Origin of the sequence: Mycobacterium paraffinicum, from assembly GCF_001907675.1 — a bacterium.
Classification (GTDB): Bacteria; Actinomycetota; Actinomycetes; order Mycobacteriales; family Mycobacteriaceae; genus Mycobacterium; species Mycobacterium paraffinicum_A.
Window position 1 is genome coordinate 1 of record NZ_MPNT01000044.1, and the last position, 40,767, is coordinate 40,767.

Annotated in this window: 41 protein-coding genes and 2 pseudogenes; 12 read left to right on the forward strand and 31 right to left on the reverse strand. The window is 68.9% G+C overall.

Translation table 11 applies throughout. The annotated features are described in order from the left end of the window. Nucleotides 1-200, reverse strand: a pseudogene (locus tag BRW65_RS27895) (DUF222 domain-containing protein); the annotation flags it as partial. A gap of 184 nt (nt 201-384) precedes the next feature. Here BRW65_RS27895 and BRW65_RS27900 point away from each other — a divergent pair. Both BRW65_RS27900 and BRW65_RS27905 read left to right on the forward strand, forming a co-directional pair. Then, nucleotides 385-1,170, forward strand: a complete 786-nt coding sequence (locus tag BRW65_RS27900) for a beta-phosphoglucomutase family hydrolase (protein ID WP_432206463.1) — start codon at nt 385-387, stop codon at nt 1,168-1,170. Further along, a complete protein-coding gene (locus BRW65_RS27905) occupies nt 1,167-3,533 on the forward strand; it encodes a glycoside hydrolase family 65 protein (protein ID WP_073880265.1) in 2,367 nt (788 codons plus the stop codon). The genes BRW65_RS27900 and BRW65_RS27905 overlap by 4 nt, the downstream gene beginning before the upstream one ends. Before the next feature lie 3 nt (nt 3,534-3,536). On the opposite strand, the gene BRW65_RS27910 is transcribed toward BRW65_RS27905, so the two are convergent. Beyond that, a complete protein-coding gene (locus tag BRW65_RS27910; RefSeq protein WP_073880267.1) occupies nt 3,537-4,103 on the reverse strand; it encodes a TetR/AcrR family transcriptional regulator in 567 nt (188 codons plus the stop codon). Between the two features lie 61 nt (nt 4,104-4,164). Between BRW65_RS27910 and BRW65_RS27915 the strand changes: the two genes are divergently transcribed. Next, nucleotides 4,165-5,058: a TauD/TfdA dioxygenase family protein gene (locus tag BRW65_RS27915; RefSeq protein WP_073880268.1), complete on the forward strand. Its 894-nt coding sequence runs from the start codon at nt 4,165-4,167 to the stop codon at nt 5,056-5,058. Here the strand turns inward: BRW65_RS27915 and BRW65_RS27920 are convergent. From BRW65_RS27920 to guaB, 3 genes are read right to left on the reverse strand one after another with little or no spacing between them, the layout of a single operon-like run. After that, nucleotides 5,055-6,791 carry a GMC oxidoreductase gene (locus BRW65_RS27920; protein WP_073880270.1) on the reverse strand — a complete coding sequence of 579 codons (1,737 nt, stop codon included), beginning with the start codon at nt 6,789-6,791 and terminating at the stop codon, nt 5,055-5,057. The genes BRW65_RS27915 and BRW65_RS27920 overlap by 4 nt on opposite strands. Nucleotides 6,792-6,841: 50 nt before the next feature. Further along, nucleotides 6,842-7,969, reverse strand: a complete 1,128-nt coding sequence (locus tag BRW65_RS27925; RefSeq protein ID WP_073880272.1) for a GuaB3 family IMP dehydrogenase-related protein — start codon at nt 7,967-7,969, stop codon at nt 6,842-6,844. Between the two features lie 7 nt (nt 7,970-7,976). Then, the gene (gene guaB / locus BRW65_RS27930) at nt 7,977-9,578 is read right to left on the reverse strand and encodes an IMP dehydrogenase (RefSeq protein WP_073880274.1); all 1,602 of its coding nucleotides are present in this window, start codon (nt 9,576-9,578) and stop codon (nt 7,977-7,979) included. A 162-nt stretch (nt 9,579-9,740) separates the two neighbouring features. Here guaB and BRW65_RS27935 point away from each other — a divergent pair, with 162 nt between their 5' ends. Further along, nucleotides 9,741-10,151: a DUF5319 domain-containing protein gene (locus BRW65_RS27935; protein WP_067280469.1), complete on the forward strand. Its 411-nt coding sequence runs from the start codon at nt 9,741-9,743 to the stop codon at nt 10,149-10,151. On the opposite strand, the gene BRW65_RS27940 is transcribed toward BRW65_RS27935, so the two are convergent. From BRW65_RS27940 to BRW65_RS27950, 3 genes are all read right to left on the reverse strand, one after another. Continuing rightward, the gene (locus BRW65_RS27940; protein ID WP_208611940.1) at nt 10,148-10,912 is read right to left on the reverse strand and encodes an anti-sigma-D factor RsdA; all 765 of its coding nucleotides are present in this window, start codon (nt 10,910-10,912) and stop codon (nt 10,148-10,150) included. The genes BRW65_RS27935 and BRW65_RS27940 overlap by 4 nt on opposite strands. Further along, on the reverse strand, nt 10,899-11,474 hold the full coding sequence (locus BRW65_RS27945) for a sigma-70 family RNA polymerase sigma factor (protein ID WP_073880278.1): 576 nt from the start codon (nt 11,472-11,474) through the stop codon (nt 10,899-10,901). Before BRW65_RS27945 ends, BRW65_RS27940 begins: the two co-directional genes overlap by 14 nt. Before the next feature lie 90 nt (nt 11,475-11,564). Next, nucleotides 11,565-12,386 carry a tetratricopeptide repeat protein gene (locus tag BRW65_RS27950; protein ID WP_208611941.1) on the reverse strand — a complete coding sequence of 274 codons (822 nt, stop codon included), beginning with the start codon at nt 12,384-12,386 and terminating at the stop codon, nt 11,565-11,567. Nucleotides 12,387-12,740: 354 nt separating this feature from the next. Between BRW65_RS27950 and BRW65_RS27955 the strand changes: the two genes are divergently transcribed. From BRW65_RS27955 to BRW65_RS27965, 3 genes are all read left to right on the forward strand, one after another. Then, complete coding sequence (locus BRW65_RS27955) at nt 12,741-13,049, forward strand: WhiB family transcriptional regulator (RefSeq protein WP_055401363.1); 309 nt, start codon at nt 12,741-12,743, stop codon at nt 13,047-13,049. 77 nt (nt 13,050-13,126) lie between these two features. Next, on the forward strand, nt 13,127-13,858 hold the full coding sequence (locus BRW65_RS27960) for a superoxide dismutase family protein (RefSeq protein ID WP_073880282.1): 732 nt from the start codon (nt 13,127-13,129) through the stop codon (nt 13,856-13,858). A gap of 149 nt (nt 13,859-14,007) precedes the next feature. Next, nucleotides 14,008-14,409, forward strand: a complete 402-nt coding sequence (locus BRW65_RS27965; protein ID WP_073880284.1) for a hydrogenase — start codon at nt 14,008-14,010, stop codon at nt 14,407-14,409. Nucleotides 14,410-14,452: 43 nt separating this feature from the next. On the opposite strand, the gene BRW65_RS27970 is transcribed toward BRW65_RS27965, so the two are convergent. The 6 genes from BRW65_RS27970 to BRW65_RS33015 form a co-directional block, all read right to left on the reverse strand. Then, entirely contained in the window at nt 14,453-14,845 is a 393-nt protein-coding gene (locus BRW65_RS27970; RefSeq protein WP_073880315.1) for an ester cyclase, read from the reverse strand. Nucleotides 14,846-14,900: 55 nt separating this feature from the next. Next, a complete protein-coding gene (locus BRW65_RS27975) occupies nt 14,901-15,629 on the reverse strand; it encodes a hypothetical protein (protein WP_244168247.1) in 729 nt (242 codons plus the stop codon). 60 nt (nt 15,630-15,689) lie between these two features. Beyond that, the gene (locus BRW65_RS27980; RefSeq protein WP_073880286.1) at nt 15,690-17,219 is read right to left on the reverse strand and encodes an adenylate/guanylate cyclase domain-containing protein; all 1,530 of its coding nucleotides are present in this window, start codon (nt 17,217-17,219) and stop codon (nt 15,690-15,692) included. 62 nt (nt 17,220-17,281) lie between these two features. Continuing rightward, nucleotides 17,282-17,638, reverse strand: coding sequence for a hypothetical protein (locus tag BRW65_RS27985; RefSeq protein ID WP_139273281.1), 357 nt, complete (start codon nt 17,636-17,638; stop codon nt 17,282-17,284). Between the two features lie 120 nt (nt 17,639-17,758). Then, nucleotides 17,759-18,403: a class I SAM-dependent methyltransferase gene (locus BRW65_RS27990; protein ID WP_073880289.1), complete on the reverse strand. Its 645-nt coding sequence runs from the start codon at nt 18,401-18,403 to the stop codon at nt 17,759-17,761. A gap of 84 nt (nt 18,404-18,487) precedes the next feature. Continuing rightward, a complete protein-coding gene (locus tag BRW65_RS33015) occupies nt 18,488-18,736 on the reverse strand; it encodes a hypothetical protein (RefSeq protein WP_432206464.1) in 249 nt (82 codons plus the stop codon). 194 nt (nt 18,737-18,930) lie between these two features. On the opposite strand from BRW65_RS33015, the gene BRW65_RS27995 reads away from it, so the two are divergent. Both BRW65_RS27995 and BRW65_RS28000 read left to right on the forward strand, forming a co-directional pair. Then, entirely contained in the window at nt 18,931-19,632 is a 702-nt protein-coding gene (locus tag BRW65_RS27995) for a trimeric intracellular cation channel family protein (RefSeq protein WP_073880318.1), read from the forward strand. A 227-nt stretch (nt 19,633-19,859) separates the two neighbouring features. Then, nucleotides 19,860-20,855 (forward strand): LLM class flavin-dependent oxidoreductase, encoded by a 996-nt coding sequence (locus BRW65_RS28000; protein WP_073880320.1) that lies wholly within the window; start codon nt 19,860-19,862, stop codon nt 20,853-20,855. Nucleotides 20,856-21,079: 224 nt separating this feature from the next. Here BRW65_RS28000 and groL read toward each other — a convergent pair whose 3' ends face one another. From groL to glmS, 16 genes are all read right to left on the reverse strand, one after another. Then, nucleotides 21,080-22,699: a chaperonin GroEL gene (gene groL / locus BRW65_RS28005; protein WP_073880291.1), complete on the reverse strand. Its 1,620-nt coding sequence runs from the start codon at nt 22,697-22,699 to the stop codon at nt 21,080-21,082. Nucleotides 22,700-22,784: 85 nt separating this feature from the next. Beyond that, nucleotides 22,785-23,087 (reverse strand): co-chaperone GroES, encoded by a 303-nt coding sequence (gene groES / locus BRW65_RS28010; protein ID WP_007167930.1) that lies wholly within the window; start codon nt 23,085-23,087, stop codon nt 22,785-22,787. Between the two features lie 200 nt (nt 23,088-23,287). Next, nucleotides 23,288-24,322 carry a tRNA (adenosine(37)-N6)-threonylcarbamoyltransferase complex transferase subunit TsaD gene (tsaD, locus tag BRW65_RS28015; protein ID WP_073880293.1) on the reverse strand — a complete coding sequence of 345 codons (1,035 nt, stop codon included), beginning with the start codon at nt 24,320-24,322 and terminating at the stop codon, nt 23,288-23,290. Continuing rightward, a complete protein-coding gene (gene rimI, locus BRW65_RS28020; RefSeq protein ID WP_073880295.1) occupies nt 24,319-24,792 on the reverse strand; it encodes a ribosomal protein S18-alanine N-acetyltransferase in 474 nt (157 codons plus the stop codon). Before rimI ends, tsaD begins: the two co-directional genes overlap by 4 nt. Continuing rightward, nucleotides 24,789-25,424: a tRNA (adenosine(37)-N6)-threonylcarbamoyltransferase complex dimerization subunit type 1 TsaB gene (tsaB, locus tag BRW65_RS28025; RefSeq protein WP_244168251.1), complete on the reverse strand. Its 636-nt coding sequence runs from the start codon at nt 25,422-25,424 to the stop codon at nt 24,789-24,791. The genes rimI and tsaB overlap by 4 nt, the downstream gene beginning before the upstream one ends. After that, nucleotides 25,409-25,870, reverse strand: a complete 462-nt coding sequence (tsaE, locus tag BRW65_RS28030; RefSeq protein WP_073880297.1) for a tRNA (adenosine(37)-N6)-threonylcarbamoyltransferase complex ATPase subunit type 1 TsaE — start codon at nt 25,868-25,870, stop codon at nt 25,409-25,411. Before tsaE ends, tsaB begins: the two co-directional genes overlap by 16 nt. Then, nucleotides 25,860-26,915: an alpha/beta fold hydrolase gene (locus tag BRW65_RS28035; protein WP_208611942.1), complete on the reverse strand. Its 1,056-nt coding sequence runs from the start codon at nt 26,913-26,915 to the stop codon at nt 25,860-25,862. The genes tsaE and BRW65_RS28035 overlap by 11 nt, the downstream gene beginning before the upstream one ends. A 52-nt stretch (nt 26,916-26,967) precedes the next feature. Continuing rightward, nucleotides 26,968-28,143 (reverse strand): alanine racemase, encoded by a 1,176-nt coding sequence (gene alr, locus BRW65_RS28040; protein WP_073880322.1) that lies wholly within the window; start codon nt 28,141-28,143, stop codon nt 26,968-26,970. A gap of 241 nt (nt 28,144-28,384) precedes the next feature. After that, nucleotides 28,385-29,767, reverse strand: a complete 1,383-nt coding sequence (locus BRW65_RS28045) for a glutamate decarboxylase (RefSeq protein WP_073880300.1) — start codon at nt 29,765-29,767, stop codon at nt 28,385-28,387. 14 nt (nt 29,768-29,781) lie between these two features. Beyond that, a complete protein-coding gene (locus BRW65_RS28050) occupies nt 29,782-31,203 on the reverse strand; it encodes a bifunctional ADP-dependent NAD(P)H-hydrate dehydratase/NAD(P)H-hydrate epimerase (RefSeq protein ID WP_073880326.1) in 1,422 nt (473 codons plus the stop codon). Between the two features lie 33 nt (nt 31,204-31,236). Continuing rightward, the gene (locus BRW65_RS28055) at nt 31,237-31,914 is read right to left on the reverse strand and encodes a rhomboid-like protein (protein WP_073880302.1); all 678 of its coding nucleotides are present in this window, start codon (nt 31,912-31,914) and stop codon (nt 31,237-31,239) included. Between the two features lie 74 nt (nt 31,915-31,988). Beyond that, nucleotides 31,989-32,837 carry a DUF4436 domain-containing protein gene (locus BRW65_RS28060; RefSeq protein WP_073880304.1) on the reverse strand — a complete coding sequence of 283 codons (849 nt, stop codon included), beginning with the start codon at nt 32,835-32,837 and terminating at the stop codon, nt 31,989-31,991. Then, nucleotides 32,834-33,673, reverse strand: coding sequence for a DUF4436 domain-containing protein (locus BRW65_RS28065; RefSeq protein WP_073880305.1), 840 nt, complete (start codon nt 33,671-33,673; stop codon nt 32,834-32,836). The genes BRW65_RS28060 and BRW65_RS28065 overlap by 4 nt, the downstream gene beginning before the upstream one ends. Nucleotides 33,674-33,720: 47 nt before the next feature. Further along, entirely contained in the window at nt 33,721-34,617 is an 897-nt protein-coding gene (locus BRW65_RS28070) for a DUF4436 domain-containing protein (RefSeq protein WP_073880307.1), read from the reverse strand. 119 nt (nt 34,618-34,736) lie between these two features. Further along, on the reverse strand, nt 34,737-35,573 hold the full coding sequence (locus BRW65_RS28075) for a DUF4436 domain-containing protein (protein ID WP_073880328.1): 837 nt from the start codon (nt 35,571-35,573) through the stop codon (nt 34,737-34,739). Nucleotides 35,574-35,580: 7 nt separating this feature from the next. Then, on the reverse strand, nt 35,581-37,446 hold the full coding sequence (gene glmS / locus BRW65_RS28080; protein ID WP_073880309.1) for a glutamine--fructose-6-phosphate transaminase (isomerizing): 1,866 nt from the start codon (nt 37,444-37,446) through the stop codon (nt 35,581-35,583). A 635-nt stretch (nt 37,447-38,081) separates the two neighbouring features. Between glmS and BRW65_RS28085 the strand changes: the two genes are divergently transcribed. The 3 genes from BRW65_RS28085 to BRW65_RS28095 all read left to right on the forward strand — a co-directional run bounded on the left by BRW65_RS28085 (nt 38,082) and on the right by BRW65_RS28095 (nt 40,288). Further along, nucleotides 38,082-38,303, forward strand: coding sequence for an Rv1535 family protein (locus BRW65_RS28085; RefSeq protein ID WP_073880311.1), 222 nt, complete (start codon nt 38,082-38,084; stop codon nt 38,301-38,303). A gap of 23 nt (nt 38,304-38,326) precedes the next feature. Further along, complete coding sequence (locus BRW65_RS28090; RefSeq protein WP_073880313.1) at nt 38,327-39,166, forward strand: dienelactone hydrolase family protein; 840 nt, start codon at nt 38,327-38,329, stop codon at nt 39,164-39,166. 78 nt (nt 39,167-39,244) lie between these two features. Then, on the forward strand, nt 39,245-40,288 hold the full coding sequence (locus tag BRW65_RS28095) for an LLM class F420-dependent oxidoreductase (RefSeq protein WP_073880330.1): 1,044 nt from the start codon (nt 39,245-39,247) through the stop codon (nt 40,286-40,288). A 4-nt stretch (nt 40,289-40,292) separates the two neighbouring features. Here BRW65_RS28095 and BRW65_RS28100 read toward each other — a convergent pair. After that, a pseudogene (locus BRW65_RS28100) lies at nt 40,293-40,767 on the reverse strand (hypothetical protein); the annotation flags it as partial.

Sequence of the window (40,767 nt, forward strand, 5' to 3'; positions counted from 1 at the left end):
TTCCAACCCACCAACGCCGCCACCGACCGCGCGCCGGTCATGCCACACAGCCCATCACGCTCGATCTCGGCGACCAGGTCCACAATGCGCCCATCAATCGCATTGCGCTGACCCGCCAACTCCGCCAGCTCCTCGAACACCACCTCCAAACGCTCTTTGGGGCTCACCACCACAGAGCCGGAAGATGCAATCGAGGACATGACCTCATCATCGCAGGGCGGTACGACAAGTTTGGGCCACGCGGGACGAGGCTCCGACCGACTCTGCGCATAGGTGGCCGCACCGCACCGAGCGGACGCTGCGCGGCCCGCTGAACGACGCATAGCGATCGTTCAGCCATCGCGCGGCGGTGACCCTGGCGAGGCACGGGGCAAGCATGGTGGAGTGGACATCGTCGCCCGACTCGATACCAGGAAGCGAGGTCTGCCCGTGCTGGGTCTGCCCGAGAAGGTGCGCGCCTGCCTGTTCGACCTCGACGGGGTGCTCACGGACACCGCGAGCGTGCATACCAAGGCGTGGAAGGCCATGTTCGACGAGTACCTGTCGGAGCGGGCCAAGCGCACCGGGGAAGAATTCGTCCCGTTCGATGCGGCCGCCGACTACCGCCAATACGTGGACGGCAAGAAGCGCGAGGACGGTGTCCGGTCGTTCCTGCAAAGCCGCGGGATCGAGCTGCCCGACGGCAGCCCCGACGACGCGCCAGACGCCGAGACGGTGTACGGCCTGGGCAACCGCAAGAACGACATGTTCCAGAAGGTCCTGCGCGAGGACGGCGTCGAGGTGTTCGAGGGCTCACGCCGATACCTGGAGGCGGTCGACGCCGCGGGACTGGGCATCGCCGTGGTGTCCTCGAGCGCCAACACCCGCGACGTGCTGGAGATCACCGGCCTGGACCGGTTCATCCAACAGCGGGTCGACGGCGTCACGCTGCGCGACGAGCACATCGCCGGCAAGCCCGCGCCGGACTCCTACCTGCGGGGGGCCGAGCTGCTCGGCGTGGACGCCGACGCCGCGGCCGTGTTCGAGGACGCGATTTCGGGCGTACAGGCCGGCCACGCCGGTAACTTCGGCTACGTGGTGGGCGTCGACCGGGTGGGCCAGACCGACGATCTGCGCCGCAACGGCGCCGACGTGGTGGTCACCGACCTCGCCGAGCTGCTGCCGTCATGATCACCGACGAATCGTTCCCCGTTGATCCCTGGCACGTCAGCGAAACCCAGCTCGACCTGAACATCCTGGCCCAGTCGGAGTCGCTGTTCACCCTGTCCAACGGGCACATCGGGCTGCGCGGCAATCTCGACGAGGGTGAGCCCTACGGCCTGCCCGGCACCTACCTGAACTCCTTCTACGAAATCCGGCCGCTGCCGTACGCCGAGGCCGGCTACGGCTACCCGGAAGCCGGCCAGACGATCGTCGACGTCACGAACGGCAAGATCATCCGCCTGCTGGTCGAGGACGAGCCGTTCGACGTCCGCTACGGCGAATTGCTCTCGCACGAGCGGGTTCTCGACCTGCGCGCCGGGACGATGACCCGCCGCACGCACTGGCGCTCCCCCGCGGGCAAGGAGATCAGGCTGGTGTCCACCCGGCTGGTGTCGCTGGTGCAGCGCGGCGTGGCCGCCATCGAATACGTGGTGGAGGCGGTCGGCGACTTCGTGCGCGTGACGGTGCAGTCCGAACTGGTCACCAACGAGGACCAACCGCAGACCTCGGGCGACCCGCGGGTGGCGGCCATCCTGGAGAACCCGCTGGTGGCCGTCGACCACGAAAACACCGACACCGGCGCGCTTCTCATGCACCGCACCCGCAGCAGCGCCCTGATGATGGCGGCCGCGATGGATCACGAGATCGACGTTCCCGGCCGCGTCGAGTTCAGCACCGACGCGCGGGAAGACCTGGCGCGGACCACCGTGATCTGCGGCCTGCGGGCCGGGCAGAAGCTGCGCATCGTCAAGTATCTGGCGTACGGCTGGTCGAGCATGCGCTCCCGCCCGGCGCTGCGCGACCAGGCCGCCGCCGCCATCCACAGCGCCCGCTACAGCGGATGGCAGGGGCTGCTGGATGCGCAGCGCGCCTACCTGGACGACTTCTGGGATTGCGCCGACGTCGAGGTCGAGGGCGATCCCGAATCCCAACAGGCGGTGCGATTCGGGCTTTTTCACCTGCTGCAGGCCAGCGCGCGCGCCGAGCGCCGTGCGATCCCGGCCAAGGGGCTCACCGGAACCGGCTACGACGGCCACGCCTTCTGGGACACCGAGGGTTACGTGCTGCCGGTGCTCACCTACACCGCCCCGCATGCGGTTGCCGACGCGCTGCGATGGCGAGCGTCGACGCTGGACCTCGCCAGGGAGCGGGCGGCCGAACTCGGCCTCGAGGGCGCCAGCTTCCCCTGGCGCACCATCCGCGGCCAGGAATGTTCGGCGTATTGGCCCGCCGGCACCGCGGCCTGGCACATCAACGCCGACATCGCCATGGCCTTCGAGCGCTACCGCGTTGTCACCGGCGACGACGAGCTGGAAAAGCAGTGCGGCCTCGAGGTTCTCGTCGAAACGGCGCGGCTGTGGGTGGCGCTCGGCCACCATGATCGGCACGGCGTCTGGCACCTCGACGGCGTCACCGGCCCCGACGAGTACACCGCGATCGTGCGGGACAACGTCTTCACCAACATGATGGCCGCCCACAACCTGCGCACCGCCGCCGAGGCCTGCAACCGCCATCCCGAGGCGGCGGAGGCCCTGGGGGTCACCACCGAGGAGACGGCATCCTGGCGCGACGCGGCCGACGCCGCCAACATCCCCTATGACGAGGGTTTGGGGGTCCATCAACAGTGCGAGGGGTTCACCACGCTGGCGGAGTGGGACTTCCAGGAAAACCACTCCTATCCGTTGCTGTTGCACGACCCGTACGTGCGGCTCTATCCGGCGCAGGTGATCAAGCAGGCCGACCTGGTGCTGGCGATGCAGTGGCAGAGCCACGCGTTCACCCCGGAACAGAAGGCCCGCAACGTCGATTACTACGAGCGGCGCATGGTGCGCGACTCGTCGCTGTCCGCGTGCACCCAGGCGGTGATGTGCGCCGAGGTCGGCCACCTGGAACTGGCGCACGACTACGCCTACGAGGCGGGGTTGATCGACCTGCGCGACCTGCACCACAACACCCGCGACGGCCTGCACATGGCCTCGCTGGCCGGCGCCTGGACGGCGCTGGTGGGCGGCTTTGGCGGGCTGCGCGACGACGAGGGCATCCTGTCGCTGGATCCCGCACTGCCCGAAGGTATCTCGCGGTTGCGGTTCCGGCTCCGGTGGCGCGATTTCCGGGTCACGGTCGACATCAGGCATTCCGACGTCACCTACACGGTGCGCGACGGGCCGGGCGGCCAGCTCACCATCCGGCATGCGGGCGAAGAGGTCACCCTCAGCAGCGATACGCCGAAAACCATTGCGGTGCGGGCGCGCAAGCCGCTGCTGGCGACCCCGCAGCAGCCCACGGGCCGCGAGCCGCTGCGCCGCCGGGCGCTGGCCCGCAAGCAGTGACCGTCAGTCGGGGTTGAGGATCCGGGTCACCTCGGCCCGCACGGACTCCCGTATCTCGTCGTCGGTGAGCTCGTCGAGCCCGGTGGCCGAGCGCAGGATCGGCGCGAACAGCCGCCAGCCGAACTGCAGCGCAAGCGCGTTGGCGACGGCGAGCCGCGCCTCGGTCTCGTCGTCGTGCAGCGGAAGCACCCATTCGAGAAACGTCGCGACGGTGGGAAAGCGCCTCTGCAGCTGCCCGGCCGGATACCCGTCGAGCACGGTCCTTGCCATCACGCGCATCTGCCGGTCGAGGGCGCGGTCCAGCACGTCGGCGGGCGGCTCGGCGCTGAGCAGGGCGCTCAGGTCGGCGCCCAGGTGATCGAGCACGGCGCCCACCAGTTTGTCCTTGGTGCCGAAGTGACGGAACACCAGCCCGTGGTTGACGTTGGATCGCGCGGCGATGTCGCGGATCGAGGTCGCGGCCGGGCCCCGCTCGGCGAACAGGTCGGTGGCGGCCTCCAGGATCGCCGCCGCGACCTCCTCGCGCCCGGTGGGCACTTTTCCGCGGGCACTTGCGGACGCTGTAGTCATGTGTCTACACTACCGGATGTAGTCAGTTGACTACACACCTTTCACGCGAGGACGATGGAAAATGATTGGTCAGATAACCGTCACCAAGCTGGGCAGCCGCATCGGCGCGCGGGTCGACGGCGTGCGCCTCGGGGGCGACCTCGACCAGGCCGCGGTCGAGAAGATCCACCAGGCGTTATTGGCCCATAAGGTGATCTTCTTCCGCCACCAGCACCACCTCGATGACGCGCAGCAGCTGGCGTTCGCCGACCTGCTGGGCACGCCGGTCGGCCACCCGGCGGCCGAGATGCTCGCCGGCAAGAACGCGCCGGTAATCACGCCGATCAACTCCGAGTACGGCAAGGCGAACCGCTGGCACACCGACGTCACCTTCGTCGCCAACTACCCCGCGGCCTCGATCCTGCGCGCCGTCACCCTGCCCCGCTACGGCGGATCGACGCTGTGGACCAACACCGCGGCGGCGTATGAAGACCTGCCCGAGCCGCTCACGTGGCTCGTCGACGACCTGTGGGCGCTGCACACCAACCGCTACGACTACATCACCCCCGAGGCATTGACCGACGCGCAGCGCGCGTTCCGGCAGGCCTTCGAGAAGCCGGATTTCCGGACCGAGCATCCGGTGGTGCGGGTGCACCCGGAGACCGGCGAGCGCACGCTGCTGCTGGGAGATTTCGTGCGCGGGTTCGTCGGCCTGGACAGCTACGAATCGAGCGTGCTCTTCGAAATGCTGCAACGACGAATCACCGTGCCCGAGAACACGATTCGCTGGAACTGGGCGCCCGGCGATGTTGCCATCTGGGACAACCGGGCCACCCAGCACCGGGCGGTCGACGACTACGACGACCAGCCCCGGCTGATGCACCGGGTCACGTTGATGGGCGACGTGCCCTTCAACATCCACCGGGAACGCAGCCGGGTGGTCAGTGGCGCCCCGCTCGAGGCGCTCGCCAGCTAGCCGGCCGACGTCACCGGGGTGATCGGCAACCAGCGCAGCGCCCCCGGCGCGGTCGCCGGCACCACCGGGTGCTCCGGGGCGACCGGATCCAGCCGGCGATAGGCCTGGCCCTGCGGCGGTCGCTGATCGTTCTCGCCCTTGTTCGGCCACAGCGAGGCGGCCCGCTCGGCCTGCGCGGTGATGGACAGCGACGGGTTGACGCCCAGGTTCGCCGAGATCGCGGCGCCGTCGACCACGAACAACGTCGGGTAGCCGTAGACCCGGTGGTAGGGGTCGATGACCCCCTGTTCGGGGCTGTCGCCGATCGCCGCACCGCCGAGGAAGTGCGCGGTCAGCGGGATGTTGAACAGCTCGCCCCAGGTGCCGCCGGCCACCCCGTCGACCTTTTCGGCGATGCGGCGGGTGACCCGGTTGCCCACCGGGATCCAGCTCGGGTTCGGCTCGCCGTGCCCCTGCTTGCTGGTGTACCAGCGGATGCCCAGCTTCCCGCGCTTGGTGTAGGTGGTGATCGAGTTGTCCAGGTGCTGCATGACCAGCGCGATCAGGGTGCGTTCGCTCCACTGGTGGACGTTGAGCATCCGCATCATGCGGCGCGGATCCTCGCGGGCCTGGTCCAACAGCTGCTTCCAGCGCGGCACGTCGGTGCCCTCCGGTCCGGTGCCGTCGGTCATCAGCGTCTGCAGCAGGCCCATCGCGTTGGAGCCCTTGCCGTAGCGGACCGGTTCGACGTGGGTGTCCGACGTCGGGTGGATGGACGAGGTGATGGCCACGCCGTGCGTCAGGTCCATGTTCGGGTCGACCTCGAGCTTGCCCGCACCCACGATGGATTCGGAGTTGGTGCGGGTCAGCACGCCGAGCCGCTCGGACAGCCGCGGCAGCTTGCCCTCGTCGCGCATCTTGAACAGCAGATGCTGGGTTCCCCAGGTGCCCGCCGCCAGGATCAGGTGCGTCGCGGTGAAGGTGCGCCGGTCCCGGCGCAGCCAGCTTCCGGTGCGCACGGTGCGGACCTCCCACAGCCCGTCGGGGCGCTGCTGGAAACCCTTGACGGTGGTCATCGGAATGACCTGCGCGCCAGCCGATTCCGCGAGGCCGAGGTAGTTCTTGAGCAGCGTGTTCTTGGCGCCGTAGCGACAGCCCGTCATGCAGCATCCGCACTCCAGGCAGCCGGTGCGCTCCGGTCCCGCGCCGCCGAAATACGGGTCCGGCACGGTCTTGCCGGGCGTCTTGGTGCCGTCGGGGCCGAAGAACACCCCCACCGGCGTGGGCACGAAGGTGTCACCGCAGCCCATCTCGTCGGCGACCTCCTTCAGGACGCGGTCGGCGTCGGTGAAGGTCGGGTTCGTCACCACCCCGAGCATCCGTTTCGCCTGCTCGTAATGCGGCATCAACTCGTCGCGCCAGTCGGTGATGTGTGACCACTGCCGATCGGAGAAGAACGGCTCCGGCGGCACGTACAGCGTGTTCGCGTAGTTCAGGGAGCCGCCGCCCACCCCGGCCCCGGCCAGGATCAGCACGTTTTTCAGGGGATGAATCCGCTGAATGCCGTAGCAACCCAGCCTGGGGGCCCAGAGGAACTTGCGCAGGTCCCACGACGTCTCGGCGAAATCCTCGTCGGCGAAGCGCCGCCCGGCCTCCAATACGCCTACGCGATAGCCCTTTTCGGTCAGCCGCAGCGCGCTGACGCTGCCCCCGAACCCCGAACCGATGATCAGTACGTCGTAATCAGGCCTCATCGCACCAGTATGGCCTTACCGGCCGGTAATAAACCAGCAACCCCCGGGCCTCAGCTACCGACCGTCAGCCCGACCTTCTGGAACTCCTTGAGGTCGCAATAGCCGGCCTTGGCCATCGATCGACGCAGGCCGCCGACCAGGTTCAGCGACCCGAACGGGTCGTCGGACGGCCCGCCCAGCACCCGTTCCAGCGGCGGCCGCTCACCGAGGGCGATCTGCAACAACGCCCCGCGCGGCAACGACGGGTGCGCCGCCGCGGCCGGCCAGAACCAGCCCTCGCCCAGCGCCTCGGCGGCCTCGGCGAGCGGCGTGCCGAGCACCACCGCGTCCGCGCCGCAGGCGATCGCCTTCGCCAGCTCGCCGGAGGTGTGGATGTCGCCGTCGGCCAGCACGTGCACGTAGCGGCCGCCGGTCTCGTCGAGGTATTCGCGCCGCGCGGCGGCGGCGTCGGCGATGGCGGTGGCCATCGGCACGCTGATGCCCAGCACCTCGTCGCTGGTGGTGACGCCCCGGGTGGAGCCGTAGCCGACGATCACGCCGGCGGCCCCGGTGCGCATCAGGTGCAGCGCGGTGCGGTGGTCGAGCACCCCGCCGGCCACCACCGGGATGTCTAGCTCGGCGATGAAGGTCTTCAGGTTCAGCGGCTCGCCGTCGCTGGCCACTCGTTCGGCGGACACGATCGTGCCCTGGATGACCAGCAGGTCGATGCCGGCCTGCAGCAGCACCGGGGTCAGCGCCTGGGCGTTCTGCGGGCTGACCCGCACCGCCGTGGTCACCCCGGCCTCCCGGATGCGCGCTACCGCGGAGCCCAGCAGGTCGGGGTTCAGCGGCGCGGCGTGCAGTTCCTGCAGCAGCCGGATCGACACCGACGGTTCGGGCTCCTTGGTGGCGGCCTCGACGAGCTGGGCGATTTTGCCCTGCACGTCGGCGTGCCGGCCGATCAGGCCCTCGCCGTTGAGCACGCCCAGGCCGCCGAGCCGGCCGAGCTCGATGGCGAACTCCGGCGACACCAGCGCGTCGGTCGGGTGGGCCACCACCGGGATCTCGAAGCGGTAGGCGTCCAGCTGCCAGGCCGTGGACACGTCCTGGGAGGAGCGGGTGCGCCGCGACGGCACGATGCTGACTTCGCTCAGTTCATAGGTGCGACGGGCGTTGCGGCCCATCCCGATTTCCACCATGCCGGGCTCAGCGTGCGAAGTAGTTGGGCGCTTCGACGGTCATGGCGACGTCGTGCGGATGGCTTTCGCGCAGTCCGGCCGAGGTGATTCGGACGAACTGCGCCTGCTGCAGCGCCTCGATGGTGGGCGAGCCGGTGTAGCCCATCGCGGCCCGCAGACCGCCGGTGAGCTGGTGGATCACCGAGGACAGCGGACCGCGGAACGGCACCCGGCCCTCGATTCCCTCGGGCACCAGCTTGTCTTCGCTCAACGCGTCGTCGGCGAAGTAGCGGTCCTTGGAGTACGACTTCGCCCCGCCCGCGGAACCGCCCCGACCCGCCATCGCGCCCAGCGACCCCATGCCGCGGTAACTCTTGAACTGCTTGCCGTTGACGAAGATCAGCTCGCCGGGCGCCTCGGCCGTGCCGGCCAGCAGCGAACCCAGCATGGCCGTCGACGCGCCGGCGGCCAGAGCCTTGGCGATGTCGCCGGAGTACTGCAGCCCGCCGTCGGCGATCACCGGCACGCCCGCGGGGCCACAGGCCGCGACCGCCTCTAGGATCGCCGTGATTTGTGGCGCGCCGACCCCGGCCACCACCCGGGTGGTGCAGATCGAGCCCGGCCCGACCCCGACCTTGACCGCGTCGGCGCCCGCGTCGACCAGCGCCAGGGCCGCCGACCGGGTGGCGACGTTCCCGCCGATCACCTCGACCTTCTCGCCGACCTCCGCCTTGAGCTTGCCGACCATGTCGAGCACCAGCCGGTTGTGCGCGTGGGCGGTGTCGACGATCAGGACGTCGGCCCCGGCGTCGACCAGCATCATCGCCCGCACCCAGGCGTCACCGCCGACGCCGACCGCGGCGCCGACCAGCAGCCGGCCGTCGCTGTCCTTGGTGGCCAGGGGGTGCTGCTCGGTCTTGACGAAGTCCTTGACCGTGATCAGTCCGGTGAGCCGGCCGTGGCCGTCGACGACGGGCAGCTTCTCGATCTTGTTGCGGCGCAACAGGCCCAGCGCCGCGTCGGCGCTGACGCCCTCCTGGGCGGTGATCAGCGGGGCCTTGGTCATCACCTCGGCGACCTTGCGGGTCTGGTCGACCTCGAATCGCATGTCGCGGTTGGTGATGATGCCGACCAGCGCGCCGGTGTCGTCGACCACCGGCAGACCCGAGATCCGGAACCGGGCGCACAGCGCGTCGACCTGGGCCAGGGTGTTGTCCGGACGGCACGTGACCGGGTCGGTGACCATGCCGGCCTCCGAGCGCTTCACCATCTCGACCTGGCCGGCCTGCTCGGCGACGGGCAGGTTGCGGTGCAGGACGCCCATGCCGCCGGCCCGGGCCATCGCGATGGCCATCCGCGACTCGGTGACCGTGTCCATGGCCGAGCTGACCAGCGGCACCTTGAGCCTGATCTTCTTGGTGAGCTGGCTGGACGTGTCCGCGGTGGCGGGAACCACATCGGACGCCGCGGGCAGCAACAAGACGTCGTCGAACGTGAGTCCGAGCATCGCGACCTTGTGCGGGTTGTCACCTCCGGTCGGCACCGCGTCGTCGACCAGTCCGCCAACGCGCACGTAGGGGCTGCCGACGAGGTCGGAGCTGTCTTCCAGGTGGGACATGCCACGGGTCATCGGCGGGGCCCTCCATACGATGCGGCGTGAGAACACCATCCTATCGGCACCCGCGCCGCTCGAGGCGCTGGCCGCGGCGCGCCGCGCGCGGCAAACGGCGCGGAAACGACGGGCGGCTTCCCTGCTGGCGTTATCCCGGCCGGGCTGCGTAGGCTAGTGTGCGTGCGCGATCACCTCCCACCGGGTTTGCCGCCCGATCCTTTCGCCGACGACCCCTGCGATCCGTCGGCTGCGCTGGAAGCCGTAGAACCGGGGCAACCCCTGGACGCCCAAGAGCGGATGGCGGTCGAGGCGGACCTGGCCGACCTGGCGGTTTACGAGGCCCTGTTGGCGCACAAGGGCATTCGCGGGCTCGTGGTGTGCTGCGACGAATGCCAGCAGGATCACTACCACGATTGGGACATGCTGCGAGCGAACCTGCTGCAGCTGCTGATCGACGGCACCGTACGCCCGCACGAGCCGGCCTACGACCCGGAGCCGGACGCCTACGTCACCTGGGATTACTGCCGGGGGTACGCCGACGCCTCGCTGAACGAGGCCACCTCCTCCGACGCCGACGGGTACCGCCGCTAGGGATTGTTCGGCGTGGCCGCCGACGGGGCGGACGTCTGGCCGTGATGACGGTGCTTGCTCCACGACTGACTCGGCGACGGCGTGACCGACGGGCTCGGGGAAGCGTCGGACGGCGTCGGTGCCGCCGTCGGGACCGGGGTGGTCGGGGTCGACCACGCCGACGGCGTGTTCGCCGGGGCCGGCAGCGTCGCATTCGGGTTGCGCGATTGCACCTTGGCATTCAGCAGATTCAGCTGATTCGTCAGCTCCTGTTTGCTGGCCGGGTCTTCGATCGACTGCACCAAGCTGCTCACCTCGGTCAGCTGAGTGCGGGCCTGGTCCCAGTCACCCCGGTCGATCGACTCCTGCACCTTGGCCAGATCGGCCCGGGCGGACAGCAAGGCCTGATGCTTCTCGTTGACGCGCGGCTGGTCGAAGAACATCGCGTGCAGCCCGTACAGCGTGGTACCGGGGCGGGCCTCGACCACCATCGCGCCGAAGCCGCTCAGCACCAACAGCGCCGCGGCGACCGATCCGATCGTCGCCAGGCCGCGGCGGCTGCGGCGACGCTCGGCCAATCCGGTGCGCAACGCGGTGACGGCCTCCTCGGCGGACACCAGCGCGCTGGCCGGCGGCCAGCGCAGGTTGTCGCGCCAGTCCTCCAGCAGGGTGGCCATCGCGTCCGTGTCGGGGTCGCCGACGTGCACCGGCCGCCGCTCGGCGAGCGCGTCCAATAGCAGATCGGTGCGGGCGAATTCGTCCAGGGATTCAGGCACAGTCACCTGCCGCGATCATTTCGGATTTGAGCCGGGACAGCGCACGGTGCTGGGCCACCCGGACGGCTCCCGTGGTGCTGCCCACGGCGGACGCGGTCTCCTCGGCGGACAGGCCGACGACGACACGCAGGATCAGGATCTCGCGTTGCTTGGCGGGCAGGATCTCGAGCAGTTCGCTCATCCGGCTGACCGAATCGGCTTCGATGGCCCGCTGTTCCGGGCCGGCGTCGGAGGACCAACGCTCGGGGAGCACTTCGGTGGGATAGGAGAGGTCGCGGCCGGCGGCGCGATGGGCGTCGGCGACCTTGTGGGCCGCGATGCCGTAGAGGAAAGCGAGAAAGGGGCGTCCCCGGTCCCGGTAACGCGGCAGCGCCGTGATAGTCGCCAAGCACACCTCCTGTGCCACGTCGTCCGCTGACAGGCCACCCCGTTCGACTGTCCCGACCCGCGCGCGGCAATATCGCACGACAATCGGACGGATGGTCTCCAGCACCTCCCGCAGGGCGTTACTGTCCCCCGCCACGGCCTTGGCAACCACAGCGTCGAGACGATCCCCTTGAATTGTCATCGACGGCGGTATCTCCAACGTTACGAACCGGACACATCGCGGGCTAACCGGGCTAACTAACGAACTGACAATAACGGGCGCAAGGCCATTTCAAGCGGAACGCCACGTCGCACCGGCGCGCCGCACGTGGCCTGCGGAGACATCGCGAATTTCCCGCAGCTGTTGTGTCGAAAAAGTGACGCTCCCGAGATCAATCAGCAAGCACGCCAACGCCCACCGCAGCGGGACCAGCCCGAGCGCCCCGGTCGCGTCCAGCGCGGCCTCGGCCACCGCGCGGGCGCGGTCGACGGCGCCGGCGCTGCAGAGCGCGGCCGCCAGCACGACCTGGCTCTTCACCGCGTGCCGCGCCGACGCGACGGCCATGGCGCCCGCCAGGTCCACCGCCTCGTTCGCATGGTGGACAGCCATTTCGCCGTCGCCCTGAGCCATCGCCAGCTCGGCGGCCACCCACCGTCGCCGCACCGGCAGCCGGTCGGGTACCGGGCCGGCGTCACCCAGCACCGAGTCCGCACCACTCAACAACGTCGCCGCGGCGCGGAAGCGGCCGACGCCCAGCGCGTCGGCCGCCAGCCCGATGAGGGCGTCGCCGCGCGCCTCGGGATCCGCGCCCGCGAGCGCCAGGGCGCGGCCGTCCCAGCCGCGCGCCCGATCGTGCCAACCAAGTTGGCGCAGAAAGGATCCCTGCGTGCTGTGGCTCAGGGAGACCAGCCGCCCGGCGGCGGCGCTGCGGCGCAGCTCCGCCAGATCGCGGTAGGCGCTGCCGTAGCGGCCCTGCCCGCCGGCGGCGACGGCGCGCAGCCACAATTCGCCCGGGGTGACCGCCGCCGGCAGCGGCCAGGTACCGGGCCGGTCGCCGAAGGCGGCGGCGGCCAACGTCCGGCCAATCACGAAAGTGTGACGAGTTTCAATCACGGCGATGACAGTAAACAGTTTGTGCTGTTCGCGTTACCGAATTGTTAATCACAACAGGCCCTGTACTAATCGCGGCCCGCCCTCTCCTGCCCCGTGAACTGGGAAATCTCGTTTCGGTCAAGTGCCTGGTAGCACGGAGTGTGTTTCGCTAATGGTTGACGTATGAACGCGACGTTAATTCTTTTATAACCATTACATATTTTGCCGGTCTAAGTGGCTATTGACGCAAATTCACCGTCCGCCCTAACGTCTACGCATGACGGGTAGTCATCGGTGACGCCGCTTCATTTCAGTTGCACAATCGCTTCGCGCTCCTGACCTTACTGGGCGTGCCGTGCAGAGAGGGAGACACCAATGCCACAGCCGGAGCAGCTACCTGGACCCAACGCCGACATCTGGAACTGGCAACTGCAGGGCTTGTGCCGTGGCGTTGACTCGTCGATGTTCTTTCATCCCGACGGTGAGCGCGGCCGCGCCCGCATGCAGCGCGAGCAGCGCGCGAAAGAGATGTGCCGCCAGTGCCCGGTCATCCAGGAGTGCCGTTCGCACGCGCTGGAAGTGGGTGAGCCGTACGGGGTTTGGGGCGGACTCTCGGAATCCGAGCGCGATCTGCTGCTGAAGGGCGACATCGGCCGCGCCCGCGGCATCCGCCGCTCGGCCTGAGTCCCCGCGCCGACGGGCCGGCCGCTTCGGCGGCCTGGCCCCGTTTCAACTGCGCCCGATCGGGGTAGGCCCGGCCCATGAACAAGGGCGTATCCTTCGCGGCCGTGGCGCTGGCCGCGGCCATCGCACCGTTGGCTGCATGCGCAAACCAGCAGGGTGGCCAATCCGGCACGTCGACGTCCTCCAGCGCGCCCCCGGGCACCGAGCGGATGACCACGCAGCTCAAGGGCGCCGACGGCAGCCAGGTCGGCACCGCCACCATCGATTTCGCGAACGGGTACGCGACCGTGACCGTGGAGGCCGGCCCCAACCAGGTCCTGAGCCCGGGTTTCCACGCGCTGATGATCCACGCGGTGGGCAAATGCGAGGGGGACTTCGAGTCCGCGGGATCGGTCTACCAGGCGCCGAATCACACGGGTTTTCCGGCCAGCGGTGACCTGACCGCGTTGCAGGTGCGCAACGACGGCTCGGCGAAACTCGTCACCACCACCAGCTTGCTGACCGCCTCGGACCTGAGGAACAGCTCGGGCACCGCGCTGATCGTCCACCAGAACGCGGACAACCTGAGCGGGGCTTCGACCGGCGAGTCGGGCAAGCGGGTGGCCTGTGGTGTGCTCGCCGCGCCGTCCGCGACGACGACGTCGTCGACCTCGACGACGACCAGCGTCACGACGATCACGACGACGACCGAAGTGCCGCCGCCGTCCACCAGCACGAGCACCGTCACCGTCACCAGCAGCCCGGCGTACACGTCCACGCCGACCACGACGGTGACGACGCCGCCGAGCCTTCCGCCCGGAGCCCGCTGACCCGCCGTCGCGGGGATCACGAGCCGCCACGACACATAACTCTCCGCGACGGCGCGCCCCGAGAACGCCCGCAGCCGTTTATGTCTCGCGGAGAAAGCGGATCACGCTAACGGCAGACGCGCGCTGCCCGGTGCCCCTAGTGTGCTGACATGCAGACGGTTTTGTTCACGCTCGGGCTGGTCCTCTTTCTCATCGGCCTGCTGACCGGATTCGCGGTCGGGGCGCTGAAGAACCCGCGCATGGCGCTGTCGAGCCATCTCGAGGCCGTCCTCAACGGGATGTTCCTCGTGCTGATCGGCCTGCTCTGGCCGCACCTGCACCTGCCCCATGCCTGGGGAGTCACGGCCGTCGTGCTGATCGTGTACGCCGCCTACACGAACTGGCTCGCGACCCTGCTCGCGGCGGCGTGGGGCGCCGGCCGCAGACTCGCGCCGATCGCGGCGGCCGACCACGAGGCGTCTGCGGCCAAGGAGTGGGTCGTCAGCTTCCTGTTGCTGTCACTCGCCGTCGCGGTCATAGCGGGCGTGGTCATCGTCATCGCCGGGCTCTGAACAGCGAAAGCCAAAGGCTGCAAACGCTTGTCGGCGCGACGCCTCAACTGATCTGCTTCATCAGCGCGGCCATGTCGACGAGATCCCACACCTCGGCGAACTTGCCATCCTCGAGGCGGTACAGGGTGAATTCCGAAATGCTCACTCCCCGACCGGTCGCCGCGATTCCCTGGAATGTTCCCCGGTGGGTGCCGGTGACCTCGAAATGCACCACGATGTTCTCCTCGTCGACGACGATGTGCCTCATCTCCCAGTGCCAGTCGGGGAACGCGGAGATCAGGGGCGCGAATTGCTCGGTAACCGAGGCGGGATCCATGGGGACGCCGTTGACCTTGATGGTCGGCGTGTAGAACGAGGCCATTGAATCGAAATCGTGCTCGTTGCAGTATTCGAGATAGGAGTTGTATAGGGATCGGTAGTCGTGAAGTTGCGTCACCGCATCATGATCCACTGCCGCCCGGTTCGGTGTACAACCGGAACACGCTGGCCGCTCACCTGTGGGCGAATTCCGCCAGCTTGGCATCGACCGCCGCGGCATCCGGTGCCGCGTACACCTTTGGATCGCGCTTCTTGACCCAAACCAGGAATGGGCAGCCGGTTACCCGACCATCCACCGTTCCCAGTTGTTCGATGCGCCTACCGGTCCTCGCCTCGCGCAGTTCGACGTCGTATTGCACGGAGTAATAGTCGACGGTTACCCGCTCGCCCGAGTCCATCTTCAGGTCGCAGGTGCGTGACTTCACCTCGCTACCGGGCTTGCGGGTAAGGCACGCAACGGCATTCGCTGACTGGAAGTCGTTGGGATTCACCGCGTAGTCGGTGCGGGGGTCGAGTATCACCTCGTTCCAGTGGGTGTTTGACAACTCGTTCATCGGGTTGGGCTCCTCGTTGGGAGCGAACGCCAAAATCTTGTACGGCTTCGCGTAGGCCGCGGCGTTACTGATCGATCCGCGGTCGCACACCACGTCGAAGCTCATAACGGAGGTGGCTTTCTGGACTCCGCCGCGCCCGTCGAGGCCGTCGCGGGCCACGTCCTGGATCACGAAGAAGCCGACTATCGCCGCCGGCACCAGAACGACGATCGCCGCGACCACAAGCACGACGATCAGCACGACGTTGGTCTTGCGCGGCGCCGACGCCGGGGGCGGGTACGGCGGAGGCCATTGGTGAGGGTACTGCGGTGGTTGCGGTGGCCACTGCTGCGGATAACTCACGCTCACGCCCCCCACGTCATGGTGCCGCCAGCTTAGCAATCGGCGCGGGCGACGGCAGTTCGGCCGTCAGCCGGGGGGATGTGAAGGTGCGCCCGCGGGGTCGAGTCCAAAGAGCCTGGTCGGGGCCGACTTGCCCTTCAGCGCGTGGGCGCCCCGGTCGGCGAGTCCGGGCGGTCGAGAATCCAAGGCATCGACGGTCTCCTGGGTCAACAGGATCGCATCACCCGTGTTCTTGGTGAGCTGCTCGACGCGGGCTGCCACGTTGACGGCGTCACCAATGAGGGTGAACTCGAGTTTGCCGCCGCCGCCCATGGTTCCGGCGATCACCACACCGGTGTTGATGCCGATGCCGATGCGAAGCCCCTCACCGAGTCGCTCGGCGACGAGGCGGCTGATCAATGCCGCGGCGCTCACTGCGGCGTCGGCATGCTTCGCGAGTTCGTTGGGGGCGCCGAAGACGGCGAGGGCGCCGTCGCCGAGGAATTTGTTCACGTGGCCACCGGCGTCGACGACGGCAGGCACGACGATCTCGAACAGTGCATTGAGATGAGCAACGGTTTCCTCGGCGGTATGCGCCTCGGCGAACGGCGTGAAATCGCGCACGTCGATGAACATCACGCTCACCTCGCGGCGCTCGCCGGTGAACACATCGTCGCCCTGCTCGAGCAGCCGCGCCGCCAGGGTCGGGTCGACGTAGGTCCCAAACGCGGCGTGAAGTCGTTGGCGCTCGGCCAAACCGTCCTGCATGCGGTTGAACGACGCCGCCAACGCGCCGAGATCGTCGTCTTGAACCACTGGCAGCCGTCGCGAATAATCGCCGGCGGCAACCCGTTTGGTGCCTTCGGCAAGATCGCGAATCGGCTGCAAAGAGGGCGAGAATGCGGTGGCGACGGTGATCGGCACACCGAAGCCGAATGTCAACGCGCATCCGGTGAGCACCCACGCCAAGGGTTGTTGACTCGCGGGCTGAAAAACAGCCGAGAACATCGCGCCCACGACAGCAAACGACAAGGCGGCCGCGAGCATTGCCAGATTCGACCAGGTGGCGAAGGTCGGCCGGGAGCGAGGCAGGGAATCGCCGATACCCGTGTCACCGGCGAGGGCGATCCGCAACGGCCGCATCGGCGCCTCCGCGACGGTGTGAACCCCGATCAGATGGACGCCAGCCCCGAAAATGCCGCCCAGAACGGCGTATTGGACCAGGAGCGCCCCTGTCGCGCCGGCTATGGCACTGACGCCCACCGCAAAGAAGGCGCCGCACACACCGAAGACCACCAACGCTCGGGCGATACCACGCCGCGACCAGTCGTAGGTCGCTTCCAGAGCCTCAACCCGATCCACCCGACCGCCCGCGGCCCACAGCTCCGCGGTATGCCACGCTCCTCGACGCGGTAGCGGCACTGCGTATGCGATCACCAACGCATGAGCGACCGCCACCCCGGCCGCAGGACAGTAACGACCGGAGTGCTCGACTGCCACGATGGCGAAGGACAGGACAAGGTAAATCGGCAGCACCACTACGAAGGCCCACGCTGAAATCACCCACGAGTACCGCGCACCGAACCGGTGCCATGCCCACTGGAAGAAGCGGTCCATCCCGGGAGACTAAAACGCGCGTGACTGCCGAGCTACGGAAACGCTCGGTGTGCGCTTCGTCCCTAGGGGCACATGAAGCTGATCGGCGGGCAGTGCCTGATGATGATCGCCTCGATCGGCGGGTTGTCGCCGTCCCAGATCGAGGCCGGGCGGCCCTGCATGGTGACGTTGCCCATGCCGTATTGGGTCGGATACCAGGTGTGGCAGACATTCCAGTCCCAGTCGATGTACTGGTTCACGACGTAGGGCATCTGCTTCGGGTTGCCCGGGCACCAGCGGTGCGGTGCCATGGTGTCCGCATGGGCGATGCCCACGCCCCAACCGGTTAGCGCGGCACTCCCCGCCAGCAGTGCGGCAGCGATGAGCGTCTTCGTCATCCGGGCAAGCAACATGATGGCCGTCCTCTCTGGTGCGTTCACAGCAACCAGTGCACAAGCACCACCCCGCTACCGATCCCAACAAACCCACGACGCGGAATCAACAGCGCCACCACTGGTGATCGAGCAATCGCCGGCGCGGCCCGCGGGTGATGCAGCGATCTAGGCCGGGGTGGCAGCAACGAGCAGATGGTGTGGGACCGCCACATCGGTGAGGCGGCGCTGCTCCACCTCCTCGAGGCCCGCTCTCCGCAGGGAGGCGACGACCTCAGCGATCGGGCGAAGCGTGAACCCGTACGCGGTGAAGGGCAAGCGGGCCATCGCGTCGGGATCACCGATGCCCAACACGGCCCGGCCACCGGGTCGCAGAACGCGGGCGAGTTCGGCGCAGGCCGCGTCAAGGTCGGTTACGAAGTAGACCGTGTTGACTGTGATCGCCGCGTCCAGCGACTTGTCCTCGATCGGCAACGCGGTCAGCGAGCCGTTTTCCAGCACCAGTGAGCCGGCGGCAATCTGCGTGGCGAACCGCGCCCGGGCCCGCGTGAGCATGTCCTCGGCGATCTCAACGCCGTGGACCGTGCCCTGCGGACCGACTCGCTGCAGGAGCAGTTCAAGCCCTAGTCCTCCACCAAAACCGATGTCGGCCACCGCGTTTCCGGCTGTGACTTCCGTCGCCTCCACGGCGCGGGCCACCGCAGCGCGATTACCGCGATTGAGCAGTAGCGCTACTCCGCGACCGACAACACCGTGCGGGCGACCGAGCTGCCCGGCAACCGCCGTCAGCACCGCCTGACGCAATCTCGCCACCGTATACCTCAGATCGAATCATCGGAGCGGCTGTCGTTGCCGATCATGCCATTGTTCAACCGTCGGACGTGAACCGGCCGCGAGCTACGCGGGGGCGCCGGCCTCAGCGATTGCGACCAGGTGGGCAGTGGACATGTCGAATGGCTCGGGGCTGCGCAGCAGGCGGCTGAGAATGAGGGCGCCCTGCACGCTGGTCCACCCGTTGGTTGCCAGCTGGATTGACTCGTCGTGGTTAAGGCCCTTCTCGGTGAGACGCGCGGCGAGCGTCGCGATCAGGTCAGAGGCGCGCCGCGCCGCATCGCTGGCCCGGTCGGAGGCGGGCGTGGAGTCGATGGTGAGCTTCGGAACCCCCCGAAATCACCACGGTAGGAATCGAATTGGATCACAAGCTCGCCGCGCTGCTCGAGCACCTTGGCGCTCCCGTGCCGGCCGCGCTCACCGTATCGTGAAGTAAAGGCGGCGCGCGTCCATTGGAGCGACACCGCGCTGGGATGATCACCCGGGGCGGCGTGGCAACATTTTCCGATGTGGACACCGAATCGACGTTGCTGCTTGCACTGGATCTGAGCGGGATTTTCGTCTTTGGTCTCAACGGAGCGCTGACAGCCGTGCGCGTGGTGCGGCTCGACATCGTCGGCGTCGTGGCGCTCGGCATGGCTACGGCGTTGGGCGGCGGCGTTATTCGAGACGTCCTTCTGGGCTCCATTCCGCCCGCGACATTCCGCGATTGGCGGTACTTTGCGCTCGCGATCGCCGGCGCATTGATCGCCTTCGTCCTCAGCAGGTGGCTGCATCGCCTGGAGACGCCAATCACCATTCTCGACGCGATGGGGCTGGGCTTCTACGCGGTGATCGGCACCAACAAGGCCGTCGTCTTCGGGTTGGGCGTGGCCCCCGCGCTGCTGCTGGGTGTCGTCACCGCCGTGGGTGGCGGCACGATCCGCGACGTTTTCATCGGAAGGATCCCGACGGTGCTCCGCAGCGAGCTGTATGCGATCCCGGCTCTGGCGGCCGCGGCGATCACCGTGGCGGCGATGCGCATGGGCTGGTGCGGGCTACCGGCGGCATTCGGAGCCGCGGCAGTCTGCTTCGCCATCCGAATGCTAGGCGTCCACTTCGGATTGAACGCGCCTACGCCGCGTGGCGAGCCACGTCGACTTCGCGAAGAAGCGCGAGATGGCGGCGCGCGCGGCGCTGACTTCGAACCCAAGACACCCCCGGCCGAGTGACCGGGGGTGCTTCGCTAAACGGTGCTTGCAGTGGTGGTGATGAGCGTGGCCGTGGTCATCGGGTTCGTCAGCGGGCTTGTCGACGACGGCCGTCGCGGTCGTGCAAGGTGTACCACCGCAACGTGGCTCGGGACTACTTGAAGCTCACGCAAGAACCGATGGCGTGCCGATTGGCTGAATTGAGCTGGTCCGCGTGTCCGCTCACCGCGGTCTCGTATGGTCCGAGTATGGATATCTCGTGTGCGTTCGCAACTTCGTCGGACACCCCGTCCCAGGTGCAGCTCGCCGAAACGCTCGGCTACAAGCGCGCCTGGCTCTACGACTCGCCGGCGCTCTACCCGGACGTGTGGATGATTCTCAACCGGTGCGCCGAGCGCACGTCGCGCATCGGCCTCGGGCCGGGCGTGCTCGTCCCCAGCCTGCGGCATCCGATGGTCAATGCCGCCGCGATAGCCGAGCTGGCGAGCCAGGCGCCTGGCCGGGTCGCCGTCGCGATCGGCTCGGGTTTTACCGGTCGAATGGCGCTGGGCCAGCGGCCAATGCCGTGGCGGAAGGTCGCCGACTACGTGCGGTGCCTGCGGGATCTTCTCGCCGGCGAAACCGCCGAGTGGGAAGGCGCGAAGATCCGGATGCTGCAGCTACCCGGCTTCGGAGCGCCGCGGCCGATCACCGTGCCGATACTGATCGGCGCCGACGGCCCCAAAGGGCTGGCCGTTGCGGCGGAGCTTGGCGACGGCATTTTCTCCGCCGCCGTGCCCCAGCCCGACGCCGCGAAAATCTCCGACTGGCGGGCACTGCTCTGCTTCGGCACTGTGCTCGACGAAGGAGAGGACCTGACGTCGCCGCGCGCCATCGACGCCGCGGGTCCCGGTGCCGTGGTGATGTATCACGCCGTGTACGAGCGCGGCGGCGCCGCCGCGGTCGACGCGCTGCCCGGTGGGCAAAGCTGGCGCGAGGCGATCGAGGCCTACCCGACGGACGAGCGGCATCTCGCCATCCACACGGGGCATCTGGTGAAGGCCAATGCGAGCGATGAGCCACATGTTGCGGGCCTGGTGCCGATGGTCAGCTCGATGGCGTTGACCGGACCGGCCGAGGAAATACCGGAAAAAATCGCGGGACTCGCAGCGCGGGACGTCACCGAGATCGTTTACCAGCCAGCAGGATCCGACATCGAACGGGAACTCAAGGCATTCGCGTCCGCCGCCGGCCTGGGGGGCTAATCGGGCGCTCGCGACCGACGATGAACGGACCCTGAACAACGAAGCATCCCCCGCCCGCACCGGCATCCGTCCGGTCGTACAGACATCCGCCATGGGAGACATCAACGAAGCTGTCGCGCAGGTGCGTTCAGGTCGAGCTCACTACCGTGCCGTCGTGGCGGCCTGATCCGCGGACGAAAACACCCCCGGGCCCAATGGGATCGGGGGTGCCTTCGTTGGTAGTTCTAGTGAGCGTGACCGTGGTGGTGACCGGCGTGCTCGTCCGCCTCGGCGGGCTTGTCGACGATGGCCGTCTCGGTGGTGAGCACCATGCGCGCCACCGACGCCGCGTTGACCACCGCGGACCGGGTTACCTTGACGGGGTCGATCACGCCCTCGCCGATCAGGTCGCCGTAGGTGAGCGTGGCGGCGTTGAGCCCGTGCCCGGCCGGCAACTCGCTGACCTTGCTCACCGCAACCGCGCCGTCCAGGCCCGCGTTGGTGGCGATCCAGTACAGCGGCGCGGCCAGCGCCTCGGAGAACACGGCGACGCCCGCGGCCTGGTCGCCGGACAGCGATCCCCGCAGCTCCTTCAGCGCGTTGCGCACCCCGATGAGGGCCGAACCGCCGCCAGCGACGATGCCCTCCTCGACGGCGGCCTTGGCGGCCGCGACGGCATCCTCGACGCTTTCCTTGCGCTCCTTGAGCGCGGTCTCGGTCGCGGCGCCCACCTTGATCACGGCCACGCCGCCGGCCAGCTTGGCCAGCCGCTCCTGCAGCTTCTCGCGGTCCCAGTCGGAGTCGCTCGCCTCGATCTCGGCGCGCAGCTGCTTGATGCGCGCCTCGACCGCGTCCTTGGAGCCGCCGCCGTCGACGATGATGGTGTCGTCCTTGCTGACCACCACGCGACGCGCCGAGCCCAGCACATCGGTGCCGACCTCGCGCAGCAACAGGCCGGCGTCGGGGTTGATCACCTGCCCGCCGGTCACCACCGCCAGGTCCTCGAGGAAGGCCTTGCGCCGGTCGCCGAAGAACGGCGCCTTGACCGCAACCGCCTTGAGCGTCTTGCGAATCGAGTTGACGACAAGCGTGGCCAGGGCCTCGCCCTCGATGTCCTCGGCGATGATCAGCAGCGGCTTGCCCGATTCGGCGACCTTCTCCAGCATGGGAAGCAGGTCGGGCAGCGAGCTGATCTTCTCCTGGTGCAACAGGATCAGCGGCTCGTCCAGCACGGCTTCCTGCGAGTCGAAGTCGGTGACGAAATACGCCGACAGGAAACCCTTGTCGAAGCCGACGCCCTCGGTGAACTCCAGTTCGGTGCTCAGCGTCGAGGACTCTTCGACGGTGACGACGCCGTCGGCGCCGACCTTGGTCATCGCCTCGCCGACCAGCTCACCGAGCTGCTCGTCGCGCGACGACACCGTCGCCACCTGAGCGATGCCGTCCTTGCCGGACACCGGGGTGGCCGCGGCGAGCAGCGCCTCGGACGCCGCGTCGGCCGCCTTAGAGATTCCGATGCCGAGCTCGATCGGGTTGGCGCCGGCCGCAACCAGCCGCAGCCCACCCTTGACGAGCGCCTGCGCCAGCACGGTCGCGGTGGTGGTGCCGTCGCCCGCCACGTCGTTGGTCTTGGTGGCCACCGACTTGACCAGCTGGGCGCCCAAGTTCTCGAACGGGTCTTCCAGCTCGATCTCGCGCGCGACGGTCACGCCGTCGTTGGTGACCGCGGGCCCACCAAAGGCCTTGGCCAGCACCACATGCCGGCCGCGCGGCCCCAGGGTCACCCGGACCGCGTCGGCGAGCGCGTTGACACCGGCCTCGATCGCGCGGCGCGCGGTCTCGTCGTACTCAATAACCTTGCTCATCAGGCTCCTTCAGGGGCGATAACGCGGGCCGCCCCGGAAATCACCCGCGGCCATGCGCGGGGATTGCCGGGGCGGACCACGGTGCTTACTTCGATACGACGGCCAGCACGTCGCGCGCCGACAGGATCAGGTACTCCTCGCCGTTGTACTTGATCTCGGTGCCGCCGTACTTGCTGTAGATGACGGTGTCGCCTTCCGAGACGTCGAGCGGAATCCGCTTCTCGCCGTCCTCGTCCCAGCGGCCGGGGCCGACTGCGACGACGGTGCCTTCCTGCGGCTTCTCCTTGGCGGTGTCAGGAATGACCAGACCGGATGCGGTCGTGGTCTCGGCCTCGTTGGCCTGCACGAGAATCTTGTCCTCGAGTGGCTTGATGTTCACCTTCGCCACGATTGGAGCCTCCACTAGTTAGATCGGGTCCGGGGCGGGGTGCCCCAGAGTTATCAAGGGATTCGGCAGTCGTCCGTGCCCGAGCGCCGTCGTCGCGGGTGCCGGCACAGGGTTTGGCCGATTGCCACCTAGCACTCTATACACGAGAGTGCTAGCACTCAAGGGCGCCCCGCTGCGTATCGGGTATTCGCTCTAAGCGATCACGTCACCTGGGCTTTTATCACCGGCAGGCCCGGGTCGCTGGGCGCATCCAGCGGGGAGGGCGGCGCCCCGGCGGCCACCAGGTGCGCGGCGAACGAAGCGATCATGGCCCCGTTGTCGGTGCAGAGCCGGGGCCGCGGGATCCGCAGCGTCAGCCCGGCCGCGGCGCATCGCTGCTCCGCCAGCTCCCGCAGGCGCGAATTGGCGGCCACTCCCCCGGCGATCAGCAGGGTCGAGACCCCGAGCCCCGTCGCCGCGCGCACCGCCTTCAGGGTCAGCACGTCGGCGACGGCCTCCTGAAAGCCCGCGGCGACGTCGGCGTTCACCGCGTCCGGGTGGCTCTCCAGATAGCGGGCGACGGCCGTCTTGAGCCCCGAGAAGCTGAAGGCGTACGGCTCATCCCTCGGGCCGGTCATGCCGCGCGGGAACGCTGGGATCTCCGCGGGCTCCCGGCCGCAGGTGCGGGCCAGGTCGTCGAGCACCTTGCCACCGGGGTAGCCCAGCCCCAGCAGCCGGGCCACCTTGTCGTAGGCCTCGCCGGCGGCGTCGTCGACGGTGCTGCCCAGCTCGACGATCGGTTCGCCCAGGGACCGCACGTGCAGCAGGTGGGTGTGTCCCCCGGACACCAGCAGCGCCACACACTCGGGCAGCGGCCCGTGCTCGTAGACGTCGGCGGCCAGGTGCCCGCCCAGGTGGTTGACGGCGTAGAACGGCACCCCCCACGCGGCCGAATACGCCTTGGCCGCCGCCACTCCCACCAGCAGCGCGCCGGCCAGGCCGGGGCCGATCGTGGCGGCGACGATGTCGGGCTTGCGCACCCCCGCCGCCGCGAGCGCGCGGCGCATGGCCGGGCCGAGCGCCTCCAGGTGGGCCCGGGACGCGATCTCGGGGACCACGCCGCCGAAGCGGACGTGTTCGTCGACGCTGGACGCCACCTCGTCGGCCAGCAGCGTGACGGTGCCGTCGGCGTCGAGCCGCGCGATGCCGACTCCCGTTTCGTCGCAAGAGGTTTCGATGGCCAGGATGATCGTCACGGGCGGGCCCCCACCCGGCGCATCGTGTAGGCATCGGCGCCGCTCGCGCGGTAGTAGCGCCGACGCAGGCCGATCTGCTCGAATCCCACGCTGCGGTACAGCCCGATGGCCGCCTCGTTGTCGGTGCGCACCTCCAGGAAGACCGCGCCTCCGTCGGCGAAGACGAGCAGCTCGTCGAGCAACCGGCGGCCGATGCCCTGCCCCTGGTACGCGGCGTCCACGCCGATGGTGTGCACCTCGTACTCGAACGGCGGGGTGCGGCCCAGCCGCGAGATCCCGGCATACCCGACCAGGGTGTCGCCGGCGCGCGCGCCCACGTAGTGGTTGTGTGGGCTGGCCAGTTCCCGGTTGAAGGCCGCGGCGGGCCACGGGTCGTCGCCGTCGAACAGCTGCCGTTCGAGCTCCGCGCAGCGCGCCGCGTCGGCGGAGGTGAGCGCCCCGAGCGTCACGGGCTCGCGGGTGGCGGTCATTGCCGCGCCGCCATCGGCTTGGCGTCCGGGCGGCGCAGATACAGCGCCACCAGCGGCAGCGGGCGCTCGGTCCAGTCGGGCACCGCGGCGACGAGCCCGGCCGGCGTGGGGTAGACCGGCCCGCGGTGCGGCAGGCCGAACAGCGCCGCGTGCTCTTTCGAGCCGGCCACCGCCTCGGCGGGGCCCGGGTCGACGTCGGTCGGGGCGTTGACCCCCGGCCCTTCCATCCGGAATCCGTCGCGGTAACGGGCCCAGTAGATCTCGCGCCGGCGGGCGTCGGTGACCACCAGCGTCTCGCCGGTGGTGCGCACGCCGATGGCGTCCAGGCTGCACACGCCGCGCACCGGGATGTCCAGCGCGTGCCCGTAGGCGGCGGCGGTCGCCATTCCGGCCCGCAGGCCGGTGAAGGGGCCGGGGCCGCAGCCGACCACGACGGCCTCGAGGTCGGCCATCGTCAGCCCGGCGTCGGCGAGGGCGGCCACCACGTTCGGGGTGAGCCGTTCGGCGTGCGCCCGGGCGTCGACGGTGACCCGCTCGGCCAGCACGGTCAGGTCGTCGCGCCGCACGATCCCGGCCGTCACGGCCGGGGTGGCGGTGTCGAGGGCGAGGACGATGCTCACGAACGAACCCACTGCCACGACGCGATCCGCACGTCCGATCCGCTGAGGCGTTCCAGACGAATGTCGAGGTGCCGCTCGGCGAGGCGTTCGACGATGCCCTCGCCCCACTCCACGACCACCACCGCGTCGTCGAGATCGGTGTCGAGGTCGAGCGAGTCGAGCTCGCCGAGCAGGTCGGCGCGGTCTTGATCCAAGAGCCGGTACATGTCGACATGAATCATCGTCGGTGCTCCGGGCCGCCGCGGCGGATGCACCCGCGCCAGCACGTACGACGGCGAGGTGACCGGGCCGTCGACGTCCATTGCCGCGGCGATTCCCTTGGCCAGCACGGTCTTTCCCGCGCCGAGCGGGCCGGTGAGCACCACGACGTCACCCGCCTTCAGCTGCTCGCCGAGCCGCGACCCCAGCGCGACGGTGTCCTCGACGCGTTCGAGGGTGGCCGTGCCCTCACTCGCCACGGTGCCGCAGCCTTTCCCGCATCCACCGGGCGGCCAGGGCGGCGCGGCCCGGGTTGGCCCGCTTGACCAGCCGTACCAACCCGTCGTTGATCGCCTCGGGCTTGTCCAGCAGCGCGAGGTGGCTGGCCCCGGGGACGACGACCAGCTCGGAGCGCGGCAGTGAGGCCGCCATCTTGCGGGAGTATTCGTCCGGCGTCAGCAGGTCGTGATCGCCGCAGGCGATCAGCGTGGGGATGCGCAGCAGGGTCCACAGGCCGGCGGTCTCGTCGTGGGCTTCCAGCGCATCCAGGAACTCCACCATGGTCGGGATCGGGGTGCCGTTCATCATCCGCTGCGAGAAGGCGTCCAGGCTGCGGCTGACATGCAGGTCGCTGAAGGAGGCGGCCCGCAGGACCGGGCCGATCAGCGAGCGCGACACGTTGCGACCGCGGTGCATCAGCTTGGGCGCGGAGCGCGCGGTGAACCGAAATGCTTCCAGCGCAGGGTTTTTCAGAATCTCACCGAGCGGCGATCTGGCTACACCTTCGGCCGCTGAGGAGATCAACGCGGCGCCGACGATCCGGCGTCCGTACTGGTCGGGGAATTGGCGGGCGTGCGACAACACCGTCATGCCGCCCATGGAGTGGCCGACCAACACGACCATGCCGCGCGGGGCCACCACCTGGAGCACGCTTTCCAGGTCTCTGCCGAGTTGGGTCAGCGTGTAGCTCTCCGGCGGGGCCTCGTCGGACTGCCCGTGCCCGCGCTGGTCGTAGAAGACCATCCGGACGCCGGGGCCCAGGTGCTGCGGCAGCCGCGTCCGCTGGAAATGAAAGGCGCCCATCCGCAGGCAGAATCCGTGGACGAAGACCATGGTCAGCGGGGCGTCCGCGGGGCCGGCCTCGCGAATCGCCAGCGACACCCCGTCCGGGGTGGTCACCACGGAGCGGCGGTCGTCGTCGATCGTGTCGAAATCCTCGTCGGCGTAAGGGTCTTCGGCGCCATGGGTGCGCTGGACCATCGAGCGGCGGGCCGAGGCTCCGACGATGGTGGCGAGAGCCGTCACCCCCGCCCCTCCCGCGAGCCAAGCCCTCCCCCGTTGGCGCCTGCGAGTTCTCTCACGGCTCAATGGTTTGCGCCTCGCGGTAGGTCCGGGTGATGCGCCCGCGCGGGCTGGTCACCACTTCGTAGTGGATGGTGCCGAGCAGGTCGGCCCAGTCTTGCGCGGTGGGTTCCCCGCCGGTGCCGGGTCCGAACAGGATCGCCTCGTCGCCTTCAGTCACGTCGGTGCTACCGGGCCCGAGGTCGACGACGAACTGGTCCATGCAGATCCGGCCGACGCCGGGGCGCCGCTTGCCGTTGATCAATACTTCCAATCGCCCCCCCAGCGAGCGGAACACGCCGTCGGCGTAACCGACGGGCAGCAGCGCCAGAGTGGTGTCGCACTCCGCGGTCCAGGTGTGCCCATACGATACGCTCTCCCCGGCGCGGATCGACTTCACCAGCGCCACAGGGCATTTCACCGTCATCGCCGGCATCAACCCCATGTCGCCGAGCTCGGGCACCGGGCTCAGGCCGTACACCGCGACGCCGGGCCGCACCAGGTCGAACGCCAGGTCGGGGCGCGACATGGTGGCCGACGAGTTCGCCAGGTGCGCGATCTCGAACCGCACCCCCTGCTCGCCCGCCTGCGCCAGCATCTCGCTGAACCGTTGCGCCTGAAGGTCATTGACCGGGTTGGCCGGCTGGTCGGCGAACACCATGTGTGACATCAGGCCGCGCAGCCGGATGGCCTCCTCGGCGACGGCGCGGCGAAGCGCGGCCAGCATCGACGGGTACTGCGACGGGTGGACGCCGTTGCGGTTAAGTCCGGTGTCGACTTTCACCGTGACCGTCGCGGTCCGGCCGGTGCGGCGCGCGGCGTCCAGCAGCTCGTCGAGCTGGCGCTCCGAGGAGACGGCGATCTCGACGTCGGCCAGCAGCGCGGGCCCGAAGTCGATGCCGGGCGGGTGCAACCAGGCCAGCACCGGTGCGGCGATGCCGTCGGCGCGCAGCGCCAGCGCCTCGGCGACGGTGGCGACGCCCAGCTCGGCCGCCCCACCGGCCAGCGCCGCGCGGGCGGCCGGGGTGGCGCCGTGGCCGTAGCCGTCGGCCTTGACGACGGCCATCACCTGCGCGCGGCCGGCGTGCTCGCGGAGCAACCGCACGTTGTGCTCAATGGCGCCCAGGTCCACCCGGGCCTCGGCGAGGAGGCCAGGCGTCAGGGAGATCGGCGAAACGGCCCACCCTTTCATGGCCGCCATTGTCCCAGAATCGGCGGATGCGCCGCCCGCGCCAGGCCCCACGCTGTCACAGAAGCCACAGTGATCACATCAATCCCTCGGCGGGACGGCACCCGACGCGCCCGCCTCCGAGCGACAATCGACGACGTCAGCGCCGGGAGCCGGCCGGACGCCGCCGCGGCCCGAGCTGCCCCGCGCACCATCGCTGTGAGGCGGGCAACACGCGCGTCCCGTCCCCGACTGCGCCAACCGCTCAGTGCGCGAAGTGCTGCGCCTCGTAATGCCCGCCGGGCTTGAGCTTGTCCAGCGAGGTCAGGGCGGAGACGGCGTCGTCGTGCAGCGCGCGGGCCAGGTCGGCCGAGAGCCCCTCGCGCACCACGACGCGCAGCACCGAGACGTCGGTGGCGTTGTCGGGCATGGTGTAGGCGGGCACCTGCCAGCCGTAGGTGCGGAGCTCGTGCGAGACGTCGAACTCGGTGTAGCCGCGGTCGCCGGCCAGCCGGAAGGCGACCACCGGGATCGCCGAGCCGTCGGAGATCAACTCGCAGCGTTCGCTCACCCGCAGCTGCTCGCCCAGCCACCGCGCCGTCCCGGACAGCGCCTGCATCACCTTGGTGTAGCCGTCGCGGCCCAGCCGCAGGAAGTTGTAGTACTGGCCGACCACCTGGTTGCCGGGGCGGGAGAAGTTCAGCGTGAACGTCGGCATGTCGCCGCCGAGGTAGTTGACCCGGAAGACGAGCTCCTCGGGCAGGTACTCCTTGCTGCGCCACACCACGAATCCCACACCGGGGTAGGTCAGGCCGTACTTGTGGCCGCTGACGTTGATGGACACCACCCGGGGCAGGCGGAAGTCCCACTTCAGCTCGGGATGCAGGAAGGGCACCACGAACCCGCCGCTGGCGGCGTCGACATGCACGGGGACGTCCACCCCGCCGCCGGCCGCCAGCTTGTCCAGGGCGCCGCAGATGTCGGCGACCGGTTCCAGTTCGCCGGTGTAGGTGGTGCCCAGGATCGCCACCACGCCGATGGTGTCCTCGTCGACGGCGTCGACGACCTGTTCGGGGGTGATGACGTAGCGCCCCTCCTCCATGGGCAGGTAGCGGGGTTCGACGTCGAAGTATCGGCAGAATTTCTCCCACACCACCTGCACGTTGGAGCCCATCACCATATTCGGCCGGCGGCCCTCCCAGCCCTTACCGACCTTTTGCCGCCACCGCCACTTCATGGCCAGGCCGCCGAGCATCACGGCCTCGCTGGAGCCGATGGTGGACACCCCGCACGCGCTGTAGGGGTCGGCGTCGTTCAGTCCGTCCGCGTGGAACAGGTCGGCCACCATGCACACGCACCGCTGCTCGATGGCCGCGGTCGCCGGGTATTCGTCCTTGTCGATCATGTTCTTGTCGAACGTCTCGGCCATCAGCCGCCCGGCCTCGGGGTCCATCCAGGTGGTCACGAAGGTCGCCAGGTTCAGCCGGGAACTGCCGTCGAGCATCAGCTCGTCGTGGATGAAGCGGTAGGCGGCCTCCGGATCCATCGATTCGTCGGGCATGCGCAGCGCCGGCACCGGCGCGGTGAACAGGCGGCCGGTGTAGGCGGGGGCGATCGAGTGCGCGGGCAGCGACGGGTGTTGGGGCACGGGGTGAATCCTTCCTAGAGGGCGGCCAGCGCCGCCCTGATGTGCGGGACCATGCGGGACGATGACGTCGGCGCGTCACCGGGGCCCGGGTCGGCCGCCGACAACGCCGCCGCCCGCGCGTGGACGAACGCGGCCGCCGCGGCCGCCTCGGCCGCCGGCAGGCCCGCCGCGAGCAGCGCGCCGATCATGCCGGACAGCACGTCCCCGGAACCGGCGGTGGCCGCCCAGGACTGCCCGGCCGGGTTGAGGTACACCGGGCCGCCCGGATCGGCGACGACGGTGACGTTCCCCTTGAGCAGCACGGTGGCGCCGAAGGTGTCGGCCAACTTCCGGCACGCGCCCACGCGGTCGTCCCCGGGGGGACTCCCCGCCAGGCGGGCGAATTCGCCGGCGTGGGGCGTCAGCACCGTCGGCGCGGTGCGGTTGGCGACCAACTCGGGGTGCGCCGCCAGGATGGTCAGCCCGTCGGCGTCCACGATCACCGGCAGGTCGGTCTCCAGCGCGAACCACAACGCGGCGGCCCCGGTGTCGTCGGTGCCCAATCCTGGTCCGACGACCCAGGATTGGACCCGTCCGGCCGACGCGGGCGTGGGTGACGCGATCACCTCCGGCCAGTGCGCGAGCACCTCGCGGTGCGCGCTGCCGGCGTAGCGGACCATGCCGGACGTCGCCGCGACGGCCGCCCCGGTGCACAGCACCGCGGCCCCGGGATACGTCGAGGAACCGGCCATCACGCCGGTGACGCCCTGGGTGTACTTGTCGTCGTGGGGTCCGGGCACCGGCCAGCGCGCGGCCACGTCGGCCGCCTCGAAGCCCAGCACGTCCGTGTCCGGCAGATCGAGTCCGATGTCGATGAGCGTGACCCGCCCGCAGTCGGCCAGCGCGTGCACGGGCTTGAGCCCGCCGAAGGTCACGGTGGCCGCGGCGTGCACCGCGGGCCCGCTGATCGCCCCGGTCGCCACGTCGACGCCGCTGGGGATGTCGACCGCGACCACCGGGATCCCGGCATCGTCGACCGCGGCGAACACCTCGGCCGCGGCCGGGCGCAGCGGCCCGGAGCCGGAGATCCCCACCACCCCGTCGATGACGAGATCGGTTGTGGGCGAGACACTTTCGACGACCCGCCCGCCCGCCTTCCGAAACGCCGCCAGGCCCTTGCGGTGGGCGCGTTCCGGGTTGAGCAGCACCGCGTCGGCGGCCGCGCCGCGGCGGCGCACGAAGGTGGCGGCCCATAGCGCGTCACCGCCGTTGTCCCCCGACCCGACGACCGCGCACACCCGGCGGCCGGCCACCCCGCCGGTGCGGGCGCGCAACTCGGCGACGATCTCGGTGGCCAGCCCGAAGGCCGCGCGCCTCATCAGCGCGCCGTCGGGCAGGCTGGCCAGCAGCGGCGCCTCGGCCTGGCGGATCGCGTCTACGGAGTAGTAGTGCCGCACCATAGCCACATTACGGGTCAGCGTCCGCGCGGCTCAGGCCGATGCCTCGGGCGACCGGGGCCGTCGCGCGATCGCCCGCAGGCGCGCCGGACTCAGCTGCCGGGGGTCCTGGTGCCGCGTCATCGGGTAGAAGCACAGGCCGACGAGGATCGAGGTGAAATGCCCGATTGCGGTGAAGTTCAGCTCAATACGGTCCATCGTGATCAACGGGAAACCGAAGACGATGAATAGCACCCCCAGATAGCCCCAGCGCCATGGTCGTGCGATGTGGTAGGCCAGCACGGCCATCACCCCGACCAGGAAGTAGCTCACGCCGATGTCGCGGGCGTGCACCAGCCGTTCGGAGGCGTCGTGTTGCTCGATGGCGAAATACAGCAGGCCCTCGCTGAAATAGGTGGACAGGATGTGCGCGCTCAATCCCACTGTCAGCCAGCGCAACTGGCCCAGCCAGTGTTCGGCCGGCGCCAGGAACAACGAGAACAGGATCAGGTACGGGGTCAGGTTGTCGCCGTCGATCCACAGCAGGCTGGAAAACAGCACATCGAGCGGATCGCGCGCCAACCCGTGGATGTTGGTGGAATGGTGCATCAGCATCGAGTGCAGTTGCCGCTGGGGCAGCCAGTGCTGGATGAGCGTCGTGACGAACAGGACGAGCAGCCAGCCGTACGTCAGCGGCGCGCCGCTGACGTAGTGCCAGACCGACAGCCCCATGCCGCGCAGTCGGGACCGCACCGGTGCTTTCGTCACGTCATTACCTTTGCACGCGGACGGTTGGGTTGCCGCACCTAAGCGGCGGGTGTGCCGGGCCGTTGGGCCTCCGGCCGCAGATGCCTCCACCAGCAGGCGATGTAGAGCAGCATCGATATCACCAACACGACGAGCACCCAGAGGACAATGGTGATATCGATCCAGCCGCCGAACGGCGGCGAACCCGGTAGCGCGTTGCGCAACGGCACCACCGCGAAAAGCATTGCCGCGTACCACGTCGTCATCGGCGGCTGGAACTTTCGCCGGTCACGCAGCGTCTGGACCGCAACGAAGAGGCCGATCGCGGCAATGGCGATGAGCACGGCGCAGATGACGATGCCGAACGCCGCCGCGCTCAGGGACCGATGCAGGGTCACTCGGTACGGACCGAGCCCTCCGTCGTTGCTGGCGGTGACCTGCCAGCCCGGGAGGTGATTGACGAACGTGGCGGGCAGGCGCTCGGGCACGCCCCCCTCGCCTCCATGCAAGAGTTCGACCTCGATCGGCCCCGAATCGTAGTGGTCGAAGGGCCACCTTTCGATTTCACCCGCGATCGTCACCGGGACGGGGAACACGCCGGGGAGCATGCCCTTGGTCCAGGTCCGGCGGGTCGGCGTCGCGGCCGATCTCACCCAGAGGCTGAGGTCCTCGTTGAGGTGCTGGGTCTGCGGATCCAGCAGTGCCGATCCCGGTGAAATCGCCAAATTGATAACGAGGACACTGTAATTCGACTGAATGTCTTCGACCGAGAATGTCGCCGTACTCGTATCGCCCGCAGGCGGCACCTCCGCCCGGTGATGCGCCGTGCGGCTTTGGGCGTACAGCGCAACCGACGCGACGTATGCCGCCACGATGGACACGATGAGACCTACGACGGCGAACCTCATACTGCACTCGCCGGCGCCGCAGTGACCTCGGGCCTCAGATGCCGCCACCAGCAGGCGATGTAGAGCAGCATGGACACCACCAAGACGACGAGCACCCACAACACCAGGGTGATATCGACCCAGCCGCCGAAGGGCGGCGAACCCGGAAGCGCGTTGCGCAGCGGCACCACCGCGAACAGCATCGCCGCGTACCACGTCGTCATCGGCGGCTGGAACTTGCGCCGGTTACGCACCGTCTGCACGGCGACGAAAAGGCCCAGTCCGGCGATGGCGATCAGCACGGCGCAGATGACGATGCCGAACGCCGCCGCGCTGAGCGAGCGGTGCACGCTCACCCGGTAGGGGCCGGTCCCGGCGGCGGACAGCTGCCAACCGGACAGGTGGTTGACGAAGGTCACCGGTAGCCGTTCGGTGACGGTCTCGCTGCTCCCGCGCGTGAGTTCGATCTCGATCGGCCCCGAACCGTAGCGGTCGAAGGGCCAATTCTCGATCTCCCCCGCGATGGTCAGCGGGACGGGAAAGACACCGGGGAGCATGCCCTTGGTCCAGGTCCGGCGAGTGGGCGTCGCCACGGATCGCACGCGGAGGCCGAGGTCTTGGTTGAGATGCCCGGTTTGCGGATCCAGCAGGCCCGATCCCGGCGAGATGGACAGGTTGGCCATCAGCACGCTGTAGTTCGACCCAATGTCCTCGACGACCAACGTCGCCGCGCTGCTCTCACCCCCGGCCGCCGTCTGCGGGCGGAGCTGGCGCCCCCCGCTGTTGGCGTACAGCGCGACCGAGGCGACGTACGCCCCGACGACGCCCACGATCAGAGCCACGACGCCGAACTTCACGACCGCCCCCCTAGCCGATGTCGAAAAGCGTTGAAAAGAAGCCGGTTTCAGGCGGACGGCGCCGGGACCGAATCCGGCTGCGGAGCGACCACCGGAGGCTCCGGCCTCAAGTGGCGCCACCAGCACACGATGTAGATCAGCATCGCCGACACCAACGCGACGATCACCCAGAGCACGATGGTCACGTCGATCCACGCCCCGAACGGGGGCAGGCCGGGAAGCGCGTTGCGCAGGGGTACCACCGCGAAGAGCATCGCCGCGTACCACGTCGTCATCGGGGGCTGGAACTTGCGCCGGTTGCGCAGCGTCTGGACCGCGACGACGACGGCGAGGCCGGCGATGGCGATGAGCACTCCGCAGATGACGATGCCGAACACGGCGGTGCTCAACGCGCGCCGCACCTGCATGCGGTACGTCAGGTGGCCCGGGATCTGGGTCATGGAGACCTTGAAGCCCGATAGGTGGTCGATGAGTCGCACCGGGATGAGGATGGGGGGCTTCGTCGTGTCGCCGCCGGGGAAGAGTTGCACCTCGATCGGCCCCGACGCGTAGTTGTCGAACGGCCAGCGTTCCAGGTGACCGGCGATGGTCAGCGGGAGGGGGAAGACGCCGGGAAGCATGCCCGGCGAATAGTCCTTACGACTGGGTTGAGCCGACGATCGGACGCGAAGCACCAGATCCTGTTTGAGGCGGTGGGTGACCGGATCCAGCAGCGCGGGACCCGGTGCGACAGCGACATTGGCGACGACGGCGCTGTAGTTGGACTGCATCTCTTCCACGGTCAGGGTCGCCATGCTCTGGGCGGCCGTCTCCGCGGTATCGCTCAGGGTGCCGGGAGCGGACCCTTCAACGGTGTCCTTGTAGAGGCCCACCAACGAGATGTACGTCCCGAGTATGAGCACGACGAGACCCACCGTGGCGAGTCTCTTGGCCGCCGTCCGCATGTTGCTCCTACCCTGTGGCGTTGCTCTTCCGAGGGGCAATCTTATGGACCGGCCGCGCATCTCGCGGCGATACGGCCGAAGCCGTTCGCAATTCGACGGTTTCGGGCTTGGGGCGTCAGCTAGGCCGCTTCGGGTCGCAGATGCCGCCACCAGCAAGAGATGTAGAGCCCCATCGATATCCCCAACACGACGATCACCCACACCACGATCGTGATGTCGATCCAGCTTCCGAACGGCGGCGCGTCGGGCAGCGCATTGCGCAGCGGCATCACCGCGAACAGCATTGCCGCATACCAGGTCGTCATCGGCGGCTGGAATTTGCGCCGGTCGCGCGACGTTTGGACGGCGACGAACGCGCCCAGGCAGGCGAGCCCGATGAGGACACACAGGATGGCAACCCCGAACACCACCGTGCTCGACGTCCGGAACAGGTCCACCCGGAACGGGCCGGTCGGATCCGCGTCGTTGACGCGGACCACGTCGATGTTCCAGCCGAGCAGACGGTCGACCAGGGTCACCGTCGCGGGCACGGGTGTGTGCTCGGGGCCGGACGACAGTTCAGCGACGACGGGCCCCGAATGGTATTCGTCGAACGGCCAATCCGCGACTTCGCCGGTGAGGACCAGCGACACCCGAAACACGGTGGGCAGCGTGCCTTTCGGCCACGTCTGCCTGCTGCTCGTGGCCGTCGAGGCGGCGTAGATGTGGAGGTCGTCCTTGAGGGTGTGGGTGCGGGGGTCCAGCAGTCCGGGGCCGGGCTGCACGGTGATGTTGGCGATCAGGACACTGTTGTGCGACTGGATCTCCTCGACGTCGTTCGTCAACATCGTTCCGTCGCCCGCCTGTGTACCTTGCACCACGACATGGGGATGGCCCATGCCGCCGTCGACGTACAGGACGATCGAAACGACATAGGCGCCGATCAGCAGCACCACACCGAACGCGGCCACCCTCAGGCGGCGGCTACTCCACGGTGACGGACTTGGCGAGGTTTCGGGGTTTGTCAACGTCGTAACCGCGGGCCTGGGCAACCGAGGCGGCGAACACCTGAAGCGGGATGGTCGACAGCAGCGGCTGCAAAAGGGTTGATACCGACGGGATTTCGATCAGGTGGTCCGCATAGGGCCGCACGGTGTCGTCGCCCTCCTCGGCGATCACGATGGTCACCGCGCCGCGCGCCTGGATCTCCCGGATGTTGGACAGCAGCTTGGCGTGCAGGGTGGCCTGGCCCTTGGGCGAGGGCATGACGACGATGACGGGCAGGTCGTCCTCGATCAGCGCGATGGGGCCGTGCTTGAGCTCGCCGGCGGCGAATCCCTCCGCGTGCATGTAGGCCAGTTCCTTGAGCTTGAGCGCACCCTCCAGCGCCACCGGGTAGCCGACGTGGCGGCCCAGGAACAGCACCGTCGAGGACCGGGCGAAGCGATGCGCCAGCGCGGCCACCGGATCGATCATCGCGAGCACCCGCGCGACCAGGTCCGGCATGGACTCCAGCTCCCGGTACTCCCGCTCGACCTCGTCGGGGTACTTGGTGCCGCGGGCCTGCGCCAGGGCCAGGCCCACCAGGTAGTTGGCGGTGATCTGCGCCAGGAACGTCTTCGTCGAGGCGACGCCGATCTCGGGGCCGGCGCGGGTGTAGAGCACGGCGTCGCATTCGCGCGGGATCTGCGAGCCGTTGGTGTTGCAGATGGCCAGCACCTTGGCCTTCTGCTCCTTGGCGTGCCGCACGGCCTCCAGCGTGTCGGCGGTCTCCCCCGACTGCGAGATGGCGACCACCAGGGTGCTGCGGTCCAGCACCGGGTCCCGGTAGCGGAATTCGCTGGCCAGCTCCACCTCGACCGGCAGCCGGGTCCAGTGCTCGATGGCGTACTTCGCGAGCAGCCCGGAGTGGTAGGCGGTGCCACACGCCACGACGAACACCTTGTCGATCTCGCGGAGCTCTTGATCGGAGAGCCGCTGCTCGTCGAGCACGATCCGGCCGTCGACGAAATGCCCGAGCAGGGTGTCGGCGACCGCGCCGGGCTGCTCGGCGATCTCCTTGAGCATGAAGTACTCGTAGCCACCCTTTTCCGCGGCGGCCAGGTCCCAGTCGATGTGAAACTCGCGGTACTCGACGTCGGTGTTCCCGTCGAAGTCGGTGATGCGGTAGCCGTCCGCGGTGATCACCACGGCCTGATCCTGGCCGAGCTCGATGGCGTTGCGGGTGTGCGGGATGAACGCCGCGACGTCGGAGCCGACGAACATCTCGCCGTCACCGATCCCGATGACCAGCGGGGTGGAGCGGCGGGCGGCGACGATGGTGCCGGGCTCGTCGGCGTTGGTGAACACCAGCGTGAAGTGGCCCTCCAGCCGGCGCAGCACGGCCAGCACCGAGCCCGCGAAGTCACCGGCGGTCGCCCCGTGCCGGTAGGCCTGCGCGACCAGGTGCACCGCCACCTCGGTGTCGGTGTCGCTGGTGAACTCGACGCCGTAGGCCTCCAGCTCGTGGCGCAGGCTGGGGTAGTTCTCGATGATGCCGTTGTGGACGACGGCGATCTTGCCGGCGGCGTCGCGGTGCGGGTGCGCGTTGCGGTCGGTCGGGCGCCCGTGGGTGGCCCAGCGGGTGTGGCCCAGGCCGGTGGTGCCGCCCAGCGACTCCGGCGGCATCTGCGCGACCGCTTCCTCCAGATTGGCCAGCCGGCCGGCGCGGCGGCACACGGTGAGCGTTCCGGCGCCGTTGACCAGCGCGATGCCCGACGAGTCGTAGCCGCGGTACTCCATCCGGCGCAGCGCATCCATGACGACCTTGCAGGCAGGCTGCTGCCCGACGTAGCCGACGATTCCGCACATTCGAACCAGGGTAGTGCAGGTGGGACCCCAACCCCGCACTCCGCGGTGACGGTCAGGCCGCCCACCTGCGCAGAAGGCCTGTTTTGACCGAAACCCGCCGGCCGGCGGAGCCCGCCGGTGGGTGACCGCTGGTCTCGCACTGGAGCGTGACGCCGCGGGTCCGCGGGTCAGCCGGGTCGCCTCCCGGCACCGGTGCCGGGCCGACCCGCCCGGGCCCGCTGACCATCCCCTTTACATCGCCTTCATAAATGGTAGAAACGCTTTTCACCTGATGTATTTGTGACGTTTTCGCTTGCTTCATCGCCGTACCAATTTACCTACTTAGGATTCTGGAATCGGCTACTACCGGCAACCGCCTAAGTCACCAGAAAGGACAGCTTCGTTGACGCCCGCCTGATCACCACCGCTTGGATATCCTCGCGGATAACCAGCATATATGCCCGGAGCGCGATCATATCTTCGTAGCAATAGCCGCTTTATACAGACATCAATGATGATAGTCCAGCTATCTAAACTCGGCGTTTGACAATGTGTCAATAATTTAGGCTTTGACACCAATCGCTTAAGGCACCGGATAGCTAACGGTTAGTAAATGTTAATCCGAAATTCCGCACCCCTTCTTCTAGGAGAGAATCATGACCGCTGTTTTGTTCGACGACGTAATGACCGAGCTGCCCGCGCCCACCCTGACGCTCGCGCCGGCGCCCGCCCCCAAGCCCGCGCCCCGGCGGCGTCACCGCGAGCCGATCGCCAGCGGCGACCCGATGGTCGACACGGCCGCCCGGTTACTGACCTTCCCGTTGCGCCACATGTACGCGGCGCTCTGGCGGGTGGGCGTCATCGAGGTCATGGCCTGACCGGGATGCGCTAACGTCGACGCGTGGCCCGCACCCGCAAGCTGTTCGCAGCCCTCAATCGTCGTGGTCCGCACCGGGTTTTGCGTGGTGACCTGGCCTTCGCCGGTTTGCCCGGGGTGGTGTACACCCCGGAGGCGGGGCTGGGTCTGCCCGGCGTCGCGTTCGGGCACGACTGGCTGACCAAGGCCGGCCGGTATGCGGGTCTGCTCGAACACCTCGCGTCCTGGGGCATCGTGGCCGGCGCTCCCGACACCGAGCGCGGCCTGGCCCCCTCGGTCCTGAACTTCGCCTTCGACCTCGGCACCGCGCTGGACATCGTGTCGGGTGTGCGGCTCGGGCCGGGCAAGATCAGCGTGAATCCCGCCAAGCTCGGCGTGGTCGGGCACGGTTTCGGCGGCTCGGCCGCGGTGTTCGCCGCGGCCGGCATGCCCAACAAGCTGGCCGCGGCGGCCGCGCTGTTTCCCGCCGTCACCAGCCCCCCGGCCGAGGCCCCGGCCGCGACCTTGAGGCTTCCGGGGCTGATCCTGACCGCGCCGGGCGATCCGAAGTCGTTGACATCGAACGCGCTGTCGCTGTCCCGCGCGTGGGACGCCGCGACGCTGCGTGTCGTCAGCAAGGCTCAGCCCGGCGGCCTGGTGGAGGGCCGGCGGCTGACGAAGGTGTTCGGTCTGGCCAGCCCGCACCGGCGCACGCAACGGACGGTGCGCGCGCTGCTCACCGGTTACCTGCTCTACACGCTGGGCGGCGACAAGACCTACCGCGACTTCGCCGATCCCGACGCGCAGTTGCCCAAGACGGAGCCGCTGGATCCCGGGGCCGCCGCCGTGCCGCTCGAGGAGAAGATCGTCGCGCTGTTGAAGTGACGCGGTAACGGGTAACCCGGCCGGCTGGACTTCCCGAGCCCCCGCGGCGTGCCGGCGCCGTCGTGGTATCTGTCGTTGATGCGAATCGGGATCGCGCTGGATTATTCGGGCGGCTTCCACCAGGCCGTCGATCGCGTGGTGGAACTCGAGAAGGCCGGCATCGACGTCGCCGTGGTGGCCGAGGCGTACGCCTTCGACGCCGTCAGCCAGCTGGGATACCTGGCGGCCAAGACGAACACCGTCGAGCTGGCCTCCGGGGTGTTCCCCATCTACATCCGCACCCCCTCGCTGCTGGCGATGACGGCCGCGGGGCTGGACTTCGTGTCCGACGGCCGCTTCCGGCTGGGCATCGGCACGTCCGGGCCGCAGGTGATCGAGGGTTTTCACGGCGTCGAGTTCGACGCGCCGCTGGGTCGCACCCGCGAGATCGTGGAGATCTGTCGCAAGGTGTGGCGCCGGGAACGCCTGCAACACAACGGCAAGCACTACCAGATCCCGCTGCCGCCCGACCGCGGGACGGGTCTGGGTAAGAGCCTGCAACTCATCAATCATCCCGTGCGCGAACGGATTCCGATCACCATCGCCGCGCTGGGCCCGAAGAACGTCGAGCTGACCGCCGAGATCGCCGAGGGCTGGCAGCCCGTCTTCTACCTTCCCGACAAGGCCGCGTCGGTGTGGGGCGATGCGCTGGCGGCGGGCGCCGCCAAGCGGGATCCCGCGCTGGGGCCGCTGGACGTCATGGTGCACGCGTCGGTGGCCATCGGCGACGACGTCGACGACCGGCTGGCGTGGGTGAAGCCGCAGCTGGGCCTCTACCTCGGCGGGATGGGCGCCAAGGGCCGCAATTTCTACCATGCGCTGGCGACCCGTTACGGATTCGGTGAGGTCGCCGACCGCATCCAGGAGCTGTATTTGTCGGGCCGCAAGCGCGAGGCCATCGACGCGGTGCCCGACGAGCTGGTGCGCGGCATGTCGCTGGTCGGCCCGCGCGGCTACGTCGCCGAACGCTTGGCCGCGTTCGCCGAGGCCGGCGTGACGACCCTGCTGCTGAGCCCGCTGGCCACCGACCGCGCCGAATCCGTGCGCTACGTCGAGGACGTCCTGCAGCTGCGGCCGGCCTGACCCGTCACTGCCCCGCCTGCGGCAGCTGATCCGCGGCGATCTCGCAGGGCGTCTTGCCGTCGGTGGGCGGCGGCGGCCCGCCCGCCGTCGGCGCGGCAACCGGCGCGGGGGCGACGGGCTGCGGCGCGTCAACCGGTGCCAGGCCTTTCGGCGCCGGCGCGTCGACCGGCTCCGGAGCATCGGCCGGCCGCTCGGGTGCGTCGGCCGGCGGAGCCGCCGCGTCGGGCTTGGCCCCTTCGGCGTCCGCGACGGTCTCGTCCTTCGCCGGTTCGTCGTCCTTGTCGTCGGGCTGGAAAGGGTCGTCGTCGAAGGCGTCGCCCCCGTCGAAGGCGTCGCCCCCCGACCCGTCGTTCGCCGAGCCGATCAACCCGCCGACCGCGTCGACGATCCTGCTGGCCAATCCGAGCAGACCCTCACCGCCGCCGCTGCCGAGCCCGCTGCCGAGTCCGCCGCCCAGATCACCCGCCGGCATGCCGGCA

Coding starts and splice junctions, on each gene's coding strand:
- BRW65_RS28060 (WP_073880304.1), bottom strand. CDS start 32,837: ATGAGGTTCGCCGTCGTAGGTCTCATCGTGTCCATCGTGGCGGCATAC.
- guaB (WP_073880274.1), bottom strand. CDS start 9,578: ATGACCCGTGGCATGTCCCACCTGGAAGACAGCTCCGACCTCGTCGGC.
- BRW65_RS27910 (WP_073880267.1), bottom strand. CDS start 4,103: ATGACTACAGCGTCCGCAAGTGCCCGCGGAAAAGTGCCCACCGGGCGC.
- BRW65_RS27945 (WP_073880278.1), bottom strand. CDS start 11,474: ATGACAATTCAAGGGGATCGTCTCGACGCTGTGGTTGCCAAGGCCGTG.
- groL (WP_073880291.1), bottom strand. CDS start 22,699: ATGAGCAAGGTTATTGAGTACGACGAGACCGCGCGCCGCGCGATCGAG.
- BRW65_RS27960 (WP_073880282.1), top strand. CDS start 13,127: ATGAACAAGGGCGTATCCTTCGCGGCCGTGGCGCTGGCCGCGGCCATC.
- BRW65_RS28095 (WP_073880330.1), top strand. CDS start 39,245: ATGCGAATCGGGATCGCGCTGGATTATTCGGGCGGCTTCCACCAGGCC.
- BRW65_RS27925 (WP_073880272.1), bottom strand. CDS start 7,969: ATGGTGGAAATCGGGATGGGCCGCAACGCCCGTCGCACCTATGAACTG.
- BRW65_RS27965 (WP_073880284.1), top strand. CDS start 14,008: ATGCAGACGGTTTTGTTCACGCTCGGGCTGGTCCTCTTTCTCATCGGC.
- rimI (WP_073880295.1), bottom strand. CDS start 24,792: ATGACCGCCACCCGCGAGCCCGTGACGCTCGGGGCGCTCACCTCCGCC.
- BRW65_RS27905 (WP_073880265.1), top strand. CDS start 1,167: ATGATCACCGACGAATCGTTCCCCGTTGATCCCTGGCACGTCAGCGAA.
- BRW65_RS27955 (WP_055401363.1), top strand. CDS start 12,741: ATGCCACAGCCGGAGCAGCTACCTGGACCCAACGCCGACATCTGGAAC.
- BRW65_RS27980 (WP_073880286.1), bottom strand. CDS start 17,219: ATGGACCGCTTCTTCCAGTGGGCATGGCACCGGTTCGGTGCGCGGTAC.
- BRW65_RS27915 (WP_073880268.1), top strand. CDS start 4,165: ATGATTGGTCAGATAACCGTCACCAAGCTGGGCAGCCGCATCGGCGCG.
- BRW65_RS27920 (WP_073880270.1), bottom strand. CDS start 6,791: ATGAGGCCTGATTACGACGTACTGATCATCGGTTCGGGGTTCGGGGGC.
- glmS (WP_073880309.1), bottom strand. CDS start 37,446: ATGTGCGGAATCGTCGGCTACGTCGGGCAGCAGCCTGCCTGCAAGGTC.
- BRW65_RS28000 (WP_073880320.1), top strand. CDS start 19,860: ATGGATATCTCGTGTGCGTTCGCAACTTCGTCGGACACCCCGTCCCAG.
- alr (WP_073880322.1), bottom strand. CDS start 28,143: ATGAAAGGGTGGGCCGTTTCGCCGATCTCCCTGACGCCTGGCCTCCTC.
- BRW65_RS28070 (WP_073880307.1), bottom strand. CDS start 34,617: ATGCGGACGGCGGCCAAGAGACTCGCCACGGTGGGTCTCGTCGTGCTC.
- BRW65_RS28085 (WP_073880311.1), top strand. CDS start 38,082: ATGACCGCTGTTTTGTTCGACGACGTAATGACCGAGCTGCCCGCGCCC.
- BRW65_RS28055 (WP_073880302.1), bottom strand. CDS start 31,914: ATGGGGCTGTCGGTCTGGCACTACGTCAGCGGCGCGCCGCTGACGTAC.